Here is a 57,671-nt window from a genome sequence, read left to right on the forward strand (position 1 = left end):
TCGGCGACGGTCGTGCCCCCGCTCCCGGGTCGCGGCTGCAAGCCCCTCCTACAAGACAGTTACCAGAACCTGGTAACTAGCAGCTAGCCCCGCCCGAAGGGGCTTGTGGGAGGCGATTCCATCGGCGACGGTTGTGCCCCCGCTCCCGGGTCGCGGCTGCAAGCCCCTCCTACAAGACAGTTACCAGAACCTGGTAACTAGCAGCTAGCCCCGCCCGAAGGGGCTTGTGTGAGGCGATGCCATCGGCGACGGTTGTGCCCCCGCTCCCGGGTCGCGGCTGCAAGCCCCTCCTACAAATCCAGCTACCAGGTACTAGCAACTAGCACCTGGACCTAGATATTAAAAAGGCGGCAGGAGCCACGCTCTTGCCGCCTTTGGAATGGTAGCCACCCCGTGATAACGAATCAACCGGGCTGAATATCGACCCGCTCCATGCTTTCGTTGACCCGCTCGCGCATTTCCTTGCCGGGCTTGAAGTGCGGGACATACTTGGCTGCCAGTTCGACCGAATCCCCGGTTTTGGGATTGCGGCCGATCCGTGGCGGCCGGTAATGCAAGGAAAAGCTGCCAAAACCCCGGATTTCGATTCGCTCGCCGTTGGCCAGGGTGGTCGCCATGTGATCCAGCATGGTTTTCACGGCCAGCTCAACATCCTTGTAAGCTAATTGACTTTGCTTCTGCGAGAGAATCTCAATCAATTCTGATTTTGTCATAATCCGTCCTTCAGGGCAGACTTGCAACAGCCCGGTTGTGGCGTTATTCGTTGTTATCCATCTGTTCCTTGAGCAGATCGCCCAGGGTCGTGGTGGCGCCAGTGCTGGTACCGCCGCTGTAATCCTTGATAGCCGCTTTTTCAGCGTCCGAGTCAATGGCTTTAATTGACAGGGAAATCTGGCGGTTCTTGCGATCCACGCCGGTGAACTTGGCGTCAACGGTTTCGCCTTCCTTCAGGACGCTGCGCGCATCTTCAACACGATCCTGGGAGATTTCCGATGCCCGCAGATAACCTTCGATGCCGTCACCCAGATCGATCGTGGCGCCCTTGGGATCCACTTCGGTGATGGTGCCCTTGACCACGCTGCCCTTGGCATTTTCAGCCAGGAAGTTGGAGAAGGGATCCTTGTCCATCTGTTTGACGCCCAGGGAGATGCGCTCGCGCTCCGGATCCACAGAGAGAACAACCGCTTCAATTTCGTCGCCCTTCTTGTAGTTGCGCACGGCTTCTTCGCCGGGCACGTTCCAGGAGATGTCGGACAGATGCACCAGGCCGTCGATACCGCCATCCAGACCGATGAAGATACCAAAATCGGTAATGGACTTGATGGTGCCGCTGACCTTGTCGTTCTTGTTGTGCTGGGCGGCAAAGGCTTCCCAGGGATTTTCCTGGCATTGTTTCATGCCCAGGGAAATACGACGACGCTCTTCGTCGATGTCCAGCACCATGACTTCCACTTCATCACCCAGCTGAACAACCTTGCTCGGGTGAATGTTCTTGTTGGTCCAGTCCATTTCGGAAACGTGCACCAGACCTTCCACGCCTTCTTCGAGTTCGACGAAGCAACCGTAATCGGCGATGTTGGTGACCTTGCCGAACAGACGGGTGCCTTCGGGATAGCGACGGGAGATATCGACCCACGGATCGTCGCCCATCTGCTTGAGGCCGAGAGAAACACGCATGCGTTCGCGGTCGAACTTGAGGACCTTGACTTCGATCTCGTCACCGACCTGGACGATTTCGCTCGGATGCTTGACGCGCTTCCAGGCCATGTCGGTGATGTGCAACAGACCGTCAACACCGCCGAGATCGACAAACGCACCGTAATCGGTCAGGTTCTTGACCACGCCCTTGACCACGGCCCCTTCCTGCATGTTCTCCAGGATAGCTTCGCGCTCGGCGCCGCCTTCTTCCTCGACCACGGCACGCCGGGAAACGACGACGTTGTTACGACGCTGATCCAGCTTGATAACCTTGAATTCGAGATCCTTGCCTTCGAGATAACTGGTGTCACGTACCGGGCGCACATCTACCAGCGAACCTGGCAGGAAAGCGCGGATATGATCCAGCTCGACGGTAAACCCGCCCTTGACCTTGTCGGTAATGATACCGGTCACGGTTTCACCGGCTTCATGAGCGGCTTCGAGTTTCGTCCAGGTTTCGGCGCGCTTGGCCTTCTCGCGTGACAGACGGGTTTCACCAAAACCGTCTTCGACCGAGTCCAGCGCTACTTCCACGTTGTCACCGACGCTGACTTCGAGTTCACCTTCTTCGCCAAAAAACTGGGAAACAGGGATCACGCCCTCGGACTTGAGGCCGGCATTGACGACGACAAAGTCATCAGTGATATCGACAACAGTACCGGTAATGATCGCGCCGGGACGCATCTGGGTTTGATTCAGACTTTCTTCAAATAACTGTGCAAAGCTTTCGCTCATGTTGGATTTCGCCTCAGGCCACGGCGTGACCTTGTCTGGGTGCAGTCGAAACTGCGGGGTTGATTAAACACACAGGCGGAACCCCGGGGTTCCGCCCACTTCATTGGCCGCTACTCGGCAAAACGGTCCCGACACCCGGCCAGGACCTGTTCGACCACCTGGTCGATGTCCAGCGTGGAGGTATCCAGCACAATGGCATCGGCGGCCGGTTTCAGCGGCGAGGACTGGCGCTCGGTATCGCGCGCATCCCGCTCGGTGATCTCCCGTAGGAGGCCGGCCAGACTAGCACTTATTCCCTTTTCTTTCAACTGTTTATAACGTCTTTCGGCACGCACCTCGGCGCTGGCGGTCAGGTAGATCTTGAGGCCGGCATCGGGGAACACGGTGGTGCCCATATCGCGCCCGTCCGCCACCAGACCCGGGGCCTGGCGAAAATCGCGCTGGCGCTGCAGCAAGGCCGCGCGGACCGCTTCGAGCGCAGCCACTTTGGAGGCGTCGTTGCCGATCTGCTCGGTGCGAATGGCATTACCCACCGGCTCGCCATCGAGTCTGGCCACCACCTCGCCACTGTCCGGCAGGACTTCGAAATCCACATCCATTTGCAAGGCGTAGTCCGCCAGGGCACCCTCATCGGCTATATCAATGGCCCGCCGGGTAGCGCCCAGAGCCCCCAGCCGGTAGAGCGCGCCGCTGTCGAGCAGATGCCAGTTCAGGGTCCGTGCCACCCGACTGGCGATGGTCCCCTTGCCGGAACCGCTGGGGCCATCGAGGGTCAATACCGGCGCCGGTTCGCTCATGCCGCGCCCTCCTGACTGATAGCCAGCCCCGCACCGGCGGCCCGTTCCACAAAGCCGGGGAACGAGGTGGCCACGTTCTCACAGTCCCGGACGGTAATCGGTCCGTCGGCCCGCAGCGCCGCCATCGCGAAGGCCATGGCGATGCGGTGATCGCCGTGGCTGTCGACCGTGCCACTGCCCAGTACCCCGCCGCGAATCACCATGCCATCCTCGGTGGGCCGGGCATCGACGCCCAGTACCTGCAGGCCGTCGGCCATCACCTGGATGCGATCGCTCTCCTTGACCCGCAGCTCGCGGGCGCCGGTTAACACGGTCTCGCCCTCGGCGCAGGCGGCGGCAATAAACAGGGCCGGGAACTCGTCAATCGCCAGCGGCACCTGGTCCTCGGGGATAGGGATGCCTTTAAGCGGCGCGCTGCGTACCCGCACATCGGCCACCGGCTCACCCCCGACGGTCTGCTCGTTACTCAGGGTGATATCCGCGCCCATCTGCCGCAGGATAGTAATCACCCCGACACGGGTCGGGTTGATGCCCACATGCTCGAGCGTGATATCCGAGCCCGGCGCGATGCTGGCTCCGACCATGAAAAACGCCGCCGAGGAAATATCCGCCGGCACATCGATATTGCAGGCCGTAAGCTTGCCGCCGCTGGACAGACAGGCGGTGGCGCCGTCCCGTTGCAGCGGATAACCAAAGCCTTCCAGCATCTGCTCGGTGTGGTCCCGGGTCGGCGCCGGCTCGGTCACACAGGTTTCGCCCTCGGCATACAGCCCGGCCAGCAACAAACAGGATTTGACCTGGGCGCTGGCCACTGGCATGACGTAGTGAATCCCGTGCAACGCCTGACCGCCGTGAATCAGTAGTGGCGGCGTGCCGGCCTCGCTGGTCTCGATTTTCGCCCCCATCTCGGCCAGCGGGTCGGTGACCCGCTTCATCGGCCGTTTGTTCAGGGAGGCATCCCCCAGCAGGGTCGAATCAAACGGCTGGGCCGCCAGCAGCCCGGCGAGCAATCGCATGGAGGTGCCGGAATTGCCCAGATCCAGCGGTGCCGCCGGTGCCTTGAGGCCGTGCAATCCAACCCCGTCGATCACCACCTGCCCCGCTTTGGGACCGTCAATACTGACGCCCATCGCCCGAAACGCATTCAGCGTGGCAAGGTTGTCGGCCCCGTCAAGAAACCCGCTCACCCGGGTCGTCCCCTCCGCCAGAGCACCAAGCATGATGCTGCGATGGGAGATCGATTTATCGCCCGGGACACGCAGTCGGCCCCGCAGTTTCCCGCCGGGCTGGACTGTGAACAGGGGTGAAGTTGTTTTCTGAGTCATAACCGCCTACCCATCTCCGTCAGCATCAGGTCGTGCTAACGATTTCCTCGTTGTTTGTCTTGTGAATCTGGCGGGTGTGCCAGGCGAAAATCACCGTCAAATAGGTCAGGAACACCGCCGTGTAGTTATTGTGATAAACCGGGGCCGAATCAGTAATCGAGAACATCATTATCGATATCATCAGCAAAATACCGGTAAAGGCACTTTCTCTTGATCGGTGTCGAGTCTTTACGAAAAAGTATAACGGATAGAAATACAGCGCCAGCACGACAAGAAGCCCCAGCCCCCCTTTCGCCGCCAGTGCTTCGAAATAGACGTTATGCGGATGGGCATGATGTGCACTGTGTATGCGATTTTCATCGGCATACTGTTTTAGTTTGTCGTTGAAATTATAACGGCCGATACCCAGCAGGGGCTTCTCTGCTGCGGCAAACACGGAAGCGCGCCACATCTCCAGACGTTGACCAGCGCTGCTGTGACCGTATTTGTTCGGCCCGCCCGAATGTTCGACCATATAAGAAACATAGTTACCCACGTCAGTCACGGCACCATCTACGCGCTGCTTGGCTACATCGACCTGCAGATAACCCGTAACAATCAGGATAATCGACAGGGCTGCGAACAGCAGGGAGTTGCGCGCACGAAAATAATAAACAAAGGCAACCAGCACCCCGACCACCAGCGCCAGGTAAGCATTGCGTGCACCGGACATAAAGACAATGTAAAGTCCCGCCAGAGCAATAATAATGGTAATAATATTTCGCCAGTGATATTTGGCCAGTTGCCGGTGCCAGGGCAGCTGCAACGCGATCATGAGCAACAACACGGGCCCCAGCAGTAACGGACTGTAGGGTCCGGTAGTGCGTGGGCGATCCAGTACCATCAGTTCATGCAGCCCGAATGCTACAGCCAGCACAATCGCCAGCCAGGAGCCGGCCCACAGATAGCGCCACAAATCGTCGCAGCCGCGGGCAACCAGATAAAAGGGAATGATGAGCAAAAATTTCAGTTCATTGCCCAGCGCCTTCTGCCCGGCATCATCCCAGCCATTGGCGGTAATCGACAGGATGGCTACAAAAAAGTAGGCCCCCAGTATCCAGAGCAGGACTTTCTCTTCACGATAAAGCGGTGGCGAGGAGGCCCGCTTCATCGGCCACAGGATCAGACTGGTGAGCAGCAGCAACCCAAAAAAGGTACTGGCCCAGTGCTGTACATAAATGACACCGATGGGAAACAGCAGCACCCACAGGCGGATGAGACTCATCGACTCCAGCGGGAAATAGCGGGTAATCGGGGCCAAACGGGCGGCTAACATCATGGTCGTATTAAATTGTCCGTCACTGGCAGAAATCATCTCGCCGCTGCTTGGCGTGACGGAAGATTTCGAGCAATCGTTGACTGTCCTGGCGGCGTATCGCCTCGGTCAGAGTGTGTAAATCGGTGGTGAAGCGTTCCAGGCTCTCGACCAGCGCATCGCGGTTGGCCAGACAGATGTCGTGCCACATTTGCGGATCGCTGGAGGCGATGCGGGTGAAGTCGCGAAAACCGCCGGCAGCATAATCGAAGATCTCCTGGCTGTCATCCTGGCGGGCCAGACTGTCGACCAGCGCATAGGCCAGCATGTGCGGCAAATGGCTGGTGGCCGCGAGCACGGCATCATGATGGGCCACGCTCATTTCCATCACGTCGGCGCCGGCCGCTTCCCAGAGCCGGCGGACGGTTTGCACGGCTGCCGGGCTTGTACCGGACTCGGGGGTGAGAATCACCCGGCGTTGCTCGAACAGTTCCGCGAACGAGGCTTCCACCCCGCTTTGCTCGGTCCCCGCGATGGGGTGACCCGGCACAAAATTGGCCGGCAAGCCGCCAAACACCTGTTCCGCGTCGGCCACCACACTGCCTTTGGCACTGCCCACATCGGTCACAATCGTGTTCGCCGACAGGACCGGGGCAATCTGTTCCAATACCGGGCGTATCGCTCCCAGGGGAACGGCCAACACCACCAGCTCCGAATCCTGGCAGGCTTTGGCCGGATCGGTCTCGACGGTATCAACCACCCCCAGTTTGCGGGCAATCTCCAGCTGGTCGCGATGGCGACCGGCGCCAACCAGGGTGGTCACAGCATTGGCCCGACGCAGCGCCCGCGCCAGCGAGCCGCCGATGAGGCCGACACCGATGATGGTCAGTTTGTTGATGATCACGGGTTGCCCTGTCACGGTGTTTGCCGGATCGCTTCCAGTGCCTCGATGCAGCGCTGGTTTTCCTTCTCGCTGCCGACCGAGATACGCACATGTTCCGGCAGATCGTAATTGGCCACCGGGCGCACGATAATCCCCCGGCGTAATAACTGCTCGTTGATCTCGGCAGCCGCACCGACCTTCACCGTGACAAAATTACCCGCCGAGGGGATGTAATCCAGTCCCAGCCGGTCGAATGCGGCGTAATACTGTTTCAGTCCGGCCGCATTGAGCGCGATGCTGCGTTGCAGATGTGCCGTGTCCGTCAACGCCGTTGCCGCCGCGGCAAGCGCCAGGTGATTAACGTTAAACGGCTGGCGAACGCGGTTCAGATAATCGCCCACCTCGGGATGTGAAACCGCATAACCGACCCGCAACCCGGCCAGGCCGTAAGCCTTGGAGAAAGTGCGCGTCACGATCAGGTTGGGAAACGCTGCCAGCCATTGCAGACCATCGGGGTAATCCGCCACCCCCATCATCGGATCGGCGGCGTATTCAAAATAAGCTTCATCCAGCACCACCAGCACATGCGGTGGAATCTGTTTTAAAAAATCATGTAATGCCGGTTTCGAGAGCCAGGTGCCGGTCGGGTTATTCGGGTTGGCGATAAAGATCAGCCGCGTGCGGTCGGTAATCGCTTCGCGCATCGCATCGAGATCATGTCCCCAGGCGCTGGCCGGCGTCATCACCGCTTTGGCACCGATGGCGCGGGTCACCAGCGGGTAGACTGCGAAGGCATGCTGCGAAAAAATCACCTCATTGTCCGGCGTCACGAACGCCCGGGCAATCAGTTCCAGCACATCATTCGAGCCGTTACCCAGCGTAATCTGCGACGGCTCGAGATCGAAACGCTTGCATAACGCCTGCTTGAGAACAAAACCGTTACCGTCCGGATAGCGGCTGAGTTCACTCAGGCTATCGCTGATCGTTCTCAATACATCCGGTGATGCGCCCAGCGGGTTTTCATTGGAGGCCAGCTTGATAACATCATCCAGCCCATATTCCCGCTTCAGCTCATCAATCGGCTTGCCCGGCTGGTAGGGTGTCAGCTCACGGACTCCCGGGGCAGCCAGTTCAGAAATATCGATTTTCTCTGCTAATCGTGTCATAGGGTTTAACTCAAAAATCTCTGCATCGTTTGGCTGCCCAGATACCAGGTGCTAGGTGCTAGGTGCCAGTAACTAGCCGAAGGCCTAGTGGGAGGCGATTCCATCGGCGACAGTTGTGCCCCTGCTCCCGAGTCGCGGCTGCAAGCCCCTCCTACAAGACAGTTACCAGCATGTAGGCCCGATAAGGCGCAGCGGTATCGGGCAAAATCTCGAATCTAGAACCTCGCCCTTCTCTTGTGGGAGGCGATTCCATCGGCGACGGTTGTGCCCCTGCTCCCGAGTCGCGGCTGCAAGCCCCTCCTGCAACAAACCGTTCTAAGTTCTAAGTTCTAAGTTCTAAGTTCTGAGTTCTAAGTTCTAAGTACTAAGTACTAAGTACTAAGTACTAAGTACTAAGTACTAAGTACTCATCAAGTCTGCCAACTGCCCTCTGCAAACTGCCAACTTTGTTTCACAACACCGCGCGCGGATAGGATCCGAGTACTTTGACCATGCTGGCTGTCTCGTCCAGTTCCCGGATCGCCTGGCTGACGTTGCTATCGTCGATATGACCTTCGATATCAATGAAAAACGCGTAATTCCACATTCCCTGGCGTGAAGGACGGGACTCGATGCGCGACATGGAGATATCGTGTCTGGCGAAGGGTTCCAGCATGTCATAAAGGGCGCCCGGGCGATTACGGGTATACACCAGCATCGAGGTTTTGTCTTTACCGCTGGGCGGGGTTACCCGTCGACCGACGACCAGAAAGCGGGTGGTGTTCTCCGGATGGTCCTCGATATTTTTCGCCAGATAGTCGAGTTCGTAAATGTCCGCCGCGCTTTCGCCGGCGATGGCTGCCGAAGCCGAATCGGCGCTGGCCAGACGCGCGGCCTCGGCATTGCTGCTGACATCGACCTGTTCCACGTCGGTCAGGTGCGAATCCAGCCATTTACGACACTGGGCCAGTGACTGGCGATGAGAATAGACCTTACGAATGTCACTAATGCCGGCACTCTTGCTCAACAGATGATGATGAATCCGCAGCTCTACCTCGCCGCAAATCGACAGGGACGAGGTCATGAATTCATCCAGGGTATGGTTGATGACGCCCTCGATCGAATTTTCCACCGGCACCACCCCATAGGAAGCGGTACCGGACTCTACTTCGCGAAACACGTCGCCAATCGTGGCCAGTGGGAGAGTCTGTACCGAATGACCGAAGTGTTTGAGTGCTGCCGCCTGGGTAAAGGTCCCTTCCGGCCCCAGAAAAGCGATGTTCATAATCCGTTCCAGCGCCAGGCAGGCGGACATAATCTCGCGAAACAGCCGCGCCATCTCCTCATTACTCAGGGGACCCTGGTTACGCTGCATGACATTGCGCAGGACCTGAGCTTCACGTTCGGCACGATAAAAGACGTCATCGCCATTGGCCTGCTTGGTGCGCGCCACCTCCTCGGCCAGACGCGCACGCTCGCTGATCAGCGACTGGATTTGTTCATCCAGCTGATCGATATGCTCACGCAGTTTTTTCAGATCGTCACTCAAGTCAGTGATCCGTATTCAATCAATGAAGCGGACTTTCAGTACACCATTAATGGCCGTAAGCTGTTCACGTGTGGTTTCATCCGCGCTGCCATCGATATCGATCAGATTATAGGCAAGGCTACCGCGTGACTTGTTAATCATATCCACGATATTCAGGTTCTGGGTGGCCAGGACCCCTGTGATCTGACCGACCATATTTGGCTCATTGCGATTGACGATAGCGATGCGCTGGCCTTCGGTACGTTCCATATAGACTTCCGGGAAATTGACCGAATTGCGGATATTACCGTGCTCGAGATAATCGCGCACCTGCTCGGCCACCATGATGGCACAGTTTTCTTCCGCCTCGACAGTGGAAGCACCCAGATGTGGCAACGTTACAACCCGTTCATGATGTTTCAGCAGATTACTGGGAAAGTCACACACATAGGCATACACCTTGCCCGCCTTGATCGCTTCGCTGACGGCTTCATCATCAATGATACCATTACGCGCGAAATTGAGAATCACGACATTGTCGCGCATCAATTTGAGTCGCTCGGCATTGATCATATTACGGGTTGCATCGACCAGCGGCACATGGAAGGTAATGAAATCCACCTTGGACACCAGTTCGTCCATACTGCCGGCCTTCTCCACATCGGAGGACAATTGCCAGGCGCCTTCGACGGTAATGCCCGGGTCAAAGCCAACGACGCGCATGCCCAGTTGCAGGGCCATGTTGGCCACGTTACGGCCAATGGCGCCCAGACCGATGACACCCAGAGTACGTCCCGGCAACTCGAAACCGCCGAAGTTTTTCTTGCCGGCTTCCACCGCCTTGTTGATCTCGGCATCCGAGCCTTCAACGGAACGGGCAAAATCCCAGGCCGGACCGATATTCCGACAGGCCATCAGCATGCCGGCCAGTACCAGCTCCTTGACTGCGTTGGCGTTGGCGCCCGGCGCATTGAATACGGCAATGCCCTGCTCGGACATCTTGTCGACCGGGATATTGTTCACCCCGGCGCCGGCGCGGCCGATGGCCTTCAGGCTGGACGGCACTTCCATGTCGTGCATCTTCGCCGAACGCACCAGAACGGCATCGGGATGGCCGATTTCGGAAGCAATTTCATACTGATCGCGCGGCAGTCGTTCCAGGCCGGCCAGCGAGATATTATTTAACGTCAGAACCTTGTACATAATTATTCACTTTTATTGCTATCGTAAATTTATCGCGGAGGACGCGGAGCCGCAGAGTCGCGGAGAACTTAATCAACTAAATTCAATATTTTGTTTCAATTGATTTTCTCTGCGCCTCCGCGGCTCCGCGACCTCTGCGTTATTAATCAGCTAATTATCGATTAGCAATTACTAGCCATTTCGTTTTTCGAAGTCGGCCATGAACTCGACCAGTGTGTCGACGCCGGCTTCGGGCATGGCGTTATAGATGCTGGCGCGCATGCCGCCGACGGAGCGATGGCCTTTGAGGGTGGTCAGACCCTGTTTGGCGGCCTCTTCGAGGAAGGTCTTGTCCAGATCGGGGTTGGCCAGGGTAAACGGCACGTTCATCCACGAGCGGCAATCGGGTTTGACCGGGTTGGCGTAAAAGTCGGAGTTGTCGATTGTATTATAGAGCTTGTCCGCTTTGCGCTTGTTGATCTCGGCCATGCCCTGCAGACCGCCTTTGTCTTTCAGCCATTCGAACACCAGGCCGGCCAGATACCAGCCGTAGGTCGGCGGGGTATTGGCCATGGAATCGTTTTCGGCGTGTACCTGATAATCGAACATGGCCGGGGTCCTGTCGAGCGTTTCGCCGATCAGGTCCTTGCGCACGATCACGACCGTCAGTCCGGCCGGGCCGATATTTTTCTGCGCACCGGCGTAGATCACACCGTATTTCGACACATCGATGGGGCGCGACAAAATCGTCGAGGACATATCCGCCACCAGCGGTACATCACCGGTATCGGGAATGTAGTTGAACTCGACCCCGCCAATGGTTTCATTCGGTGTGTAATGCACATAGGCCGCATCACCACTGAGTTGCAATTCAGATTGCGCGGGAGCACTACTGAAACCATCGGCTTCGCTGGATGCCGCCAGATTGACATCGCAGAATTTTTTCGCCTCGGCAATCGCCTTTTTCGACCAGGCACCGGTATTGATGTAATCAGCCTTGCTTTTATCGCGCAGCAGGTTCATTGGCACCATGGCGAACTGGCTGCTGGCGCCGCCCTGTAAAAACAGAATTTCGTAACTCCCCGGAATTGCCATCAGCTCGCGCAGATCATTTGTCGCTTTCTCGGCAATGGACATAAATTCCTTGCCGCGATGGCTCATCTCCATCACCGACATACCGGTCCCGTGCCAATCGAGCATTTCCTCGCGAGCGCGCTCCAGAACTTCCTGGGGCAGCATCGCCGGACCGGCGCTGAAATTAAATACACGACTCATACAAACTCCTAATATTTGATTGCCTGGAAACGTTTTACCTGTATTTCGCGGTTTTCATATTCTGTTCAACAAGGGCCGAGGGACGAGTAACGAGTTACGAGGCGAAAATAATTATTCCTCGTCACTCGTCACTTGTTCCTCGTCACTGATTTTGGCGATGCGTTCGATGCCGGAGAGTTTTTCGCCTTCGCCGAGGCTGATCAGTTTGACGCCCTGGGTATTGCGACCCATGATGGAGACTTCGTCGACTTTGGTACGCACCAGCGTACCGCGGCTGGTGATGAGCATCATCTCATCCTCTTCACCTACCAGTTCAGCACCGATCACTGCGCCGTTACGCTCCGAGGTCTGGATCGACTTGACGCCCTGGCCGCCGCGACCGTGTCGGGGATAGTCATCCACGCCGGTGCGCTTGCCATAGCCATTTTCCGTGGCGGTGAGGATATGGCCGTCAGTGGCGATGATCAGCGAGATGACATGCTGATCGGATTGCAGCTTCATGCCGCGCACGCCGACCGAGCTACGGCCCATGGCACGCACATCCTGTTCGTTGAAGCGAATGGCCTTGCCGGCGTTGTTGAATAGCAATACATCCTGATCCCCCCCGGTCAGTTCCACACCGATCAGATGATCGTTCTCACGCAGTTCAATGGCGATAATCCCCGAGGCACGCGGGCGGGAGAAATCGGTCAGCGGGGTTTTCTTGACCGTGCCATTGCTGGTAGCAAAGAAAATAAACTGGTCTTTTGCGTATTCGCGAATCGGCAGGATGGCGTTGATTCGCTCGCCCTCTTCCATCGGCAACAGGTTGACGATCGGGCGTCCGCGCGCGGTACGTCCGGCCTGCGGCAGTTCGTAGACTTTCAGCCAGTAGACCTTGCCGCGGCTGGAGAAACAAAGAATGGTGTCGTGGGTGCTGGCCACGAACAATTTGTCGATAAAGTCTTCATCCTTGACCGAGGTTGCCGCCTTGCCTTTGCCGCCACGGCGTTGTGAGGTGTAGGCCGTGATCGGTTGTGCCTTGGCATAACCTTCGTGCGACAGGGTCACCACCACATCTTCTTCAGTGATCAGATCCTCTATGGTGAGATCTTCCTGGCTGGCGATGATCTCGGTACGCCGTTCATCACCGTATTGATCGCGCATTTCCGTCAGCTCATCACGAATCACCTGCATCAGGCGTTCGGAGCTGGCCAGGATCGCCAGTAACTCCTCGATCTGCTTGAGCAACTCTTCATATTCATTGAGGATCTTGTCCTGTTCCAGACCGGTCAGGCGGTGCAGGCGCATCTCCAGGATCGCCTGGGCCTGGGCATCGGACAACCGGTAACGACCGTCGACCAGGCCGAATTCGGGCGCCAGCCCTTCCGGCCGGGAAGCCGCGGCACCGGTACGTTCCAGCATCTGGTTGACCACGCCCGGTTCCCACAGGGTCGACATCAACTGTTCCTTGGCTTCGGCCGGATTTTTGGCCGCCTTGATCAGGGCAATGATCTGATCGATGTTGGCCAGAGCGATCGCCAGGCCTTCGCGCACGTGCGCTTTCTCGCGCGCCTTGCGCAGATCGAAAACAGTACGGCGGGTCACCACCTCGCGACGATGACGAATAAATGCCGCCAGAATCTGGTGCAGGTTGAGCAGTTGCGGTTGCCCTTCCACCAGCGCCACCATGTTAATGCCGAACACGGTCTGCATCTGGGTGTGCTGATAGAGATTGTTGAGCATCACCTCGACGACTTCGTTGCGGCGCAGTTCGATCACCACGCGCATGCCTTCCTTGTCCGACTCGTCGCGCAGCTCGCTGATGCCCTCGATTTTCTTTTCCTTGACCAGTTCGGCGATGCGCTCCAGCAGGCGCGCCTTGTTGACCTGATAGGGCAGTTCAGTCACCACGATACGCTCACGGCCGTTGGCCATTTCTTCCACGTGGGTCCGGGCCCGCACATAAATACGGCCACGTCCGGTGGCATAGGCCTCGGCAATGCCCCGCGCGCCGTTGATAATGCCGGCGGTGGGGAAATCCGGACCCGGAATATATCCCATCAGTTCCTGGATGGTGATATCGGGCTTGTCGATCATCGCCAGGGTGGCATTGATCACTTCGATCAGATTGTGTGGCGGAATGTTGGTCGCCATCCCCACGGCGATCCCGGCCGAGCCGTTGACCAGCAGGTTGGGTATGCGGGCCGGCAGGATCTCCGGCTCATATTCAGTTTCATCGTAATTGAGCGTGTAATCGACAGTCTCTTTTTCGATATCGGCCAGCAGTTCATGGGCGATTTTGGCCATGCGCACTTCGGTGTAACGCATGGCCGCCGGAGCGTCGCCATCCACCGAACCGAAATTGCCCTGGCCGTCGACCAGCATGTAACGCAACGAGAAGGGCTGGGCCATGCGCACGATGGTGTCATACACCGCGCTGTCGCCATGGGGGTGGTATTTACCGATGACGTCACCGACCACGCGGGCCGATTTTTTATAGGGTTTGTTCCAGTCATTGCCCAGTTCGCGCATCGCGTACAGGACACGGCGGTGAACCGGCTTGAGGCCGTCCCGCACGTCGGGCAGGGCGCGCCCGACAATCACACTCATGGCATAGTCCAGGTAGGACTGCTTCATCTCCTCCTCGATGTTAATCGGGAGGACTTCCTTGGCAAATTCGCTCATGCGTCGGCTTCAGTCAGGTTAGTGTGGCTCGTTAATTCTTGAGACGATTTTAGACGGCCACTATACCATAGCGGGGCTACCTACTGCATCTTTGGAAAAAGGCGTGAGAAACCCGTTGCGGGCGTATCGTGCAGAGCCATGGGGTTTTGAAAACCGTTTTGATGCTCGTCCAGAGCAGAAAATCAGCGCGGCTCGCCCATGTGCTGCGCCATTTTCCCGGCGTCGGGCTGTTCGATAATCCCGCGCTCGGTGACGATGGCATCCACCAGCTCCGCCGGGGTGACATCAAAGACCGGATTCCAGGCCCCGGCCCCGTCAGCCGCTACCCGCTGACCGCCGCAGCTCAGCAATTCATGGGGGTCACGCTGTTCAATCGGAATCGCCCCGCCCTCGCCGATCGCCATATCAATCGTGGAAGTCGGTGCGGCCACCATGAATTTGACGCCGTGCCGGCGTGCCAGCACCGCCAGCGAATAGGTGCCAATCTTGTTGGCCACGTCACCGTTGGCCACGATCCGATCGGAGCCGACAATCACCCACTGCACCTTGCCCTGGCGCATCAGCCAGGCAGCGGCACCCTCGGCCACCAGTGTTACCGGAATCTGATCCTGCAGCAGCTCCCAGGCTGTCAGGCGTGCCCCCTGCAGCCAGGGCCGGGTCTCGTCGGCATAGACCGTGTCCAGTTTGCCCCCGCTACAGGCGCTGCGAATCACCCCCAGCGCCGTGCCGTGGCCGCCGGTTGCCAGCGCCCCGGCATTGCAGTGGGTCAGCACGCTGCTGCCCGGCGCGATCAGCGAGGCCCCGAGCTCACCCATTTTCAGATTGGCGGCAATGTCTTCTTCATGGAGGGTCCGGGCCTCCTCCAGCAAGACCGGAAAAGGATCCCCGTGTATCTCATCCAGCCGACGACGCAACCTTTCGATCGCCCAGTAGAGGTTGATGGCAGTCGGTCGGGCCCCGGCCAGCTGCTGTAAATCGGCTTCGAGGTTATGTCGCCAGTTTGCCGCCGATTCGGCATAACGTTGCCGCGCCCCCAGCGCCACGCCATAGGCCGCGGTAATCCCGATAGCCGGTGCGCCGCGCACCACCATATCCCGGATCGCCTGCGCTACCTCGACCACACTACGGCAGTACATATACTGGTGTTGCCCCGGCAGCAGTCGCTGATCCAGCAGGCAAACCGCCTCGTCATCCCACATCACCGGCTTGAAGGTGTCGTATTGATCCAGCATAAAAAATTCAGGATTGTTTCGGGGAACCTATTGTAATCCGTCAAGCTACTTGAAGATATGGCAAAATTTTTCAGGGATAGACAAAGCTCGACATTAATCCTTTTTACCCTGTCTGTTCTCTCGTGGAGCCGCAAAGACGCCAAGAAATAAATAACCCCATTGTAAACTCTGCGTCTCTGCGTCTCTGCGTCTCTGCGAGAGATTATTTTTTTCAGTGAGCACGACGTGTGGAACACATCCTGCCCCACTGTTCTCTCGCCGAGCCGCAAAGACGCCAAGAAATAAATAAACCCATAGTTACCTCTGCGTCTCCGCGTCTCTGCGAGAGATTATTTTCAGATGCTTAGAAGGGGCCACCCTACCCGGCTCAGCTTGTTCTCTCGCCAAGCCGCAAAAAACTTGCAGCGGTGAATCCAATCCCTGTATCTTTCCCGGCATGAAGATTGACACACTGTTATCCGCGCGCTGGATTTTGCCTGTTGAACCAGAGGGTGTGGTATTCGAGCAGCATGCCATTGCGATCCATAATGGACGCATCGAGGCTGTCCTTCCCAGGGAAGAAGCCGAACAACGCTATCAGGCGGATCATGTCGAGCACTTCGAACAACATGTTCTGATGCCCGGATTGATCAACCTGCACGGTCATGCCGCCATGACTTTGATGCGCGGGCTGGCCGACGATCTGCCCTTGATGGAATGGCTGCAACAACATATCTGGCCGGCGGAACAACAATGGGTGGGCAAGGAGTTCGTCTACGACGGCAGTCTGCACGCCTGCGCCGAGATGCTGCGCGGTGGCACCACCTGTTTCAATGATATGTATTTTTTCCCCGAGGAGACCGTGCGTGCGGTGGACCAGGCCGGCATGCGCGCCTGCGTCGGGCTGATTATGATTGACTTTCCCACGCCCTGGGCACAGACCCCGGAAGAATATCTGAGCAAGGGTATCGCCCTGCACGATCAATTACGCGGCAACAGTCTGATCCGTACCGCCTTTGCCCCGCACGCGCCCTATACTGTCTCCGACGAACCGCTGCAACGGATTGCCACTTATGCCGAAGAACTGGACATTCCGGTGCATATGCATGTGCATGAAACCGCCCATGAGGTCGGGGAGAGTCATCAACAAAGTGGCAAGCGGCCGCTGCAGCGGCTGGACGAACTGGGCTTGCTCAATCCGCATTTGCTGGCCGTGCATATGACCCGGTTAAATCAGGAAGAAATACTGCGCCTGGCCGAGGCCGGGGTACATGTGGTGCATTGTCCCGAATCGAACCTGAAATTGGCCAGCGGCTTCTGTCCGGTGCATGAACTGTCCCGGGCCGGCGTGAATCTGTGCCTCGGTACCGATGGCGCCGCCAGCAATAATGATCTCGATATGTTCAGCGAAATGCGCACGACCGCCCTGCTGGGCAAGGCGGTGGCCGGTGACGCCAGCGCCCTGCCCGCCGAGGACGTGCTGCGCATGGCGACCATCAACGGCGCCCGGGCGCTGGGACTGGAACAGGAAATCGGCTCGCTGGAAGCCGGCAAGTCCGCCGATATCATTGCCGTCGACCTTGGCACCCTGGAAAGCCAGCCGGTCTATCATCCGGTATCGCAACTGGTCTATACCGCCGGGCGCGAACAGGTCACCGACGTCTGGGTCGCCGGACGCCAGCTGCTCAAAGAACGCGAGCTGACGACCATCGACCCGAATGCCGTATTGGAGCGGGCCGCCGATTGGCAGCAGCGTCTCGTCCCTCTGGACTAACAAAAAAGTGCCGAGGGACGAGGGACGAGGCTTGGATTTGATCCCCTCCCCCTAACCCCCTCGGCTCGGGCGTCCTGCTTCGCTCTACCGAGTCCATCCATGGACTCGTCCCTGTGGGAGGGGGGGGATTGATCCTGCTACCAACACGATCATCCCCTCCCCTGCAAGGGGAGGGTTAGGGAGGGGTGACATAGAATCAGCCCCGGCAAAATCTCCTCGTCACTCGTCCCTCGTACCTCGGCCCTGCGAATTTCTGTATACTATTTATATGAGCCAAACACACACCAACGTCGATCATCAGGAAATCGCCAAGTTCGAGGATCTCGCCTCGCGCTGGTGGGATCCCCATGGCGAGTTCAAGCCGCTGCATGAAATCAACCCCTTGCGTCTGGAATATATCGACCGGCGCGTAACCCTGGCCGGCAAGAAAGTGCTGGATGTGGGCTGCGGCGGCGGGATTCTCTCCGAGGCCATGGCGCAGCGGGGCGCGACTGTGACCGGTATCGACATGGGGGAAGCGCCGTTGAGCGTGGCGCGGCTGCACAGGCATGAGTCCGGCGTAGAGGTTGATTATCAGCAGATCACCGCTGAAGAACTGGCCGATCGGGAAGCCGGTGAATACGACGTGGTCACCTGCCTGGAGATGCTCGAACATGTGCCCGACCCCGCCTCGGTCGTGCGCGCCTGCGCGCAACTGATCAGGCCCGGCGGGCATGTATTTTTTTCCACCATCAACCGCAACCCCAAATCGTATCTGTTTGCGATCATCGGTGCCGAATATATCCTCAAGCTACTGCCCAAAGGCACTCATGATTATGCCAGATTCATCCGCCCTGCCGAGCTGGAAAGCTGGGTGCGTGCCGCGGACCTTGGCACCCGCGAACTGACCGGCATGAGTTACAACCCGCTGACCAAAACCTATTCCCTGGGGCACGATGTCAGTGTCAATTACCTGTTACATACCCAGAAGTCGTGATCAACACCGTACTGTTTGACCTGGACGGCACGCTGGCCGACACCGCACCGGATCTGGCTCATGCCCTCAATGCTGTGCGCCTGAAATACAATCTGCCCGTCTTGCCTTTCGACATGATTCGCCCTGTGGTGTCGCACGGTGGCAAGGCATTAATCGAGCTGGGCTTTGCCCAAACCCAAATCGACGCCGACTTCGAAACGTTACGCCAGCAACTGCTACAGCATTATCACAGCAATCTGGCCACGCACACCGTGTTGTTCCCTGGCATGGCAAAACTGCTCGACAGCCTGGAAACCCGCGGCCACAACTGGGGCGTAGTGACCAACAAGCCCGGCTGGCTGACCGACCCCTTGCTGCAGGCGCTGAACCTCGACCAGCGCGCCCGCTGTGTAGTCAGCGGGGATACCCTGCCACAACGCAAACCTGATCCCGCCCCCCTGTTGCATGCCTGTCAACAGTGCGGCAGCGAGACGCAGCAATGCCTTTATGTGGGCGACGCCCAGCGCGACATCGAAGCCGGCCGCCGCGCCGGCATGCAGACACTGGTTGCCCTGTTCGGCTATATTGGCGAGTATGAACAACCGGATACCTGGGGCGCCGACGCAATGGTGGAGTCCCCCGAAGCGATCCTCGAGTGGCTGAAGTGAATGCGTCAATCAACAAAAGTTACAATGAATATAACTCTCGCAGAGACGCGAAGACGCAAAGGATATAAATATTCAATGCGCACCAACAAGTACACGATTTTCTTTGCGGCCTTCGCGGCTTTGCGAGAGGTAATGATCACTTGATCCATAAAAAGTTCATCAGATAATGCAACAGGAACTGATTTACGCTGCAATCGCTGTTGGTTCCCTGCTGGTCGGGGCGCTGGGGGTATATCTGTGGTTACAGAAACGCATCCATGCACTGCAACGGGAAAACAGCGAACTGAGTACGACGCTGGAGCTGGAGCGCCGGCATGCCGAGGAGAAACTGGAAACGCTGACCCAGGCCCGCGAGCAACTCAAGGAAACCTTTTCGTCTATTTCCAGCCAGGCACTGAAACATAATTCCGAGGAGTTCCTGCGACTGGCGCAACAGAATCTGGAAAAATTCCAGAACCAGGCCAAAGGCGATCTGGCGCAGAAGGAAAAAGCCTTCGAACAATTGATCAAGCCTATCCGGGACTCGCTGGAAAAAACCGAACAGCAGATCCACAGCATCGAAAAAGATCGCAAGGAAGCCTATGGCGCGCTGCACAAGCACATCGAAACCATGAACCTGACCCAGCAGGAGTTACGTAACCAGACTCATAACCTGGTTCAGGCGCTGCGGCGTCCCGAGGTGCGCGGCCAGTGGGGTGAACTGACCCTCAAGCGACTGGCGGAGCTGGCCGGCATGGTCGAGCATTGTGATTTTTATCAGCAGGAAAACGTCAAAACCGACGAAGGTCGTCAGCGTCCGGATATGATCGTGCGCATGCCCGACGGGCGCGAGATTGTGGTCGATGTCAAAACACCCCTGGATGCCTATTTAAGTGCCATTGAAAGCAGCGACGAGGAGCAGCGCAAGCAACACATGCAGCGCCATGCCAAAAACGTTCGCCAGCGCATCAACGAGCTGCACAGCAAGGCGTACTGGAGTCAGTTCAGCCAGTCACCGGAGTTTGTGGTGCTGTTTATTCCCGGTGACCAGTTCCTCAGCGCGGCCCTGGAAACCGATTATCAATTGATGGAAGATGCGTTGAGTAAAAATGTAATTCTGGCCACCCCTACCAGCTTTGTCGCCTTGCTGCGCGCGGTGGCTTACGGCTGGCGTCAGGAACAACTGGCCAAAAATGCCGAGCAGATCAAAAAGATCGGCGAAGAGCTGTATCAACGGCTGGCGACCTTTACCGGCCATTTACAAAAGATGGGGCGTAGCCTGGATGCGACCGTCAAACACTTCAACAGTACGGTGGGGTCGTTTGACAGCCGCATCCTGCCCAGCGTGCAGAAATTTCGCGAGATGGGTATCAGCTCCAGCAAGGAGATCGAGGCGCAGGAACAGGTCGAAAGCGGCGTGCGTCAGATCGAGACCGACACTGACCAGTAGTCAGTTATTCCTTGAGTTTACCCTTGATTTCCGAACCAAGATCCTCCACTTTCTTGCCAGCCCGTTCCATGGCCTCGCCGGTACTTTCCTGCAGGCGCTGCTGCAGGGTTGGCCCGTCGAAAGGATTACTCAAGATCGGTTTGCCCTTGCCAATATTAACGCCAAACCACATCCCGACGGCGAGGCCAATAATGATGCCAAAGAGGATCAGTTTGAGTTTTTTCATTGCCTGCGACCTGATTCTTTATAATGTGCTTACAATACTATAGACGACTCTCATGACAAGCAACATACTGGCCGACGCTTATGCCCATTGCGCGACAATAGCGAGCAATCATTACGAGAATTTTCCCGTTGCCAGTCGTCTGCTGCCGGCCCGGATTCGACCGGCAGTAACGGTCATTTATGCTTTCGCCCGCCGCGCCGATGATTTCGCCGATGAGGGTGACTTGAGTCGTGAACAACGCCTGGCCCGGCTCGATGAGTACCGACATCGCCTGCAACAATTGCAGAGGGGGGAATCGTTTGATGACCCGATATTCGTCGCCCTGCAGGATGTCATCACGCACCATCACCTGCCTGTCGAACCCTTACACCGGTTATTGCAGGCCTTTGCTCAGGATGTAGAGAAGACCCGTTATGCCGATTTTGGCGAGCTGATGGACTATTGCCGCTGTTCCGCCAACCCGATCGGCGAACTCCTGCTGCATCTCAACGACGCCGCCAGCGAGCGCAACATCGGTTATTCCAATGCCATTTGCACTGCCCTGCAGTTGATCAATTTTCTGCAGGATATGCATCAGGATTATCAGGAAAATAACCGTATCTATATTCCCCGGGACGAGATGCAGCGCTTTGGTGTCAGCGAACAACATATCGCCAGCCGCAAGACCGATTTTGCCATGCAAGGCCTGATGCGCCAGCAGATCGAACGGGCGCGCCGACTTCTCGAATCCGGCGCGCCGCTGGGCTTGCTTCTCAGCGGGCGCTTTGGTCTGGAAATACGACTGGTCATCGCCGGCGGCGGCCGTATTCTCAAACATCTGCACGACAACAGCCAGGCGGCATTCGCCCGTCCCCGACTCACGCCACGTGACAAACTGGCCATGCTGGCACAGGCGGCCCTGCCCCGAATGCTCGGCCGTCGCCGAGGCCCTGGCAAATCGGGCTGTGGAATCTGATACACTGGCCGCATCATGACCCCCGATCAATATTGTCAGAACAAGGCCGCCTCCAGCGGTTCCAGTTTCTATTACAGTTTTCTGTTTCTCACCCGCCCCAGGCGCCGGGCGATCATGGCCCTGTATGCCTTCTGCCGTGAAGTGGACGACGTGGTGGATGACAACAAGACACCGGAGGTGAGCCGGGTCAAGTTGCAATGGTGGAAAGATGAAATCGATCGCCTGTTCGATAGTCAGCCACAGCATCCCGTGACGCAGGCCTTACAGTCGGTGATTGCTGAATTCGACCTGCCCCGCGAGTACTTCGTAGAGATCATTGACGGCATGGAAATGGATCTCGAACAACATCGCTATGCCACGTTCAAGGAGTTGTCCCTGTACTGTTACCGGGCCGCCAGTGTGGTCGGATTGTTATCGGCGGAAATTTTCGGTTACCGGGATCGGCAAACACTCAAATACGCCCGGGATCTGGGCCTGGCGTTTCAACTGACCAACATCCTGCGTGATGTCGGAGAAGATGCCCGACGCGGACGTATCTATCTGCCCCAGGAAGATCTGCAGCGCTTTGGTGTGCAGGAAGCGGATCTGTTACAGGGCAAGGAAAGTTCCGAATTTTATCAACTGATGGCATTCGAGGCAGAACGGGCCCGCGATTATTATCAACGCGCCCATGCCCATTTGCCCGAAATCGACCGTCGTGACCAGCGTGCGGGGCTGATCATGAGCCGCATCTATCAACGTCTGCTGGACGAGCTGGAAAAAGACGGGTTTCATGTCCTGACCCGTCGCATTAATCTGACCGCACTGGCCAAGTTATGGCTGGCCGCTACAACTGTCTGGCATGAACGAGGGTGGAGACGCTCGCAGTCGGACAGGGAACATTCCCGATGAAACAGGCTCCGGTGGTCATCGTCGGTGGCGGCTGGGCCGGCCTGGCTGCTGCAGCGGATCTGGCCGCTCGCGGCCTTCAGCCGTTGCTGCTGGAAGCCGGCAAGCAACCCGGTGGTCGGGCACGCAAGGTCGCTTTCGCCGGCCAGGCCGTGGACAATGGACAACATCTGTTTATCGGCGCCTATCATCATACTCTGCGCCTGCTGAAGCAGTTTGAGCTGCCTGTTGAAGAGTTGTTCAAGCGCCAGCCCCTGCACCTGACCCTGCAACATCCGCAGGGGCCAAAATTATCGCTGCGCGCTCCCCGCCTGCCCGCCCCGCTGCACTTGCTATGGGCACTGCTTAACGCCCAGGGACTGTCGACCCGCAGTCGCTGGCAGGCTCTGAAATTTGGCTGGCGTCTGTCTCGTCACAAAGTGATGACGCAAACCGATCAATCTGTTCTGGCCCTGCTCAGGCAATGGCAGCAGCCCCGGGAACTGATCGAGTCCTTCTGGACACCGCTGTGTCTGGCTATTATGAATACCCCGGTCGGGGACAGCTCGGCAGAGTTATTTCTCAGCGTGTTGCGGGATGCTTTTTTGCATCAACGGGTCGATTCGGATCTGTTATATGCCCGCCGCGATCTCGGCCATTTATTCAGTGAGCCCGCCATGCAATACATCGAACATCAGGGCGGAGAAGTACAACTGGGGCGGCGGGTCTTGCAATTGCACATCGAACAACAGCAAATCAGGGGCATAGTCACCGGCGGGGGAGAAATCCGGACTTCCCAGGTGATCCTGGCGGTTCCGCCGCGTGCAGCCGCCGCACTGTGTGAGTCCCATCCCGAACTGGCCGAATTACAACAACAGTGCAGCGCCTTTGAATACGAACCGATCTGTACGATTTATCTGCAATACCCCAAACAGGTGCAATTACCGCAACCCATGCTGGGACTACTCGGTGGCCTCGGACAATGGGTATTCGATCGTCGCCTGTATGGCCAGCACGGGCTGCTGGCGGTCGTGATCAGTACCGGGGGCAAACACATGCGCCTGACCAATGCCCAATTGATCTCCCGGATCGGCGAAGAGTTGCAAAACCACTTTCCCCACTGGCCTGCACACGAGCAGGCCATGGTAATTCGGGAAAAACGGGCGACCTTTGCCAGTCGGGTCGGCATCAACTCACAGCGTCCCGACAATCATACCGCTATTGATGGCCTGTGGCTGGCCGGGGATTATACCCGGACCAATTATCCCGCCACGCTCGAAGGTGCAGTGAAAAGTGGGTTACAATGCGCCACCCTGGCCCACCGGGCAGTTCATACCCCGAGACAAGACGCTTTTTCATGACCACATCACTCATTGATTATCAGCCCGCCGCGGATCTGCTGCAGGATCGGGTCATCCTTGTCACCGGTGCCGGCGACGGGATCGGTGCCGCCCTCGCCACTTCACTCGCGGCGCACGGCGCGACCGTGATCCTGCTGGGGCGAACGATTAAAAAACTGGAGAAGATCTACGATGCCATCGTTGCTGCGGGCTATCCGCAGCCGGCCATTGTGCCGCTGGATCTGGAAGGTGCCACGGCTGACCACTATCAGGAACTCGCCGCCACCCTGCAACAGGAGTACGGTCGCCTGGACGGCCTGGTGCATAACGCCACCTATCTTGGCGCATTAATGCCAGTGGAACATTATGATCTGCAATTGTGGGCCCGGGTCCTGCAAACCAACCTGACCGCGCCGTTGTTGCTGACCCGCGCCCTGTTGCCGCTATTAAAACAATCGACAGCGGCGTCGGTCATCTTTACCTCTGCCAGTGAAATCCAGGGGGGACGCGCCTACTGGGGTGCCTACAGCGTGAGCAAGGCCGGTGCCGATAACCTGATGCAGATCCTGGCCAGCGAACTGGAAACCAACACCTCTATCCGCGTTAACAGTCTCATTCCCGGGCCGGTACAAAGCCAGACCCGTCGCACCGCTTTCCCCGGCGAGGATCCCAACCAGCATCCCGAGATCGAAACCCTGCTGCCCGCCTACCTCTACCTGCTCGGCCCCGACAGCGAAAACGTCAACGGCCAGATTTTGCATGCGCAAGAGAGTCACCAGGTCCTGGCAGCTAGTATCTAGCCCCTGTTTTTATTCCCAGAGGTCGACATGCTCGCCCTGTTCTTCGAGTTTGTCGGCGCGGGCCGAGAGGTAACGCTGCAGGTTGGGCTGCTCCTTATAAGCGCCCGAAGCGATATAGTCCATGATGGACTGGACATGAAATGCCCGTAAATACGCTTCGGCACGAAAGACCTCCTTGCCCGTGCTGTCAAAGAACACCAGTGTTGGGGCATACTTGATATCCAGCTCCCCTGCCAGTTTCCTGGCGGTGATCTGCTTGCCATCCGGCCCGACAACCTTGTCCTTGCTCCACATATCCAGTCTGACGACATCAAAACGCTGCAGTTGTTCACGGGTGGTTTCGCGCTGGTAAATATCCCCGTGCAGCTCATCACAGGCCTTGCATTGCTTTTGTTCGAACATCAGCAATAATGGCTTGCCGCCAGTAGCCAGTTGATTGAGATTATACGGTGGCTTGAGCAGAAACTCGGCCTGGTGCAATTTGCCGCTTGCTTTCTCGCCGCCTTGTTCCTTGTAATATTCACTAAAACTCAGCTGATTCTCTTTTTTCTCGCTGACATATTCCAGCGCGGCCATGAATTTATCGGGGGCATAATAGCCGTTGACGCGCAGCGCAACCTTGCCGTTTTCATCCATCATCAGCAGTGTCGGCGTGAACATCACCTTGAGGTTCTCGGCGAATGTCTTTTCAGTCAGCATATCCCCCTTCAGATCGGTCACTTCTCGATCACCCCACATATTAATAGCGATCACATCGAAGTTTTCCTGCGTCATTTCGGCAATATCCTTCTGGCCAAAGTTATCCTGCAGCAGCTTGGAGCAATAGGGACAGCCATCCTGATAAAAATAGAGCATTAACCGCTTGTCCTGCCGGGCGGCCTCATCGATATCCTCACGGATATCCAGAAACGAGTTTTTGAACCAGGCCGGTTTCTCGTGATAGCCCGGATTGTTCATTCCCTCGTCCAGCCCGTCACCTTCTGCCGCCAGGCTCTGTTGCGCGGCCAACAGAAACACCACCGGTACAAAACGCCAGAATCGCTTGAGCAGCATGTCTCTCCCCCTTTTTAAATAGTTATGCTGATTGGTCTTTTAGACCGCACTGTTACCCAGCCGTTCCGGAAAAACAAGCCACAGAGTGCCAGGGAATTGACGCCCCGGGACACAACTTTACACAGCCATTTTAAGTGCCTGTTTTTATTGTATTTTATAAATTTTCATAACTGGCACGCTTTTCGCATATTAAGCACAGCAATGCATGTGAAGGGTGAAAACATGGCAATAAACAGTACAACAGGCAGCCAGGACACTTCTGTCACCGCCGGGCATCTCGGCCAGGACCAACTTGGCATTGCGCCGACTGACCTGCAACAGACGCTTGAACTGGCAGGTTTGCTGCAAACAACCCTGGAAATCAACCAGATACTCGGGCATTTTCTCGATAGTGCACGCCTGCGGGTGGATTTTGACAGCCTGCATTACAGTTATGATGCGCTGGGACTTGAATTCGAGCAGGGTAATCGCAAGCGGCACAGTTGTGCCTATCGGCTAAAACTTGCCGGTGAATGCCTCGGTGAGCTGGTTTTCACCCGCCGCCAGCGGTTTGCCGAAGAGGAACTGCAGAAGATTGAAAACCTGCTCTGCCAGCTGATTTATCCCCTGCGCAACGGTATCTGGTACCAGCGCGCCGTGCATGCAATCCATGTCGATCAGTTGACTGGTGTACATAACCGGGGTGCCTTTGACTCCAGCCTGGTGCGCGAGATTGACCTCGCCCACAGGAACCAGACTCCCCTGTCTCTGGTGGTCGCCGACCTGGATAACTTCAAGCGGATCAATGACGAACATGGCCATGCCGTCGGCGATGACGTGCTGCGCGTCTTTGCCGAAACGCTGATGCAGAACATGCGCAGCAGTGATATCGTCTATCGTTATGGCGGCGAGGAATTTGTCATCCTGATGAGCAATACCGACCGCCAGGGCGCCGAACTCGGTGCACAACGCCTGCGCGAAGCGGTCAACCAGACCGTATTTAGCAGTAAGGGCTTGAAGATTCCGGTTACCGCCAGTTTCGGCGTTGCCAGTCTCGGTCCCACCGATAACAGTACCACCCTGTTCGACAAGGCCGACCATGCCATGTACGAGGCAAAGAAAACCGGCCGCAACCGGGTTGTCTGCTTTATTGCCGAACCGGCCAAACAGGGTGAGGGTATCTGATCGCCGGAACATGAACGCCATCACACCCGCGTGATGTCCCTGAAAGGGAAACCGGCTATACTGATCCCAAATCCGGCCCCGGCAGCAACTGCAATGAATTATCTGCAACAACTGGAAAAAATCCTCGACAGCCGCTTCAAGGTGGTCAGCATCGAAACCTACGATACCGATCGGGTCAGCGAGCTGTTCACCCAGCTCAGTCGCTTCAGCAACAAGGCCTTTTACATGCACCTGCCGGATGAAGGCTTGCATCGTCTGGGGGCCGCCCACATCACCATTCCCCGCACCCGCACCCCACTGGAGTTACTCGAGCATATCGAGAACACCCCCCATTTTGGAATTTATATCCTGCGTGATTTCAGAGCGGCGCTGGAAGACAAGAAAGTCGTCGACAAACTCAAACAGATCGGCGCCGGTGACAAACGCAAGGTAGTTATCCTGCTGAGCGAATACATCGAACTGCCCCGCGAACTCAAGCCCTACACCCTGCGATCCAAGCACCAGATCAAGCAAGCAAGCTAGGCCCTTCGGGCGAGGTACGAGGGCCGGGTGACGAGTGACGAGGAACATCAACACCCGGATAGTTCGATCGGGATTTCATTTAACCTGTACCGCTTTTCAAATATGCCCGGAGAATAACGCGGAGGTCGCGGAGTCGCGGAGAAAATGATTTTTATAAAGGTTTCACCCTGGCAGGTGGCTCCTGGTTCAAATTCATCACGTCCGTCAGCACCAGACAATTCAAACTCTGCGACTCCGCGACTCCGCGACTCCACGAACTCTGCGTTGCTTCCCAGTGAATAAGAAAAAGGAATTACTGGCTGGTTCGTCGCGAGGTCTTTTTTCGGGTCTGTTTTTTGCGAGCCGTTTTCTTGCCGGTTTTCTTTTTGATCTGGCGGGAGGCGTCGGGCAGGGCTTCGTCCATGCCAACCATGGCCAGGACGTGGTTGATGTCTTTCTCGCCAAGTTCTCGCCATTGCCCCTGGGGCAGGTTGCGGGGCAGAAACAGATTGCCAAAACGGGTGCGAATCAGGCGGTTGACGGTGACTCCGACAGCATCGAACAGGCGCCGCACCTCGCGATTGCGACCTTCATGCAGTAACACGTAATACCAGTGATTCACGCCCTGTCCGCCCCCGTCGACGATGTCATCGAACCGGCCGGGGCCGTCTTCCAGTTGTACACCTTCACGCAGCTGACGGTAACGGTCATCGGAAAGCTCGCCCAGCACGCGTACGGCGTATTCGCGTTCGATTTGATAGGAGGGATGCATCAGTCGGTTGGCCAGTTCGCCGTCGGTGGTGAACAGAATCAGGCCGGAGGAATTGATATCCAGGCGGCCGACGATGATCCAGCGACCGTTTTTAACCGGCGGCAGTTTGGCAAACACGGTCGTGCGCTCTTCGGGATCGTCCCGGGTGCAGATTTCGCCTTCGGGCTTGTTGTAGGCCAGGATACGACGCGGGGCGAGATCCAGCGTGCGGCGCACCGGCTTGCCGTTGAGACGGATTTCATCCTTCGGTTCCACCTTGTCGCCCAGCCGGGCCGGCTTGCCGTTGATCTCGATGCGACCCTGCTCGATCCAGGATTCGATTTCCCGGCGGGAACCATAGCCTGCCTGGGCCAGGACTTTTTGTACGCGTTCGGCCATCGGGCGTCAGTGCTCGGCGCTCAGCACATGATCCGTGCGGCTCTCTTCATCGTCTTCGGTTTCTTCGTACTCATCGCCGTCGTCGGACTCGCTTTGCGCTTCGACCTCGGTGTCACTGTCGACGTCATCGCCTCCCTGGCCGGCGGTTGCGTCAGTGTCATCCATTTCTGCGGCCTCACCCGGGCGTTCGTCCTCAAACTGATCATCCGGGGCAGCCTCTGTTTGCGGGGTGTTCTCACCCTGCTGGCTTTGTTCACCCCAGTCCAGTTCGGCATTAATGGAATCGATATCGCGCAGCTCGGCCAATGGCGGCAGATTCTGCAGACTTTGCAGATTGAAGTAATCGAGAAATTCTTTGGTGGTGGCATACAGCGCCGGTTTGCCCGGCACGTCGCGATGGCCCACGACCTTGACCCATTCGCGCTCCTGCAGGGTTTTGATGATCTGGCTGCTGACACTGACGCCGCGGATCTCCTCGATCTCGCCGCGCGTGATAGGTTGACGATAGGCGATCAACGCCAGGGTTTCGAGTGTGGCGCGCGAATAACGGGCCGGTTTTTCCTCCCACAGCTTCGACACCCAGTTGGCATAGTTCTGTTTTACCTGAAAACGATAACCGGAACCGACCTGGCGCAATTCCAGGCTGTGCTCGGCATAGTCTTCCTGCAACGCGGCAATCGCCGCCTTGATCATATCAAGGTCAGGGGCCTCGTCTTCAATAAACACACCCTGTAACTGGTTGAGATTCACCGGATCGTCGGCGGCAAACAGTATGGATTCGATGATGCGTTTGAGTTCCTGTTCAGTCATGGATCATTTCGGCCCTGGTTGTTCCTGATTACTCGGGGTTGTTTTCGGCTTGTCTGGCTTTGACATGAATCGGTCCATAGACTTCAGTCTGGACCATTTCGATCAGGTGCTGTTTGAGCAGCTCCAGAATCGCCAGCAGTGTCACGACCACACCGCTGCGTCCTTCTTCGATGGTAAACAGCGCACTGAACTCGGTAAAGCTGTCGCTCTTGACGGCGTCCAGTACCCGTGACATGCGCTCGCGTACCGACAACGGCTCCATCTGGATATGATGGTGTTCATACCTGGAGGCCCGGCGCATGACATCGGTAAACGCGGCCAGTACATCCTTGATGTCCACTTGTGGCGGGGTGCGTACGACCTTGAGATCGGGCGCCTTCACCTCGGCCGGGAACACATCACGACCGACTCGCGGCAACTCGTCGATATCCTCTGCGGCCTTCTTGTAACGTTCGTACTCCTGCAGACGGCGCACCAGCTCGGCACGCGGATCGCCCTCTTCTTCCTCTTCACTGACCGGCCGCGGCAACAACATGCGCGATTTGATCTCGGCCAGCATGGCCGCCATGACCAGATATTCGGCGGCCAGCTCCAGACGCAATTCGCTCATCAGCTCCACGTACTCCATGTACTGGGCGGTGATGGTCGCGATGGGCAGATCGAGAATATCCAGATTCTGGCGCTTGATCAGATACAGTAGCAGATCCAACGGCCCGGCAAAGGTTTCCGCCAGGAACACTTCCAGCGCATCGGGGGGGATATAGAGATCCCTGGGCAGCGTTGTCATTGGCGTGCCCTGCACCACGGCAAAAGGCATCTCCTGCTGCTCGGGCGTCTCCTGACTGTCGTGGTGCTCGATGGTGTCGGTCATGAATCAGCGATACTCCAGGCCCATGGCCTGCCGGACTTCCTGCAGGGTCTGGCGCGCGGTATCCCGGGCCTTGTCGCAGCCCTCGGTGATAATCTTGCGTACCAGTCCTGTATCCTGTTGATATTCCATAGCGCGTTCGTGGATCGGTTCCAGCTCGGCCTGGATCGCCTCGATCACCGGCGCCTTGCATTCCAGGCAGCCGATACCGGCGCTGGTACACCCCTGCTGTACCCAATCCCGCACTTCGTCGGAGGAGTATACCTGATGCAGTTTCCACACCGGGCATTTTTCTGGATCGCCGGGATCGGTGCGTCGCACCCGGGCCGGGTCGGTCGGCATCGTGCGCAGTTTTTTCTCGATTTTGGCGGGATCTTCGCGTAAAGAGAGGGTATTGTGATATGACTTGGACATTTTCTGTCCATCCAGACCCGGCATCTTCGGCGCCGGCGTCAGCAAACTGTCGGGCTCGGGCAGGATGATCCGGCCACTGCCTTCCAGATAACCGAACAGCCGCTCCTTGTCACCCAGGGTGATATTTTGCTGATCGTCGAGCAGCGCCTGGGCGGTATGCAGCGCCTCGTCATCGCCCTGTTCCTGGAAACGGCGCCGCAACTCCTGATAGAGCCTGGCGTTTTTCTTGCCCATTTTCCTGATCGCCGTCTCGACCTTCTCTTCGAAGCCCGGCTCACGGCCATATAAATGGTTAAACCGGCGCGCCACCTCGCGGGTCAGCTCCACGTGGGCGACCTGGTCCTCGCCCACCGGCACCAGGCCGGCCTTGTAGGTCAGGATGTCGGCACTTTGCAGTAGCGGATAGCCCAGAAAACCGTAGGTGGCCAGATCCCGCTCGCGCAGCTTCTCCTGCTGGTCCTTGAAGCTCGGCACCCGCTCCAGCCAGCCCAGGGGAGTGATCATCGACAACAACAAATGCAACTCGGCATGCTCGGGCACCCGGGACTGGATGAACAACGTGGCGGAACCGGGATTCACCCCCACCGAGAGCCAGTCGATGACCATCTCCCAGACGCTCTGCTCGATGATCTGCGGATCCTCGTAATGGGTAGTCAGGGCATGCCAGTCGGCAACAAAGAAAAAGCACTCGTACTCGTGCTGCAGTTTGATCCAATTTTTCAGCACACCGTGGTAGTGGCCCAGATGCAGGGCGCCGGTGGGCCGCATGCCGGACAGCACACGTTGTTTCTGATTGGGCAAGGCAGTCAATTCAGGCTCCAGAATAGAATATCGCGGGTCATGCCCGGGGCACAGCCGTACTTATGGTCGGGCCGTCACCGGCCACGGGGATTATCATCATTATCATGGTTCTGTCACACCGGCCAGCGGCTGAACAGGCACGGCATTATACCCTGTTGGCCCCCGCAGCGGGCAAATCGGGGGATTCAGACGGTCTGAAACGGCGTCGGATCGCCCTTGCCCTGTCGGATCACCCGGGGGAGTTCGTCGGTCATATCGACCACGGTGCTGGGTTCGAAGCCGCAATGGCCGCCATCGATGACCAGATCCACCTGGTGCTCCAGCTGTTCGCGAATTTCCTCGGGATCGGTCATGGGCACCTCCTGACCGGGCAGAATCAGGGTGGAACTCATGATCGGCTCGCCCAGCCCGGCCACCAGTGCCTGGGCAATGGGGTTATCGGGGATGCGAATGCCGATGGTGCGCCGTTTGGGATGCAGCAGCCGGCGTGGCACCTCGGCGGTGGCATTGAGAATGAAAGTGTACGGGCCCGGCGTGTAGCTGTTGAGGATCCGGAACAGGGTATTGTTGGTCAGCTTCGCGTAGGCACTGATCTGGGAGAGATCCGCACAGACCAGAGTGAAGTTATGCTTGTCGTCGACCCGACGGATATGACGGATACGCTCCATGGCCTTCTTATCTTCCAGGTGACAACCCAGCGCGTAGGCCGAGTCAGTCGGATAGACGACCACCGCACCCTGACGCAGCAATTCTACCGCCTGGTGAATCAGACGCGGCTGGGGCGTCACCGGATGGATCTGGAAAAACTGGCTCATGACGCCCCCTCGCTGCAGCGGGCCCAGGCGTCAGACTCCCAGATCGGGCGACAACCGGGCGGCAACTCGGGCAGGCGGCCGATATCCCGATAGGGATTTTCCGGCCCGTGGTAGTCGGAACCACTGGAAGCGGCCAGGTTCCAGGTCTGGCTCAGCTGACCGAAACGCAGCATGTCATCCCGACTGTGACTGCCGGAGACCACCTCCAGTGCGGCACCGCCCAGTTCACCAAATTCGCCCAGCAGCTGGCGCAGCCGTGTGGCACTCAGCTTGTAGCGGGCCGGATGGGCGATGACCGCCAGTCCGCCGGAATCGCGGATCCAGCCCACCGCCTGCTCCAGCGTGGCCCACTCGCCCGCTACATGGCCCGGCTTGCCCCTGACCAGGTAGCGTTTGAAAACCTGCTTGAGATCCCGCGCGTGGCCCTGCTCCACCAGGTAGCGGGCAAAATGGGTTCGGCCCACCAGATCGCCGTCGGCATAACCGCAGGCCCCGTCATAGGCCCCGTCGATACCGGCTTTGGCCAGGCGTCGGCCGATCTCCGCGGCCCGCCAGCGGCGAAAATCAAGTTGCCGGGCAATGCCCGCCTGCATGGCAGGATGCCCGGGATCGATATGCAAACCGACAATGTGCAGGGTCTGATGCGCCCAGCTGACCGATAACTCGATCCCGGGAATCAGTCCCAGACCCTGTTCCCGCGCCGCCATCCGGGCGGCTTCGAGGCCGGCCGTGGTGTCGTGGTCGGTCAATGCCAGTTGATCAATCTCCCGCTCGACAGCCCGGGCAACCAGTTCGGCCGGGCTCAGGGTGCCGTCGGAGGCGGTGGAATGGGTGTGTAAATCGAATCGCTGTGTCATGGTTACTGCATAGGGTTGTGCCGGATGACCTGCCATCATCCGGTAATTTCCGGTTATGCGCCAGTGTAACGTGTCCGGCGGGGAATGCGAGACCCGGGATTCTGACCCGGGCCCGTGGCGGCTGAAGGTCCGCCGGTGGCTGTGTTAAAATTGACAGTCCCCTGCCACAACGCGGTAAACAAGAGATATGAGCATTGTCGAGATTGATCTCAACGCCCTCGCCGACGTAGTGAAGGAAGTTACCGACGCGCTCGACCAGGCTTACAGTGATAACCCGATCGAATATAGCGAACTGGATAAACCGCAGGTCATTGGCGAGAACCTTAACCAGTTTGCGAAAATGGTGCGGCATGTCGATGCCCAGTACCACGGCACCAGCGACGGCAAATCCCGCGAGGCCCTGCCCGACAAGTTGCAGGATCTCAGCCAGCTGGGCGATTACGGGCTCGCCCGCCTGGCGGATCTGAGTGAATGGGCGCAACTGCTGGAACTGGAAGAGCTGCAGGTCACGCTGGATGAATTATCTATCCCGATTGCGCTATGGACTGCGCGTAACATCGGCAGCCTGCAGGAGTTGCGTAACGTGGTCGATGCCCTGTCGCGGATTGCGAATCAGACCCGGGATCCCGACTTTCTTGCCGAGTTAAGCGGCATCATGGATGAGATTGCCAATGCCGCCGCGCCGCAGGTCAAGGCCGACGAGGACAAGAGCCATGCCGGGCGGCCATGGCGAATGCTTAACCTCAATCATGGTATCGTTGCCACCCGGACCCACGACCCTGCCATTATGGAGTCGGTCTTCGAACAGATTCTGTTACGTTTGCCCGAAGACGCCCCGACCTTCTTCCGCGAGGGCATGGAACAGGTCGAAGCAATCGATTATCCGGGCCATGTGCGGGAAGTCATGGAAAAATACTATGAAATGACCAATAATCCGACTCTGCATTGAGCCCCCTCCTCCTGACAGACAAAGCTGGACTGCCATGAAGTTTCTGTTCGATTTTTTCCCCATACTGCTGTTTTTCATCATCTACAAACTGTATGGCATTTACCCGGCAACCGCCGTCGCCATTGCCGGCTCAATAGTGCAGAACGCGTTTTACTGGTACCGCCATCGCAAGTTCGAGAATATGCACCTGGTCACCCTGGCGCTGATCGTCATACTGGGCGGCGCCACTTTGTTGTTTCAGGACAAGGCATTTATCATGTGGAAGCCGACGGCCGTGTACTGGGCTTTTGCCGTTGCCTTCATCGCCAGTCAATTCATTGGTGAAAAACCGCTGATCCAGCGTATGATGGGCCACGCCGTCGCGGTACCGCCGCGCATCTGGCGCAATGCCAATTTCAGCATGGCGCTGTTCTCGGTATTACTGGGGGTTGCCAACCTGTATGTGGCCAACTTCTATTTTATGGCCGAAACGGCGCTGATCGCCGCCACTGAACAGGCGGTCAACCTGGAAAACTGTGCCGCCACCTACAGTGGAAGCGCGGTGGAGTTGTGCCAGCAGGCCAAGTCTATGGAATCTATCTGGGTCAACTTCAAACTTTTTGGTATGCTGATCCTGAGTATCGTATTTCTGATCGGCCTCGGCGTCTATCTCTCCCTGCACGTCAGGGACGAACTGGCAACCACAACCGAACCGGGTAATAAATCCTGATGTTATACGCCATTATCGCCCAGGATAACGACAACAGCCTGGAACAACGTCTGGCCACACGCCCGGCTCACCTGGAGCGCCTGCAACAGCTCAAGGATGGGGGCCGCCTGATTCTGGCCGGTCCGCATCCGGCTATCGACAGCGAGGATCCGGGCCAGGCCGGTTTCAGTGGCTCGTTGATCATCGCTGAATTTGCCTCGCTGACGGATGCCAGGCAATGGGCTGATGCCGATCCCTATGTCGCCGCCGGCGTCTATCAATCCGTTACCGTCAAGCCTTTCAAGAAGGTGTTTCCGTAACCATGTTCATCAAGCTAAGGAATCTCGATTATGTTTAAACCCAATACCTTCTCATCCGCTTTTGCACTTATTGCCGCCGGCATGTTATTCAATGCTAATGCGCTTGCGGCCGATCCGGTCGCCGTAGTCAATGGCGAACCGATCTCGCAGGAAACCTACGAACGTTATCTCAAATACCGGAGCCAGCAACAAAACGGAGAATCCGGCGAGGTCGATCGTGAAGCGTTGATCAATGAGCTGGTGAACCGACAGCTGCTTCTGCAGGAAGCCAAAAAACAGGATCTGGATGAGAACCCGGAGATTGCTTTTCGTATCAAGCAACTCAAAGCCGACGCGCTGATCCAGGCACTGATCCAGAAGCAGGCCCAGAGTAACCCGATCAGCGAAGACGAACTCAAAAAGGAATACGAGCAGCGCATTGCCGCCAGCGATGACAAAGAGTACAAGGCCAGTCACATCCTGCTCAAAAGCGAACAGGAAGCTAAAGACGTCATCAGGGAACTGGACAGCGGCGCGGTATTTGCCGATGTTGCCAAAGCCAAATCCACCGGACCCACGGCCAAAAACGGGGGTGATCTCGGCTGGTTCAGCGCCAACCAGATGGTTCCGCCCTTCACCCGGGCCGTGGCCAATATGGAAAAAGGCAGCTACAGCAAAACCCCGGTCAAGACCCAGTTTGGCTGGCATGTCATCAAACTGGAGGACGAACGCAAGGTCACCCCGCCCGGGTTCGACGAGGTCAAGGAGCAGTTGCGCAGCATGAAAGGAAGCCAGCTCATACAGCAATACGTCATCCAGCTACGGCAAAACGCCAATGTCGAAATCAAGTAACAAAAAAAGCCCCGCATTGCGGGGCTTTTCTCTGTCTTCGGCCAGGTAACAACCGTTGCCATAAAAGTATTTTACAAAGCAAGATACTGATGACGCAGCTCGGTATTATCCAGTACCTCCTGTGCCGGTCCATCGAACACGACCTGCCCCATATCAAGAATCACCGCCCGATCTGCCAGCTCCAGCGCGGCAATGGCATTTTGCTCCACAATAATCGTGGTAATACCCAGTTCCTTGATATTTTCGACAATCTTTTCGATTTCCTTGACGATAACCGGTGCCAGTCCTTCGTAGGGCTCATCCAGCAGGAGCAGCTTGATGTCCCGGGCCATGGCGCGGGCCACTGACAGCATCTGTTGTTCGCCGCCGGAGAGCGTAGTGCCCTCCTGGTTGCGTCGTTCGCCAAGACGCGGGAAATGATCATAGATACGTTCCAGTGACCAGCCGATGGGTTTGGCGATCTGCGCCAGCTTGAGGTTCTCTTCTACCGTAAAACCGGGAATGATACGCCGATCCTCCGGCACCAGTCCGACACCGGCCTGTGCCGCCTGATAGGACTTCATGGTATGCAGTGGCTGGTGATCCAGCCAGACTTCGCCATGGTGCAGCTGGGGTGAACCGATCTGGGCGATAGTACGCAGCGTCGAGGTCTTGCCCGCACCATTACGACCCAGCAACGCGACGATCTCTCCTTCGCGCACATCGAAATTCACCCCCTGCACGATATAGCTCTCGCCGTAATAGGCATGCAGGTTCCAGCAGGAAAAAAAGGCGGGATCGGACCCTGCGCCGCGAACCACGTGTTTTTCGGCGTGCTCACTCATGATGGGTACCTCCCAGATAGGCTTCCTGAACCCGGGGGTCGCCGCGGATCTCATCCGGTGTGCCTTCGGCGATAATCTGACCCTGCGCCAGCACTGAGATCTTGTCCGCCAGGGAAAATACTACCTGCATATCATGCTCGATAATTACCTTGGTCATACCCCGCTCCTTGATGTGCTGCAAAGAGGCGATGGTCGCATTGGTGTCGGCGCGCGACATACCCGCGGTGGGTTCGTCCAGCAAAAACAGTTGCGGGTGCTGCACCAGTCCCATGGCCAGTTCGAGACGACGTTTGTCGCCGCGCGACATGGTAGCTGCGTGCATATGCTTTTTCTCGAGCAGGTTCATCTCATCGAGAGCCTGCTCCGCCTCGTGCAAAATGTCGGTTTCGGCATCCATGCGCACAAACGGATTGAGTTTGAACGAGCCATCCCGGCTGGCCAGCGCCGGAATCATCACGTTCTCCAGTACGGTCAGATCGTGGAAGATCTCCGGCGTCTGAAACACCCGTACCACTCCGGCCTGATTGATCTCATGAGCGGACTTGCCGGTAATGACCTCGCCGTTGAATGTCACGGTACCGCGATCCGGCGCCAGCCGACCGATACAAACATTCAACAAGGTAGACTTGCCGGCTCCGTTGGGGCCGATAATAGCGTGGGTCTTGCCTTTCTCCACTTGCAGATTGACATCTTTAAGGGCATGCAGGCCGCTGAAGCTCTTGTCCACGTAGGCGATATTTAAAACGATATCTTTTGCCATGGCTCAGCCCTCCCCCTGTGAGCTGTCCGCTTCTTCGGACCGCTGCTTTCTGGCCTGCCAGCGTCTGGCGATACGGGACATACCATCCATCAAGCCGCCAGGGAGGAAGATCACGATGATCATGAACAGGGCGCCGAGTGTCAGGTGCCAGCCTTCGCCAACAAAGGGGTGAATAATGGTAACAAGAAAATTCTCGATAAAGCCCGGCAAAAACGCGAAAGCTTCGTGCAAGGCGGACTCATTAAAGGCGGAGAAAATATTCTCTGAGTATTTGATCAAAGCCGCCCCGATGATCGGGCCAAGCAAGGTCCCCGTTCCGCCGAGGATGGTCATCAGCACTACTTCGCCGGAGGCGGTCCACTGCATGCGCTCGGCCCCGGCCAGGGGATCGGTCACAGCCAGCAGCGAGCCGGCCATGCCCGCGTACATGCCGGAGATGACAAACGCCCACAGCAGGTACGGCCGGGTATTATAGCCGGTATACTGCATGCGGTTCTGATTGGATTTGATCGCACGCAGCTTGAGACCGAAAGGTGAACGGAAGATCAACACTGAGATATAAAAGCCCAGTATCAGTATGATCGCCGAGAAATAAAACGCCGAGTAGCCCTGCATCCCGATGCCAAACAATGTAGCGATGGGTGAACCTTCATGGGTGGCTCCCAGCATATTATCGATGATCCGCGGATCATCGCGCAGCACGCGTAGTCCGGTTTCACCGTTGGTAATGGGTGTCAGTACCGAATAGGCCAGTTTGTAGCTCATCTGCGCGAAAGCCAGGGTGAGGATGGCAAAATAGATGCCACTGCGACGCAGGCTGAGAAAACCGATCACCACCGCGAACAGCCCGGCCAGCAGCGTGCCCAGAATCACTGCCGGAATCGCATTCAGCGAGAGCAGTTTGAACGACCATACTGCCGTGTAGGAACCAACCCCGAGAAAGGCGGCGTGACCGAAGGACAGATAACCGGTCAGGCCGAACAGAATGTTATAGCCGACCGCAAACAATCCGAAGATGGCAAATTTCTGCAGCAGATCGGGATAACCCGCCCCGAAGGGCTGCAACCACAACGGCGCCAGCAGGACCACGGCGGTGAAGCCCAGCATTAACCACATGTCATTACGTGAAAGACTGAACATCTTCACCGCTTATTCCTCCATTACACCTTTCTGGCCCATCAACCCGCGCGGGCGAACCAGAAGTACAATTACGGCAATTAAATAAACAATAATTTGATCCAGGCCGGGTAACACCGACTTGACTTCGTTCATGGAGGCAAAGGACTGGAGAATACCCAGCAGGAAACCGGCCGCCACCGCGCCGGGCAGGGAACCCATGCCGCCCACCACCACCACCACGAAGGACAGGACCAGAAACTCCATCCCCATGTGATAGTCCGGCGGCAGGATCGGGGTATACATCACCCCGGCCAGTCCAGCGACCACCGAGGCGATACCGAATAAAATGGTAAATCGCCGCTCCACGTTGAGTCCCAGCAGGCTGACTGTCTCGCGATCCGACATACCGGCACGCACCACCATGCCAAAGGTGGTATAGCGCAGGAAGGCGAATACCAGCCCGATAACCAGCAGAGCAAACGCGAAGTACACCAGCCGCCAGTACGGATAGGCCACCGACTCGCCCAGACCGAGCCAGAGACCAATCGGTGCGGTCCCCGACAACATCTCCGGTGCGGGGGTGGGAATCGGGTTGGCGCCGTAAAAGGTCTTGATGATCTCCTGAATCACGATGGCCAGACCGAAGGTCACCAGGATTTGTTCGGCATGTGTGCGCTTGTAAAAGAATTGATACAGACCACGCTCAAGCGCCAGACCAATCAACAACATCACCGGAATCGCCATGAAAATCGACAGGGGCACTGCCCAGTCGATGATCATACTGCCGGTATCGCCCCACCATATCTCCAGGTAGGGGACCTCCTTGTAGGCGTCAAAGAAAGTAACGCTCTCGTCCTTCACTTTCTCGGAGATGGTCAAAAGCTGCTGGAAACTGACCGCACAAAATGCGCCCAGAGCAAATTTTGCACCATGGGCAAAGTTGACGACCCCCAGACTGCCAAATACCAGGGTCAGTCCCAGGGCGATCAGGGCGTAAGCACTGCCCTTGTCCAGGCCATTGAGGATTTGCAGTACAAATGCGTCCACGTTAAATCTACCGAATTCGTTAAGCTGAAAACGATGACCTGTCGGTTTATACCGGCAGGTCGCAAATAATCAGACACCGACCAGGGAAACCGGGCCGGTGTCCTGGGGTAATATCCGCAAAATGTTATTTGCAGCTACCCAACTCCCCGCCAAACAGGGAGGGATCGTACGTGACCTGCTCGGTCGGGACTTCTTTGACCACCTTCAACAGGTCGAACTGACTGGAGGGGTTATCGTTACCCTCTACGACCAGTACCGGCTTGAAGCACTGATGATCAGCACCACGATACAGTGTCGGTCCGTTACCCAGACCGTCGAACTGGAAGTCTTCCAACGCACTGATCACTTCACAGGGATAGAAGGTACCGGCGGTTTCCACGGCGTTGGCGTACAGCAGAGTCTGTACATAACAGGTATGCGCCGCCTGGGAGGGCGGAAAGCCATACTCCTGACCAAAGGACTTGACGAAAGCCTGCGAAGCCGCATCCTGCAACGCCCAGTTCCAGTTGGTACTGCCGAGAATCCCCTTGATGTTATCGCCGGCGCCCTGTGCCATCAGGCGCGAGAATAGCGGGACCACGATCTGGACGTCCTTGCCGTTGACCTGCTTGTCACGCAGACCGAACTGTACAGCCTGGGTCAGGGAGTTGACCATGTCCTTGCCGTAGTGATTGAGAATCAACACATCCGCACCCGAGTCCAGCACCGGGGTGATGTACTGGGAGAAGTCACCGGCGCCCAGCGGTGTGCGTACGGTTTGTACTGTCTGCCAGCCCAGTGCTTCAGTGGCGTTCTTGATCGACTCTTCCTGGGTCCAGCCCCAGGTATAGTCAGCCGTCAGATGATAGGCCTTGCGCTCCGTACCGTAACGCTCTGCAAGCACCGGGGCCAGGGCCTGACCGGACATGTAGGCGTTGAAAAAGTGGCGGAAACCATACTTGCGTCTGTCTTTGCCGGTGGTGTCATTGGAATGGGTCAGCCCGGCCATGAACATCACACCCGCTTCGTGACACAACGACTGCACAGCGACAGCGACACCCGAGGAGGAACCGCCGCTGATCATCAGGGCGCCATCTTTTTCGATCATGCGCTTGGCCGAGGCACGCGCTGCATCCGACTTGGTCTGGGTATCGCCGGTCACATAGTTGACCTTCTTGCCCAGGATACCGTTGCCCTGCAGAGCCAGCGGTTTCATGGTATTGAGCATACCGCCGTCGCCTTCCCCATTAAGATGTTTGACGGCCAGTTTAAATGCGCGCAATTCATCGGCACCCTCGTCAGCATAAGGACCGGTCTGCGGAACATTAAAGCCCAGCGTGATTGCCGCGGCTTTACCGGGATTATTGACGAAATCCTGCGCCCAGGCATTGCGAACAAAAATCGTTGGCGCCATGCCCGCGACACCGAGTGCTGCCGTTGACTTGATGAAGTCACGACGTTTTTTATTGAAATCATCACTCATGGTCTGGTTCTCCTCCAGATGGTGTGGGTTGGTATATGTATCCTCCCGCCCCGAGGTCACAAGAAGCTTCAGCGGCGAGCCCCGGTGTGTGGCGATATTGCTCCGCAACTGTAGAACCGCCTGTCAATTAAAGCAATAACTGTTTGATATGAAAGCGGCCGCACTGTAAATTAATAGTTTTAGCCTGCAGTATTTTTGTAAATAATTGACAACCTCGAGGATGATGCCGGTCATGGCTACAGGCGCGATGGGTTACAAAATCCGTGAACGACGCAAGGATCTGGGTATAACCCAGGCCGCCCTGGCCAGAGCGCTGGGAATTTCCGCCTCTTATCTGAACCTGATCGAAGCGAACAAGCGCGCAGTGGGGGGTCGGCTCGCCAGCCGGCTCGCTGCAGCTCTGGAACTGGAGCTGGCGGAACTGACCGGCATCACCGAACAGCGCCTGCGTGACGATCTGAGTGAACTCGCAGCGGACCCCGTGCTGGGCCATATCGACCTCGAGGCCAACTACGCCGAACAAATCATCGCCCGCAATCCCAACTGGGCCCGCATGATTCTGGCACTGTATCGCGCCTATCTGGACAGTCACCAGGCCCTGTCCCTGCTGAACGATCGCCTGAATGAGGATCCATGGCTACAAGCCACCATGCATACCCTCCTCACCCGTATTACCAGCCTGCGCTCCATTTCCGAGATCCTGACCAGTGACAATACTGTTGAAGCGCAACAGCGCAACCGGTTTGAAAGCATGTTACATAACGAGAGTACCCGGCTTACCGACACCGCCCAGCAACTGGTTGCGCATTTTGAACAGCAAAATAGCCTGGACCCCTCACTTGCCGCTGCCGAGCAGGTAGATGATTTCATCATTGGCGAGCGCAATTTCTTTCCGGCATTGGAAGAAGCCGGCCTGCAACTGCGCAACGAACTGGAGAAGCTCGACAGAGGCAACATTGATGCGGCTCTGGTGAAGTATCTCGAAGAGAAATTCAATATTCAAATCCAGACCAGTGCTTATGATCAATCCCAGGGCGCAGTGTGGCGTAACCAGAGCTATTATGATGAAGAAAATCGGGTACTCTGCTTTCTGGCCAACGCTCCTCCTACTACCCGGCGTTTTCAGGCCATGCGGGTTGCTGCGCAACTGAGCTTCAAAGATACTCTGGAATCGCTGGCTGACGATCCCAGACTGACGACAAATGCAGCCCGGATCCGTGCACAGGGAGCGCTCGCAAGCTACATGGCCGGTTCCTCACTATTCCCTTACAGCCCTTTTCTGGAAGATGCACAAACACAGCGTTATGACATCGAGATATTGCGCCAGAAATATGAGGCCAGCTTTGAGCAGATCTGCCATAGGCTGATCACACTGAGGGCACCCGAAGCCGAAGGGGTTCCGTTCTCCCTGTTACGTGTCGATCCCTCCGGACATATTTCCAAACGCTTTCCCCTGTTTGGTCTTTCCCTGCCGCGCTTTGGTCATGCCTGTCCGTTGTGGCCCGTGTTCAGCGCGTTCCAGACACCCGGACGGGTGATTCGTGAGCTGGGCGAATTCCATAACGGCAAACGTTTCCTGATGATCGCACGTACCATTACCAAACGAGCCGCCACTTTCCGCGCCCAGCCAGTCATGTTCTCGGTTATGCTGGCCTGTGATGTACTGTATGCCGATCAGACGGTCTATGCCGAGGGCATTGATTTACGTGCAACCGAGGCCGCCGTACCCGTAGGCTCAAGCTGTCGCCAATGTCATCGGCTTGAGTGCCAGCATCGTCAGGAACCGCCCATTACTGCGGGGAGCGTAACCGGCCGGGCCACCCGGGGTTTTGTGCATTCAAATCAGAGGCAGATACTGATAGATTCTGCTGACAGCGGATCCACCTCCGGCTGAAGAGTCGGAAGAGAAAAAATTAAAAACGAATAATAACATTCAGAAAGGGGCCAGACTTGAGCGGACGAATACTCATTGCTGAAGATGAACCTAATATTGTCGATGCACTCAGCTTTATCCTGAATCAGGCCGGCTACACAGTGAGTGCTGAATCCGATGGCAGCATGGTGCTGGAGGCACTGCACAAAGGCCGGCCTGATCTGCTCATCCTGGATCTGATGCTGCCGGGCACAAACGGATTCGAGATACTCAAGGAAGTCAAAGCCGGCAAGGAATGTAAACAACTACCGGTGCTGGTTCTTACAGCCAAGGGGCAGGCCAAGGATCGCACCATGGCCGAGCAGCTGGGAGCAGATGCTTTCATTGCCAAACCTTTTTCCAACACCGAGGTACTGCAGTGCGTTGAACGACTGACAGCAAATACCCGGGGAATGACGAGTGGCCACTAGAGCCCCGAAAAGTGCGGCGTTACTCCTCTCGCTGGGTATTGCTTTACTGTTTCCCCCGCTTGCGCTTATTTTTGCAAAGCACAGTACTTTATGGGGCATCCCATTACCCGTGTTTTATATATTCGGGCTCTGGCTGGCATTGATTGTCGGAGTAGGGTTTATCTCAAGACGGCTACCGCCCGTCTCCGACAAGTAAGCCATCAGAACGACATGCTCAGCACCAACTTCGTTCTGCTCATTGCTCTTGCCTATGTGGTCATATTGTTCGCGCTGGCATTTGTCAGTGAACGTCGGGCCAGGGAGGGCCATGATCGATTATTGCGTTCTCCTCTGGTCTATACACTTTCTATTTCAGTCTATTGTACGTCCTGGACGCTGTTTGGCGCCGTCGGTTCCGCGGCCCGCAATGGGCTGGAGTTTGCGACGATATATCTTGGTCCAACACTGATGTTTGTCGGCTGGTGGTTCCTGTTGCGAAAGCTGGTGCGAATCGGTCATGTTTACCGTATCACCTCGATCGCCGATTTAATCTCTTCACGTTTTGGCAAGAGCGCCACACTGGGGGTAATGGTCACCTGTATTGCCGTGATCGCCGCAACCCCCTACATCGCCCTGCAACTCAAGGCAGTAACAGCCAGTTTCGAAGTATTCAACCTGGCCAGCGACAACAGTGAAGATGCATCCATCATCGCCGATACTGATCCAGGTTTCTGGGTAGCACTGACTATGGCGCTGTTCACTATCTTGTTCGGGACTCGCAACCTTGATGCCAACGAACATAACCCGGGCGTAGTGGCCGCCATTGCCTTTGAGGCGATCGTCAAACTGTTTGCCATCCTCGCTGTAGGCCTGTTTGTCGTATTCGGAATCGCCGGTGGTGTCAATGAGGTCTTTCAATTACCCACGGCCGAGCGCATCATTTATGATAATGAGCTGTTCGGCTGGCGCTGGATTAACATGATGGTGCTTTCCGCGATTGCCATAGTTTGCCTACCGCGTCAGTTTCAGATTACCGTGGTAGAAAATTCCGATGAGAACCACCTTCGTACCGCAGCATGGGCCTTTCCCCTGTATCTGTTTTTGATCAGCCTGTTCGTACTGCCTATTGCCATCGTAGGCACCGCCCTGTTACCAGCCGGAACGAATCCGGACATGTTCCTGCTCACTCTGCCGCTATCGGCGGACCAGGATCTACTGGCATTACTGGCCTTCATCGGTGGCTTTTCCTCGGCTACTTCCATGGTTATCGTCTCGAGTATCGCGCTGTCTATAATGGTTTCCAACCATATCGTTGTGCCGCTGATTCTGCGGATGCCCCGCCGGAACCTGAATACCAGCGGAGACATCAAACATCTTATGTTGATTACCCGTCGCATCTCTATCGCGGTAATCCTGTTGCTGGGGTATCTTTATTTCCATCTCAGCGGTGAATCTGACGCGTTGGCGGCAATGGGCCTGATCGCTTTTGTCGGCGTTGCCCAGTTCTTCCCCGCCATGCTGGGCGTGTTGTACTGGCGCAATGCTACAACCAAAGGAACTATTGCAGGTCTCGGGGCAGGCTTTATCCTGTGGATTTATACCTCGTTTATACCGAGCCTGAGTGGGCCTGGCGGCGTGCTGACCTCACTGGTCGAATACGGTCCATGGGGGATTGAACTGCTCAAACCCCAGGCGATGTTCGGCCTGAACGGCATGGACCCGCTGGTTCACTCGGTTTTCTGGAGCCTGGGCAGTAACGCGGCGTTGTTTGTCCTGGTCTCGGTGTGGACAGCACATCGGCCACTGGAAAAACTGCAAAGCGCGTTATTCATTGATGTATTTCGTAATCTGGTGGGTAGCGAAGCACAGGTAATGCATCGCCAGGCAGCAATCAAGGACCTGTACAAACTTACCCAGCGTATCCTTGGTCCGGTGGAGACTCACAAGCTTTTTGAGGAACTCACCGGCGGCGAATTAATTCTGCAACAACTCCCCCCCCTGGATGCCAGAGGGATTGCTACTATCGAGCGGCGTCTGGCCGGTAATATCGGCGCTTCCACGGCTCATGCCCTGGTCTCACAGATCGCCAGCGGCGAAACCATCAGCATGGATGAAATCATCAAACTGGTCGATGAGACCCAGCAGGTCGTCGAATACAGCCATCGCCTGGAACAACAATCCAGGCAACTGCGCGCTACTGCCGATGAGCTACGTGGCGTTAATCTGCGTCTGCAAAAACTCGATGCCCAAAAAGACGAGTTTCTCAGCCAGGTCAGCCACGAAGTGCGTACCCCTATGACCTCTATTCGCTCTTTTGCTGAATTATTGTTGAATAACGAAACGTTATCCAACGAACAATCCCGGCGATTCATCGGCATCATTCACGAGGAAAGCCTGCGACTCACCCGCCTTCTGGATGAAATACTTGAAATGAGTCATCTGGAACAGGGTCATCTGCAGATCGAATCAGCGCCCATCGATCCGGAAACCATCATCGATCGCGCACTGGAAACCTGTCATGGTTTGGCGGAACAACATGGCGCAATGCTAATTAGTGGTGAACGCGCCACGATTGCCCGGGTTCGCGGCGATGCCGAGCGTCTCTATCAGGTGCTCATCAACCTGTTAACCAATGCCATCCTGTACAACAACAACGCACGACCCTGGGTCAAGGTTGATAGCCAAAATACCGGCAGTCATTATGAGCTGGATGTCAGTGACAACGGGCCGGGCATCCCCGAAACAGATCAGGTGTTTGAAAAATTCAGCCGCGGAAAACAGAACACCGCCAATCCCAAAGGAAGCGGACTGGGCCTTGCCATCAGCCGTCGACTTGTCCAGAAAATGAACGGTGAGCTGACTATTGTTAACAGCAGCAACCAGGGTACCCGTTTCAGACTACGACTGCCGCTGCTCGACGAGGACAGTGGCAATCATTGAAATTAAAGTCCCGATTCATAAGACAGAATCAAGCAAGCCCGCAAAGGCGTCCTCTGCTTATTGACTACTCATGTCAAAATAAAATACTCCAGGTAACCCTGCAATGAGTGGTTTTCCGTGCGCGTTTGTCTGCCCGGAAAACCCTTCCCGCACTGTTACCACTTGCCTGTATTTACCCGCTTGCCATATTATGATTAACTTACCTGGAAAATTCAGAAGCACCGGCACCTGATTATCACACTGCTACCGGAGACCCCTAATATGTTATTCCGAGAACATCCGTTATTGCTTGCCGCCGCCATCATCCTGACCATACCTGCGTTCACCGCGCAAGCCGATGATGACATGCCTGAACACTTCGAGGGAGAACCGTCCAGAACGCTGGACGAAGCTTTCAAAAACCTGACTGTCTATAACAAAAAACTGGACAAATTGCTCGCCGGCGAAATGACCCCGGAAAAAATGGGCGAGATTCACATCCTGACCTACACCCTGGAAAATGCCCTGGCACGCATCGAGGACGAGGTTGAGGAACTGGCCGAAACTCTGGAAGAAGTCCATCAGGCCTCCGAACGGGCCGAGGACGACACTGTTATACAGAAAGGCAAAATCTATCTGGAAGGTTCCAGCAAGCTTATCAGGGAGTAAAAGTTCTGAGTTCTGGGTTCTGAGTTCTGAGACCAGCTCTTTAGCGACTGATGCCGCTCTCTTTATGGGTTGCCCTCCCGAAGTAACGAGATATTTTTTCTGGCTTATGTCGGCACAGTGGCGATTGTGCAATCTGTCCGCGGATTTCGTGTCGTCAAGCCGCCTTTAGCCGAGCAGGCCTCAGAGCAAAGACTCTGTGTAGTCCGGCTTGCCGGTTTTGAGTTGCCGGAACATAAACAGAAGTACGCCGGTCAACCATACCGATGCCAGCATGTGAAAAAAAGCGCCAATTGCTTCGGCCTGGTACAGCACCCCCCATTTCGCGAACAGGAAGTTCCAGTCATGCACACCCCCGCCAACCAGCGGTATCCGCATGTCGCGCGCATCGCTCATGTAATGTGCGGTATACATCAGGCTCTCCGCGAACCACACGCCCCCGACACCGGCCTCAAAGGCCTTGCCCTGTCTCCAGAAATGGACCGCAATCGCCACCGGGAAAAACAGCTGCCCTAGCGTGCCACCAAGAAAATGCCCGGTCTGCCCGAACGGCGTGAAGATCAGATGCCCCGCCTCGTGGAACGCCAGATTGACGTGATCGATAAAATGGTACTCATAGGAAAAGATCAGCCAGGCCGAATACGGCAACAATGCGACAAAAACAATCCAGCGAAACATGGTTTACCCGTTACTTGCTTATAAAAAGAGTATCGAATCCAGCAGTAGCATACCTGTATCTGCCAGATACAGCTTCGGGTCAGCAGATAAGTATACTGCCCCCGACTTAACCGGCCCTTTTTGTGCCCAAAACCGGGGTTTAAGACCGTATTATGCCTGCTCCGGAGCACTATAATTTATGTGGATCAATGCGTTGCGGTTGTCCGACCCGTTCAACTACGCTCAATAATTTATCCTGATCCTGACTAGCGGGCTTTTGATTCCCGTCAGACGCCGCCGAGCATCGCAGTGGAAGGAGGATTAGCCCGAAGGGTGCGCGCATGGACGCGCGCACTCGCCAGTCGGCACACGGAGGTGCCGTCTGGCGAGCCCGACTGGAACGAGAAACGCAGGGAACCGTTTCAGCCATTGGAAATGGCTGAAACGGCGGCGTTTTCGGGAGTGGTTTTTGGTGACTTTTTGCCGCTTCAAAAAGTCACTCGCCGCGCGGGCGCGAGAGCCCGCTTTCAAGATTCAGCTCGCCCGAAGGGCGAACATTTTGATAGACGCTGGATGCCTGGTCACTCCTATCCCGCATCAAGTGCGGGCAGGCTCTAACCTTTTTGCTCTCGGGTACTCCCCTTGGTGGGGAGGGAGTAAGATGAAAGCCCGATAACGCTTCGCTATATCGGGTCTACACCTTTTTTAAATAAACTGGATTCCGGCTCAAGGCCGGAATGACGTCCTATTCGATCAAATCCCGAAACGCCGCCTCATCCAGGATCGCTACGCCCAACGATTCCGCCTTGTCGGCCTTGGAGCCGGGATCCGCTCCCACCACGACGTAATCGGTCTTCCTGGACACACTGCCGGTCACCTTGGCGCCCAGCGCCTGCAGAGCGGCCTTGGCCTCGTCGCGACTCATCTGTTCCAGCGTACCGGTTAAAACGAACGTCTTTCCGTTGAGCGGTAGTTCCTCGGCGGGTTTGACTTCGATGTCTTCCCAGGTCACGCCGGCCTGGATCAGTTTGTCGATGACTTGCTGATTATGTTTCTGTTTAAAGAAAGTCAGTATACTTTCGGCGACGATGGGGCCGATGTCCGGGACCGCCATCAACGCTTCCTTGTCAGCCTGCATCAGGGCATCCAGCGATCCGAAGTGATTGGCCAGCGAGCGTGCGGTCGCCTCGCCCACGTCGTGAATCCCCAGCGCATAGATAAATCGTTCCAGGGTTGTGTTGCGGCTTTTATCCAGCGCATCGATCAGGTTCTGTGCCGATTTTTCGGCCAGGCGTTCCAGCTGGACCAGCTGATCTTTGTCCAGCGCAAACAGATCGGCCGGATCGTGCACATAATCTTCATCGACCAGCTGGTCTACCAGTTTATCGCCCAGTCCCTCGATATCCAGTGCGCGGCGCGAGGCGAAATGTTTGAGGGCTTGCTTGCGCTGGGCAGCGCAATAGAGGCCGCCGGTGCAATAGGTGACGGCCTCGCCTTCGTGCCGTACGGTTTGCGATCCGCAGACCGGGCAGGTTTTCGGCAGATGGTATTTTTTCAGTTTAGCCTCACGTTTGGACTTGACCACGCTGACCACTTGCGGGATCACATCCCCGGCGCGGCGAATAACCACTGTATCGCCGACGCGTACATCCAGTCGTTCGATCTCATCCTGATTATGCAACGTGGCGTTGCTGACAGTCACACCACCGACCTGGACCGGTTCAAGTCGGGCCACCGGTGTCAGGGCGCCGGTACGACCAACCTGCACATCGATACCGACCAGTCGGGTCATCTCTTCCTGGGCGGGGAATTTATGCGCAATGGCCCAGCGCGGCGCACGCGAGACAAACCCCAGTTGTTCCTGTTGATCACGCAGGTTGACCTTGTAAACCAGCCCGTCGATCTCGTAATCGAGTTTGTCGCGTTTTTCCTGCATCGTCCGGTAGTAATCCAGACAGCCCTGGATTCCCTCGACCACCCGGGTTTCCGGATTGGTACGCATACCCCATTCGCGCAACTGCTCCAGTGTTGCGCTATGGCGATCCGGCAATTCGACGCCCTCCACCAGTCCGGGACCATAACAGAAGAACGATAACGGCCGTTTGGCAGTCAGACGCGGATCGAGTTGACGCAGGCTGCCGGCGGCGGCATTGCGCGGATTGGCGAATATCTTCTCGCCCTGTTTCTGGCGGATCTCGTTGAGCTGATCGAAGCCTTGTTTGGTCATGATCACCTCGCCGCGCACTTCCAGACGTTCCGGGTAATCGGAACCGCGCAGTTTTAACGGAATAGTCTCGATCGTGCGTACGTTCCAGGTGACGTCCTCGCCGGTGGTCCCGTCGCCGCGGGTCGCCCCGCGAACCAGCTTGCCGTCTTCATACAGCAAACTGATAGCCAGGCCGTCGAGTTTGGGCTCCACCGCGTATTCCACGCAGTCCACGCCAAGCTTGTCGCGCGCACGGCGATCGAAGCCGAGTACCTCATCCTCGTCGAACGCATTACCCAGCGACAACATTGGAAGTTCGTGCTTGACCTCGTCAAACGTCGATAACGGTGTCGCCCCGACTCGCTGGGTGGGGGAATCGGAGGTAATCAGCTGCGGGTGTTCGGCTTCGAGCTCTTCGAGTTCACGCATCAGGCGATCGTACTCGGCGTCGGGAATTTCCGGATCGTCCAGCACATAATAGCGGTAATTGTGATAATCGATCTGCTCGCGCAGCTCGTCGATGCGTTGCTGAACTTTATTACTGGCACTCATTATAAATTAAATCCAATCCTGACAAAAAAGATCACCACCAAGACACAAAGACACCAAGAAGGTCTTTTCAAAATAAATCAGCGAAATATTTCTGGTTCACAATAACGTCATAACTTACCAGCAGATCAAATAAAGTATAAGGTCAAAAGAATTTTACTTGGTGTCTTCGTGTCTTGGTGGTGAATCGTTTGTTTTTATCTTTTTGAACGTTGCTTCTGCAAGCCGGCCATTTTGCGGCGGAACAGGAAGGCTTCGATCTGTTCCTTGAGGTGGCCGATAGTTTGCAGGGTGAGGACATTGCGCCGTTCGTCGCACAGATCACCGTCCAGTTGTTCGGCCAGGTTGCGCCCGGTTTTCAGCATCAGGTCGAATGCCTCGCGTGAATCGATTGGCGCGGGAAGCTGCATAAACAGTGAGAGACCCGGGGTTTGCAGCTGTTCGATAGAACTGAGATCGAACGCCCCCGGTTCCACGGTATTGGCCAGACTGAAGACGGGACGCACGCCTCCCTCGTCGGGATAGCGATGAAAGATCATCATCTCGCCGTGGCGCAGGTCGTTGGCATACAGCGCATCGAGAATATCCATTCCGGCAAATTGCCGACCTGCTTTGGCCATGACGTTGAGGACGGTCACCAGTGACTCCCCCTCGTCGTCTTCGGCGTCAACGGCACTCAGACCGCCCAGGCCGGCAACATCCACATCATCGTCACGCCGGGCATGCCATGACATTTGCGACAGGGCCTGCAGATCGTCATCGTCCAGATCAGTGTAGTAATTGTCCCGCGATTCAGTCGTGCCGGAGTCGTCGCTGTCACGGGTTCGATCTCGCCCGAAGGTCGGCAAAGAGATACGGGGAAGACGCAGGAAGCCGGGCCAGCGCAGCTTCTGCCCGGAGCGCAGGCGCATCACCAGATAGAACATCGCAACGAATGCGATACCGATGGCAAGCAGGGTCAGCCGCAGCGGGTCCATATCAGCACGACCTTGTCATCAAGATGAATTGAATGTCACTAATGTCCGTCTTTAATAATGCTCTCGCCAAGCCGCGAAGAACGCAAAGTCAAACATTTGTAATGTAATAATCCGCCTGTCTATAAAGTAAAGTGCGATACACTGACAAGCTGCCTTGCTAACAATACAATTTATCGTTGTGTGTCACGTTCAGCAACAAACTGCTTATAACACTGCGTGCTCTGTGTCTTGGCGAGAGTTGCTCTAATCAGGCCGAGGCCAGTTTTGCCGCTTCGTCCACATCCACCGCAACCATGCGTGAAACACCCGGCTCGTGCATGGTGACACCGGTCAGGTGGTTGGCAACTTCCATGGTTACTTTATTATGAGTGATGAAGATAAACTGTGTTCTGTCCGACATATGTTTCAACAGATCGCAGTAGCGGGTGACGTTGGCGTCGTCCAGCGGCGCATCAACCTCGTCGAGCATACAGAACGGCGCGGGATTCAGTTCGAAGATGGCGAACACCAGAGCCACCGCGGTCAGGGCCTTTTCGCCACCGGACAGCAGGTGAATGGTGCTGTTGCGCTTGCCGGGCGGACGGGCCATGACCGTGACGCCGGTCTCGAGCAGATCCTCGCCGGTCATCTCCAGATAGGCGTGACCGCCGCCGAACAGGCGCGGGAAAAGATCCTTGAGCCCGCTGTTGACCTTGTCGTAGGTCTCCTTGAAACGGGTACGGGTCTCTTTGTCGATCTTGTGGATTGCATCTTCCAGAGTCTTGAGGGCCTGCACCAGATCCTCGTTCTGCGCGTCCAGGTATTGCTTGCGTTCTGATTGCTGTTCGAATTCCTCGATCGCCGCCAGGTTGATCGGCCCCAGGCGCTGGATCTTGGCTTCCAGCTGTTCGACGTTTTCCTGCCACTGATTGGCTTCGGCCTCTTCGGGCATCTCCTGCATCAACTGCTGCAGTTCGAAACCTGACTCGGTGATCTGTTCTTCGAGCGTCTGACGACGAACCTTGAATTCCTGCTGGCTGATGCGGATCTGCTCCAGATTGCCCCGCACTTCCTGCACCTGCTGTTCGGCCGCGACGCGCTGTTCCTCCAGTTCGCGCATCTGATGCTCGATCGCTTCCATGGCCTGGCGCGCTTCGCTCAGCTCGGTTTCCACGGCCACGCGTTTGTCGAGTTTGTCGGCCAGTTCTTTGTTCATCTCCTCCAGCGGCGTTTCGCTTTCGGCCAGTGCCTTTTGCAGCTCTTCACGACGGGCAGAGAGCTGGGTAAGCTGGCTGTCCAGTCGCTCCAGGGCCTGACGGGTGGAGTTCAGTTCGGTGCGCTCTTTTTCGGCCCGCAGTTTGATCTCATGGGCCTCGCTGCGCACGCTCTGGGCCTGCTCGCGAGCCTGTTCCAGGGTATTGCGCAGTTCATCCCGCCGGCTGCTTAACTGTTCGCGCTGTTGCTCCAGACCGGACATGGTATCCAGCGCGGTTTGTAAACGGCCCCGGCACTCCTGCAGCTCCTGTTTATCGCGCTCGATTTCAGCCTGCAGATCCTGCTGTTCTTTTTGCAACGCCTGCTGGCGGGCCCGGGCCTGCTCCAGCTGGTTCTGGCGCGCCTTAAGATCGGACTGCTGTTCGGCCTGGCGGCGACTGGCCTGGTTTAACTGGGCCTGGGCATCGTCCCGTTCCTGCTCCAGCTCACGCAGCCGCTCGCGATCGCCTTCCAGTTGTTCCTGCAGGGCTACCACGCGGCCATTCTCTTCCTGAATCTGGCTACTGAGTGCCTTGAGCTCCTGCTCGCGCTTGAGGATGCCGGTTTTCTGATCCTGCTCCTGGTCCTTGACCACCCGCAGCCAGTTGGCCCCCAGCCAGATCCCCTCGCGGGTCACCACCGATTCCTGGGCTGCGAGGCTGGCCCGCAGGGAAAGCGCCTCGGCCAGAGATTCGGCCGCATACACGCCACCCAGCAGGGCATCCAGTTTCCATGGCGCCGAGACCTTGTTCAGCAATGGCGTCCCGTTACCCGCGCCGGTTTCCGGACCCGGTGCCTGGGTATCGAACAGGGTCAGGGTCCCTTCCTGCAAACTGCCGAGTACTTCGGCCAGCGGATCGACGCCGGCCACGCAGACCGCTTCCAGATGCCCGCCGAGTACACATTCCACCGCCCGTTCCCAGCCGGCTTCGACTTCCATCTCTTCGGCCAGGCGTGGCGCGTCCTGCAATTGCTGACCGCTGAGCCAGTCGTTGACCGCCCCTTCGTCCTTGCCCAGCGCCGCCTGTTGCAGGGCCTCAAGCGAGGCGCTGCGACCGCGCAGATCCTGCAGACGGCTGCGGGCCTGATCGAGATCGGCGTTCAGCTGGTGGGTGGAATCGCGCAGCGCGGCGATCTGATCCTGTTTTTCAGTCAGCGCCTGCTGGGCCTGGTTGACCTGTTCGCCGGTCTGTTCCAGTTGCTGCTGTTGTTCACTGACTTCCTGCTGCACACGCTCCGGCGATTGCTGCTGCAAATCCTGCTCGGCCTTGTCCAGCCGTTGCTGCAACTGGGTCAGTTTCTGCTCCAGGTGCTGGATACGGGTACGCTCCACCTCGGCCTGGCGAGCCGGCTCGGCAGACTGCTGATTGAAGTCCTCCCAGGCCTGCTGCCATTCCTGCATCGCCTGCTCCGCGTCCTGCAGGGCCCCGCTGGCGGTCTGCTCGCGCTGTTCGGCGGCCTGCAGATCCGGTTCAATCGTTTTGAGCGCCGCTTCCAGTTCCTCGATCCGTTTGCGATCGGCCTCGACGTGGACCTGGGCGTCATTCCAGTCTTTTTCCAGCTGTTGCAGATCCTGGCTCTGCTGGGTACGGCGCTCCCTGGCGTGCTGGATGGACTGTTCCAGCCGGGCAATATCGGCCCCGATGCTGTAAAAACGGCTCTGGACTTCGTTGAATTTGTCACTGGCCTCGGTATGCAGGCCGCGCTGTTGCTCGATCTCGGTCTCGATATGGCGCTGTTTGGCCACGACCCCTTCCAGCGCGGTTTCCTGTTCGCGCAGCTGGTTATCGCTCTGACGAGCCTGCTCGTCGACGCCTTTCCAGCGCAAAGCCTGTAGCTGGGCCCGCAGCAGACGTTCTTCTTCCTTGAGGACCTTGTAGCGCTCGGCGGTTTTGGCCTGGCGTTGCAGTTTGGCGAGCTGCTTGTCCAGCTCCTCGCGCAGGTCGTTGAGCCGATCCAGATTCTCGCGGGTATGGCGAATGCGGTTTTCGGTCTCGCGGCGGCGCTCCTTGTATTTGGAGATACCGGCGGCTTCCTCCAGGAACACCCGCAGCTCCTCGGGTCTGGCCTCGATAATGCGCGAAATGGTGCCCTGTTCGATAATCGCATAGCTGCGCGGCCCCAGCCCGGTGCCCAGGAAAATGTCGGTGATGTCCCGGCGACGGCAGCGAGTGCCATTGAGATGATAGATTGACTGGCCGTCGCGGGTGACCGTGCGCTTGATGGAAATATCGCTGTAATTGGCGTACTGTCCGCCCAGGCTGCCATCGCTGTTATCAAACACCAGCTCCACCGTGGCCTGGCCGACCGGCTTGCGTGAAGTGGAGCCGTTGAAAATGACATCGGCCATGGAGTCTCCACGCAAATGCTTGGCGGAAGACTCGCCCATCACCCAGCGCACTGCGTCGATAATGTTGGATTTACCACAGCCGTTGGGCCCCACCACCCCGACCAGCGAACTGGGCAGCGGGACAGTCGTCGGGTCGACGAAGGATTTGAAGCCGGAGAGTTTGAGTTTGGTCAGTCGCATCGGGGAAAGATACAGTACCCTCATATAAAGAGGCAAGATTGACAAATTCGCAAAACCGACGCCCGGTTTTGCCATCGTGCATACCCCGGATAGTTTCAACGCAGAGGGGCTAAAGGATATCAATGCTTTACTGAACAGGGACGAGGGACGAGGGACGAGTAAAGAGGAAGACAAACCTCGAGGGTTTGGCAGGAGCGGCTGCGCCGCGATAGATATTTCGAGCCCGCACACAATCGTCGCGCCAAAGGCGCGCCCACAATGTCTGATCTTGAGCATTTTTCCTCGTCACTCGTCCCTTGTACCTCGCCCCTGCCCTACCCTTGCCCGGCTTGTCAGCCGGGCAAGGGTAGGGTATGGTTTCGCGCCATGCCCAGTCAGCCCAGCAAAACCCTCGAAACCTTCGACAATCCGATGCCGGAACGGGATTACACCATCCGCATCGAGGTCCCGGAGTTTACCTGTCTGTGTCCCAAGACCGGCCAGCCGGACTTCGCCACGCTCTATCTGGAGTATGTGCCCGAGGCCAAATGCGTCGAGCTCAAGTCGTTGAAAATGTATGTCTGGGCCTATCGCGACGAGGGCGCCTTTCACGAGAAAGTCACCAATACCATTCTCGATGATCTGGTGAAGGCCACCGGGCCGCGCTTCATGCGCCTGACCGCGAAATTCAATGTGCGCGGCGGCATCTACACCTCCGTCGTCGCCGAACACCGCCAGAGCGGCTGGCAAGCCCCCGAAGCCGTCACGTTACCGTGACGGCAGGGCCGAGGGACGAGTAACGAGGTCCGAGGCATGACTGCTTCACATTCCGACAACCATCTCACCGCGCTGTACGTAGGGATTGATCTGGGGACTGCCGGTTGCCGGGCGACGGCGATCAATGCGGATGCCACGATTCTCTCCATGGCCAGCACTGACCTCCCTCCTGCCCTGATCGACGGCAATGCCCGCTATCAGGATCCTCTGCTCTGGTGGCAGGCAGTGGAGCGGGTCCTGGATGAACTGTTTGAACAGGTCGATGCCGCGCAGGTAAAGCGTATCGCCGTAGACGGGACCTCGGGATCGGTACTGGTAACCAATGCCGCCGGCGAACCGCTGCGCGAGGCGTTGTTGTATAACGATCAACGCGATCCGGTTTATGTTGAACATCTCAAGGCGATGGCGCCGCCGGACAATCCGGTACTCAGTCCCAGCTCCGGACTGGTCAAGCTGTTGTGGCTGAGTATGCACGTCGATCAAAGTCTTCTCGCCCACTATCTGCATCAGGCCGACTGGATTGCCGGCAAACTGACCGATCGTTATGGCATCAGTGATCTCAACAACTGCATGAAAACCGGTTTTAATGCCGAACACCACACCTGGCCGCGCTGGATGGATACGCTGCCGCTGGACCACGCCTGGTTGCCCGATGTGCAGCAACCCGGCGAAGTCGTCGGCCCGATCAGTGAACACATGGCCCGACGTTTCAACCTGCCTGCGGAGACCCTGATCGTCAGCGGTACAACCGACAGCACCGCCTCGTTTATCGCCACCGGCGCCAGTGAACCGGGCGAGGCGGTCACGGTGCTGGGCTCGACCCTGGTACTGAAGGTACTGGGGCCCTCGCCGATCCTCTCCGCCCGGTACGGCGTCTACAGCCAACCCCTCGGGGATCTGTGGCTGGTGGGCGGCGCTTCCAGCAGCGGCGGCGCGGTACTGAAACAACATTTCAGTGATGAACAGCTGCAGGCAATGACGCCGCAGCTCGATCCCGAACAGCCGACCGGGCTCCAGTACTATCCACTACCCGCGCAGGGCGAGCGTTTCCCCATCAACGACCCGCACCTGAGCCCGCAACTGGAACCCCGCCCTGAGGACGACGTCATGTTTTTTCAGGGTCTGCTCGAAGGGATGGCACGAATCGAGAAACAGGGCTACGAACGACTGGCCGAACTGGGTGCGCCCTTCCCGAGACGCATCCTCAGCGCCGGCGGCGGCAGCGTCAACGACGCCTGGACGCAGATACGCCAGAGCCTGCTGGGCATCCCGGTGGAAACCGCCCCCAACACCGAAGCGGCCTACGGCAGCGCCCTCATCGCCCTGCGCTCTGAAAAACTGCGCTAACCACCAAGACACGAAGACACCAAGTAGAATAATTATGACTTTTTGTCCGTCAGTCTGGCCAATGCGAGCGCATTGACTTACATGCACGGCAATAGACAGCAGCGATATGATTATTTCGGTATATTTGACGTCTTATTCCCACTATCAAGAAAAGTGGCAATCGAAATTAAAATTTTTGCTTGGTGTCTTCGTGTCTTGGTGGTGAAGCTCTTCTCTCTCAGGAGGCTATATGATCAGTAATCCGGTTACCGGCGCCAGTTATCTGTTACGCGGTTTGAGCCTGATTGGCGAGCCTGGCGTGAAGCGCCATGTTGTGATTCCC

Annotated in this window: 50 protein-coding genes (1 of these 50 running past the window's edge); 21 read left to right on the plus strand and 29 right to left on the minus strand. The window is 57.0% G+C overall.

Translation table 11 applies throughout. From position 1 onward, the window contains the following. Positions 1 to 404: 404 nt before the first annotated feature. The 12 genes from R6U90_RS02595 to mtnA all read right to left on the minus strand — a co-directional run bounded on the left by R6U90_RS02595 (position 405) and on the right by mtnA (position 15,761). The gene (locus R6U90_RS02595; RefSeq protein WP_410351102.1) at positions 405 to 713 is read right to left on the minus strand and encodes an integration host factor subunit beta; all 309 of its coding nucleotides are present in this window, start codon (positions 711 to 713) and stop codon (positions 405 to 407) included. A 43-nt stretch (positions 714 to 756) separates the two neighbouring features. Further along, complete coding sequence (gene rpsA, locus R6U90_RS02600; protein WP_410351164.1) at positions 757 to 2,478, minus strand: 30S ribosomal protein S1; 1,722 nt, start codon at positions 2,476 to 2,478, stop codon at positions 757 to 759. A 65-nt stretch (positions 2,479 to 2,543) separates the two neighbouring features. Then, positions 2,544 to 3,230: a (d)CMP kinase gene (gene cmk, locus R6U90_RS02605; RefSeq protein WP_410351103.1), complete on the minus strand. Its 687-nt coding sequence runs from the start codon at positions 3,228 to 3,230 to the stop codon at positions 2,544 to 2,546. After that, positions 3,227 to 4,555 carry a 3-phosphoshikimate 1-carboxyvinyltransferase gene (gene aroA, locus R6U90_RS02610; protein WP_410351104.1) on the minus strand — a complete coding sequence of 443 codons (1,329 nt, stop codon included), beginning with the start codon at positions 4,553 to 4,555 and terminating at the stop codon, positions 3,227 to 3,229. The genes cmk and aroA overlap by 4 nt, the downstream gene beginning before the upstream one ends. Positions 4,556 to 4,580: 25 nt before the next feature. Further along, entirely contained in the window at positions 4,581 to 5,873 is a 1,293-nt protein-coding gene (locus tag R6U90_RS02615; RefSeq protein WP_410351105.1) for an O-antigen ligase family protein, read from the minus strand. A 19-nt stretch (positions 5,874 to 5,892) separates the two neighbouring features. After that, a complete protein-coding gene (locus R6U90_RS02620) occupies positions 5,893 to 6,750 on the minus strand; it encodes a prephenate dehydrogenase (protein ID WP_410351165.1) in 858 nt (285 codons plus the stop codon). Between the two features lie 14 nt (positions 6,751 to 6,764). After that, positions 6,765 to 7,898, minus strand: coding sequence for a histidinol-phosphate transaminase (hisC, locus tag R6U90_RS02625; protein ID WP_410351106.1), 1,134 nt, complete (start codon positions 7,896 to 7,898; stop codon positions 6,765 to 6,767). A 451-nt stretch (positions 7,899 to 8,349) separates the two neighbouring features. Next, on the minus strand, positions 8,350 to 9,435 hold the full coding sequence (gene pheA / locus R6U90_RS02630; protein WP_410351166.1) for a prephenate dehydratase: 1,086 nt from the start codon (positions 9,433 to 9,435) through the stop codon (positions 8,350 to 8,352). A 6-nt stretch (positions 9,436 to 9,441) separates the two neighbouring features. Then, positions 9,442 to 10,608: a phosphoglycerate dehydrogenase gene (locus tag R6U90_RS02635; RefSeq protein WP_410351107.1), complete on the minus strand. Its 1,167-nt coding sequence runs from the start codon at positions 10,606 to 10,608 to the stop codon at positions 9,442 to 9,444. A 171-nt stretch (positions 10,609 to 10,779) separates the two neighbouring features. After that, a complete protein-coding gene (serC, locus tag R6U90_RS02640; protein WP_410351108.1) occupies positions 10,780 to 11,862 on the minus strand; it encodes a 3-phosphoserine/phosphohydroxythreonine transaminase in 1,083 nt (360 codons plus the stop codon). A gap of 111 nt (positions 11,863 to 11,973) precedes the next feature. After that, positions 11,974 to 14,529: a DNA gyrase subunit A gene (gene gyrA / locus R6U90_RS02645; protein WP_410351109.1), complete on the minus strand. Its 2,556-nt coding sequence runs from the start codon at positions 14,527 to 14,529 to the stop codon at positions 11,974 to 11,976. 182 nt (positions 14,530 to 14,711) lie between these two features. Further along, positions 14,712 to 15,761, minus strand: a complete 1,050-nt coding sequence (mtnA, locus tag R6U90_RS02650) for an S-methyl-5-thioribose-1-phosphate isomerase (protein ID WP_410351110.1) — start codon at positions 15,759 to 15,761, stop codon at positions 14,712 to 14,714. 436 nt (positions 15,762 to 16,197) lie between these two features. Here mtnA and R6U90_RS02655 point away from each other — a divergent pair, with 436 nt between their 5' ends. From R6U90_RS02655 to R6U90_RS02670, 4 genes are all read left to right on the plus strand, one after another. Next, positions 16,198 to 17,514 (plus strand): TRZ/ATZ family hydrolase, encoded by a 1,317-nt coding sequence (locus R6U90_RS02655; protein ID WP_410351111.1) that lies wholly within the window; start codon positions 16,198 to 16,200, stop codon positions 17,512 to 17,514. 268 nt (positions 17,515 to 17,782) lie between these two features. Next, complete coding sequence (ubiG, locus tag R6U90_RS02660) at positions 17,783 to 18,490, plus strand: bifunctional 2-polyprenyl-6-hydroxyphenol methylase/3-demethylubiquinol 3-O-methyltransferase UbiG (RefSeq protein ID WP_410351112.1); 708 nt, start codon at positions 17,783 to 17,785, stop codon at positions 18,488 to 18,490. Continuing rightward, positions 18,487 to 19,137, plus strand: coding sequence for a phosphoglycolate phosphatase (gene gph, locus R6U90_RS02665; protein ID WP_410351113.1), 651 nt, complete (start codon positions 18,487 to 18,489; stop codon positions 19,135 to 19,137). Before ubiG ends, gph begins: the two co-directional genes overlap by 4 nt. A 166-nt stretch (positions 19,138 to 19,303) precedes the next feature. Continuing rightward, positions 19,304 to 20,566, plus strand: a complete 1,263-nt coding sequence (locus R6U90_RS02670) for a DNA recombination protein RmuC (RefSeq protein ID WP_410351114.1) — start codon at positions 19,304 to 19,306, stop codon at positions 20,564 to 20,566. A 4-nt stretch (positions 20,567 to 20,570) separates the two neighbouring features. Here the strand turns inward: R6U90_RS02670 and R6U90_RS02675 are convergent, their stop codons facing one another. Further along, positions 20,571 to 20,792 carry a hypothetical protein gene (locus tag R6U90_RS02675; protein WP_410351115.1) on the minus strand — a complete coding sequence of 74 codons (222 nt, stop codon included), beginning with the start codon at positions 20,790 to 20,792 and terminating at the stop codon, positions 20,571 to 20,573. A 52-nt stretch (positions 20,793 to 20,844) separates the two neighbouring features. Between R6U90_RS02675 and hpnC the strand changes: the two genes are divergently transcribed. The 4 genes from hpnC to R6U90_RS02695 are packed head-to-tail and all read left to right on the plus strand — an operon-like array spanning position 20,845 to position 24,754. Then, positions 20,845 to 21,747: a squalene synthase HpnC gene (gene hpnC, locus R6U90_RS02680; RefSeq protein WP_410351116.1), complete on the plus strand. Its 903-nt coding sequence runs from the start codon at positions 20,845 to 20,847 to the stop codon at positions 21,745 to 21,747. Positions 21,748 to 21,762: 15 nt separating this feature from the next. Then, complete coding sequence (hpnD, locus tag R6U90_RS02685; protein WP_410351117.1) at positions 21,763 to 22,638, plus strand: presqualene diphosphate synthase HpnD; 876 nt, start codon at positions 21,763 to 21,765, stop codon at positions 22,636 to 22,638. Continuing rightward, the gene (gene hpnE, locus R6U90_RS02690) at positions 22,635 to 23,975 is read left to right on the plus strand and encodes a hydroxysqualene dehydroxylase HpnE (RefSeq protein ID WP_410351118.1); all 1,341 of its coding nucleotides are present in this window, start codon (positions 22,635 to 22,637) and stop codon (positions 23,973 to 23,975) included. The genes hpnD and hpnE overlap by 4 nt, the downstream gene beginning before the upstream one ends. Beyond that, complete coding sequence (locus tag R6U90_RS02695; RefSeq protein WP_410351119.1) at positions 23,972 to 24,754, plus strand: YciK family oxidoreductase; 783 nt, start codon at positions 23,972 to 23,974, stop codon at positions 24,752 to 24,754. Before hpnE ends, R6U90_RS02695 begins: the two co-directional genes overlap by 4 nt. A gap of 9 nt (positions 24,755 to 24,763) precedes the next feature. Here R6U90_RS02695 and R6U90_RS02700 read toward each other — a convergent pair whose 3' ends face one another. Then, complete coding sequence (locus R6U90_RS02700; RefSeq protein WP_410351120.1) at positions 24,764 to 25,807, minus strand: thioredoxin family protein; 1,044 nt, start codon at positions 25,805 to 25,807, stop codon at positions 24,764 to 24,766. A gap of 222 nt (positions 25,808 to 26,029) precedes the next feature. On the opposite strand from R6U90_RS02700, the gene R6U90_RS02705 reads away from it, so the two are divergent. Then, a complete protein-coding gene (locus R6U90_RS02705; protein ID WP_410351121.1) occupies positions 26,030 to 26,971 on the plus strand; it encodes a GGDEF domain-containing protein in 942 nt (313 codons plus the stop codon). A gap of 93 nt (positions 26,972 to 27,064) precedes the next feature. Next, on the plus strand, positions 27,065 to 27,493 hold the full coding sequence (locus R6U90_RS02710) for a hypothetical protein (RefSeq protein WP_410351122.1): 429 nt from the start codon (positions 27,065 to 27,067) through the stop codon (positions 27,491 to 27,493). Positions 27,494 to 27,785: 292 nt separating this feature from the next. On the opposite strand, the gene rluB is transcribed toward R6U90_RS02710, so the two are convergent. From rluB to R6U90_RS02740, 6 genes are all read right to left on the minus strand, one after another. Next, positions 27,786 to 28,622 (minus strand): 23S rRNA pseudouridine(2605) synthase RluB, encoded by an 837-nt coding sequence (gene rluB / locus R6U90_RS02715; protein ID WP_410351123.1) that lies wholly within the window; start codon positions 28,620 to 28,622, stop codon positions 27,786 to 27,788. Positions 28,623 to 28,628: 6 nt separating this feature from the next. Further along, entirely contained in the window at positions 28,629 to 29,432 is an 804-nt protein-coding gene (gene scpB, locus R6U90_RS02720) for an SMC-Scp complex subunit ScpB (protein WP_410351124.1), read from the minus strand. Between the two features lie 28 nt (positions 29,433 to 29,460). Continuing rightward, positions 29,461 to 30,303 (minus strand): segregation and condensation protein A, encoded by an 843-nt coding sequence (locus R6U90_RS02725; protein WP_410351125.1) that lies wholly within the window; start codon positions 30,301 to 30,303, stop codon positions 29,461 to 29,463. A gap of 3 nt (positions 30,304 to 30,306) precedes the next feature. Continuing rightward, positions 30,307 to 31,524, minus strand: coding sequence for a tryptophan--tRNA ligase (locus R6U90_RS02730; RefSeq protein WP_410351126.1), 1,218 nt, complete (start codon positions 31,522 to 31,524; stop codon positions 30,307 to 30,309). Between the two features lie 176 nt (positions 31,525 to 31,700). Then, complete coding sequence (locus R6U90_RS02735) at positions 31,701 to 32,330, minus strand: L-threonylcarbamoyladenylate synthase (protein ID WP_410351127.1); 630 nt, start codon at positions 32,328 to 32,330, stop codon at positions 31,701 to 31,703. After that, the gene (locus tag R6U90_RS02740; protein WP_410351128.1) at positions 32,327 to 33,226 is read right to left on the minus strand and encodes a PHP domain-containing protein; all 900 of its coding nucleotides are present in this window, start codon (positions 33,224 to 33,226) and stop codon (positions 32,327 to 32,329) included. Before R6U90_RS02740 ends, R6U90_RS02735 begins: the two co-directional genes overlap by 4 nt. Positions 33,227 to 33,374: 148 nt before the next feature. Between R6U90_RS02740 and R6U90_RS02745 the strand changes: the two genes are divergently transcribed. Genes R6U90_RS02745 through R6U90_RS02760 form a run of 4 tightly spaced genes read left to right on the plus strand, consistent with a single transcriptional unit; the run spans position 33,375 to position 35,975 of the window. Further along, the gene (locus tag R6U90_RS02745; protein ID WP_410351129.1) at positions 33,375 to 34,136 is read left to right on the plus strand and encodes a hypothetical protein; all 762 of its coding nucleotides are present in this window, start codon (positions 33,375 to 33,377) and stop codon (positions 34,134 to 34,136) included. A gap of 34 nt (positions 34,137 to 34,170) precedes the next feature. Beyond that, positions 34,171 to 34,845: an inner membrane-spanning protein YciB gene (locus R6U90_RS02750; protein ID WP_410351130.1), complete on the plus strand. Its 675-nt coding sequence runs from the start codon at positions 34,171 to 34,173 to the stop codon at positions 34,843 to 34,845. Beyond that, positions 34,845 to 35,144, plus strand: a complete 300-nt coding sequence (locus R6U90_RS02755; RefSeq protein WP_410351131.1) for a YciI family protein — start codon at positions 34,845 to 34,847, stop codon at positions 35,142 to 35,144. The genes R6U90_RS02750 and R6U90_RS02755 overlap by 1 nt, the downstream gene beginning before the upstream one ends. Before the next feature lie 30 nt (positions 35,145 to 35,174). Next, positions 35,175 to 35,975 carry a peptidylprolyl isomerase gene (locus R6U90_RS02760; RefSeq protein ID WP_410351132.1) on the plus strand — a complete coding sequence of 267 codons (801 nt, stop codon included), beginning with the start codon at positions 35,175 to 35,177 and terminating at the stop codon, positions 35,973 to 35,975. Positions 35,976 to 36,046: 71 nt separating this feature from the next. On the opposite strand, the gene R6U90_RS02765 is transcribed toward R6U90_RS02760, so the two are convergent. From R6U90_RS02765 to R6U90_RS02785, 5 genes are all read right to left on the minus strand, one after another. Beyond that, a complete protein-coding gene (locus R6U90_RS02765) occupies positions 36,047 to 36,799 on the minus strand; it encodes an ABC transporter ATP-binding protein (RefSeq protein WP_410351133.1) in 753 nt (250 codons plus the stop codon). Next, on the minus strand, positions 36,792 to 37,559 hold the full coding sequence (locus R6U90_RS02770) for an ABC transporter ATP-binding protein (protein ID WP_410351134.1): 768 nt from the start codon (positions 37,557 to 37,559) through the stop codon (positions 36,792 to 36,794). The genes R6U90_RS02765 and R6U90_RS02770 overlap by 8 nt, the downstream gene beginning before the upstream one ends. 3 nt (positions 37,560 to 37,562) lie before the next feature. Further along, positions 37,563 to 38,699: a branched-chain amino acid ABC transporter permease gene (locus tag R6U90_RS02775; RefSeq protein ID WP_410351167.1), complete on the minus strand. Its 1,137-nt coding sequence runs from the start codon at positions 38,697 to 38,699 to the stop codon at positions 37,563 to 37,565. A gap of 9 nt (positions 38,700 to 38,708) precedes the next feature. Continuing rightward, entirely contained in the window at positions 38,709 to 39,725 is a 1,017-nt protein-coding gene (locus R6U90_RS02780) for a branched-chain amino acid ABC transporter permease (protein WP_410351135.1), read from the minus strand. A gap of 124 nt (positions 39,726 to 39,849) precedes the next feature. Further along, complete coding sequence (locus tag R6U90_RS02785) at positions 39,850 to 41,187, minus strand: substrate-binding protein (protein WP_410351136.1); 1,338 nt, start codon at positions 41,185 to 41,187, stop codon at positions 39,850 to 39,852. A 232-nt stretch (positions 41,188 to 41,419) separates the two neighbouring features. Here R6U90_RS02785 and R6U90_RS02790 point away from each other — a divergent pair, with 232 nt between their 5' ends. From R6U90_RS02790 to R6U90_RS02805, 4 genes are all read left to right on the plus strand, one after another. Further along, positions 41,420 to 43,081, plus strand: coding sequence for a short-chain fatty acyl-CoA regulator family protein (locus tag R6U90_RS02790; protein WP_410351137.1), 1,662 nt, complete (start codon positions 41,420 to 41,422; stop codon positions 43,079 to 43,081). 56 nt (positions 43,082 to 43,137) lie between these two features. Beyond that, on the plus strand, positions 43,138 to 43,530 hold the full coding sequence (locus tag R6U90_RS02795) for a response regulator transcription factor (protein ID WP_410351138.1): 393 nt from the start codon (positions 43,138 to 43,140) through the stop codon (positions 43,528 to 43,530). Positions 43,531 to 43,740: 210 nt separating this feature from the next. Continuing rightward, positions 43,741 to 46,449 carry an ATP-binding protein gene (locus R6U90_RS02800; protein WP_410351139.1) on the plus strand — a complete coding sequence of 903 codons (2,709 nt, stop codon included), beginning with the start codon at positions 43,741 to 43,743 and terminating at the stop codon, positions 46,447 to 46,449. A gap of 261 nt (positions 46,450 to 46,710) precedes the next feature. Beyond that, positions 46,711 to 47,097, plus strand: a complete 387-nt coding sequence (locus R6U90_RS02805; RefSeq protein ID WP_410351140.1) for a DUF6746 family protein — start codon at positions 46,711 to 46,713, stop codon at positions 47,095 to 47,097. A 180-nt stretch (positions 47,098 to 47,277) separates the two neighbouring features. Here R6U90_RS02805 and R6U90_RS02810 read toward each other — a convergent pair whose 3' ends face one another. The 4 genes from R6U90_RS02810 to smc all read right to left on the minus strand — a co-directional run bounded on the left by R6U90_RS02810 (position 47,278) and on the right by smc (position 55,246). After that, positions 47,278 to 47,772, minus strand: a complete 495-nt coding sequence (locus R6U90_RS02810) for a hypothetical protein (protein WP_410351141.1) — start codon at positions 47,770 to 47,772, stop codon at positions 47,278 to 47,280. Between the two features lie 724 nt (positions 47,773 to 48,496). Then, a complete protein-coding gene (ligA, locus tag R6U90_RS02815) occupies positions 48,497 to 50,509 on the minus strand; it encodes an NAD-dependent DNA ligase LigA (protein WP_410351142.1) in 2,013 nt (670 codons plus the stop codon). Between the two features lie 194 nt (positions 50,510 to 50,703). Next, entirely contained in the window at positions 50,704 to 51,483 is a 780-nt protein-coding gene (gene zipA, locus R6U90_RS02820) for a cell division protein ZipA (RefSeq protein ID WP_410351143.1), read from the minus strand. 247 nt (positions 51,484 to 51,730) lie between these two features. Continuing rightward, positions 51,731 to 55,246, minus strand: coding sequence for a chromosome segregation protein SMC (gene smc / locus R6U90_RS02825; RefSeq protein ID WP_410351144.1), 3,516 nt, complete (start codon positions 55,244 to 55,246; stop codon positions 51,731 to 51,733). Positions 55,247 to 55,612: 366 nt separating this feature from the next. On the opposite strand from smc, the gene queF reads away from it, so the two are divergent. The 3 genes from queF to cysZ all read left to right on the plus strand — a co-directional run. Then, positions 55,613 to 56,002, plus strand: coding sequence for a preQ(1) synthase (gene queF, locus R6U90_RS02830; RefSeq protein ID WP_410351145.1), 390 nt, complete (start codon positions 55,613 to 55,615; stop codon positions 56,000 to 56,002). A 36-nt stretch (positions 56,003 to 56,038) separates the two neighbouring features. Continuing rightward, a complete protein-coding gene (locus R6U90_RS02835; protein WP_410351146.1) occupies positions 56,039 to 57,349 on the plus strand; it encodes an FGGY-family carbohydrate kinase in 1,311 nt (436 codons plus the stop codon). 229 nt (positions 57,350 to 57,578) lie between these two features. After that, on the plus strand, positions 57,579 to 57,671 hold the start of the coding sequence (gene cysZ, locus R6U90_RS02840; RefSeq protein WP_410351147.1) for a sulfate transporter CysZ. The gene runs 624 nt beyond the window's last position; only the first 93 of its 717 coding nucleotides appear in the window; the start codon lies at positions 57,579 to 57,581; its stop codon lies beyond the right edge, outside the window.

It is taken from the genome of Thiohalophilus sp. (assembly GCF_046483665.1).
Classification (GTDB): Bacteria; Pseudomonadota; Gammaproteobacteria; order UBA6429; family Thiohalophilaceae; genus Thiohalophilus.

Excerpts from the sequence above, each read along its gene's own strand:
- R6U90_RS02595 (WP_410351102.1), bottom strand. The coding sequence starts at position 713 with ATGACAAAATCAGAATTGATTGAGATTCTCTCGCAGAAGCAAAGTCAA.
- cmk (WP_410351103.1), bottom strand. The coding sequence starts at position 3,230 with ATGAGCGAACCGGCGCCGGTATTGACCCTCGATGGCCCCAGCGGTTCC.
- aroA (WP_410351104.1), bottom strand. The coding sequence starts at position 4,555 with ATGACTCAGAAAACAACTTCACCCCTGTTCACAGTCCAGCCCGGCGGG.
- R6U90_RS02615 (WP_410351105.1), bottom strand. The coding sequence starts at position 5,873 with ATGATGTTAGCCGCCCGTTTGGCCCCGATTACCCGCTATTTCCCGCTG.
- hisC (WP_410351106.1), bottom strand. The coding sequence starts at position 7,898 with ATGACACGATTAGCAGAGAAAATCGATATTTCTGAACTGGCTGCCCCG.
- R6U90_RS02635 (WP_410351107.1), bottom strand. The coding sequence starts at position 10,608 with ATGTACAAGGTTCTGACGTTAAATAATATCTCGCTGGCCGGCCTGGAA.
- serC (WP_410351108.1), bottom strand. The coding sequence starts at position 11,862 with ATGAGTCGTGTATTTAATTTCAGCGCCGGTCCGGCGATGCTGCCCCAG.
- gyrA (WP_410351109.1), bottom strand. The coding sequence starts at position 14,529 with ATGAGCGAATTTGCCAAGGAAGTCCTCCCGATTAACATCGAGGAGGAG.
- mtnA (WP_410351110.1), bottom strand. The coding sequence starts at position 15,761 with ATGCTGGATCAATACGACACCTTCAAGCCGGTGATGTGGGATGACGAG.
- R6U90_RS02655 (WP_410351111.1), top strand. The coding sequence starts at position 16,198 with ATGAAGATTGACACACTGTTATCCGCGCGCTGGATTTTGCCTGTTGAA.
- ubiG (WP_410351112.1), top strand. The coding sequence starts at position 17,783 with ATGAGCCAAACACACACCAACGTCGATCATCAGGAAATCGCCAAGTTC.
- R6U90_RS02670 (WP_410351114.1), top strand. The coding sequence starts at position 19,304 with ATGCAACAGGAACTGATTTACGCTGCAATCGCTGTTGGTTCCCTGCTG.
- R6U90_RS02675 (WP_410351115.1), bottom strand. The coding sequence starts at position 20,792 with ATGAAAAAACTCAAACTGATCCTCTTTGGCATCATTATTGGCCTCGCC.
- hpnC (WP_410351116.1), top strand. The coding sequence starts at position 20,845 with ATGACAAGCAACATACTGGCCGACGCTTATGCCCATTGCGCGACAATA.
- hpnD (WP_410351117.1), top strand. The coding sequence starts at position 21,763 with ATGACCCCCGATCAATATTGTCAGAACAAGGCCGCCTCCAGCGGTTCC.
- hpnE (WP_410351118.1), top strand. The coding sequence starts at position 22,635 with ATGAAACAGGCTCCGGTGGTCATCGTCGGTGGCGGCTGGGCCGGCCTG.
- R6U90_RS02695 (WP_410351119.1), top strand. The coding sequence starts at position 23,972 with ATGACCACATCACTCATTGATTATCAGCCCGCCGCGGATCTGCTGCAG.
- R6U90_RS02700 (WP_410351120.1), bottom strand. The coding sequence starts at position 25,807 with ATGCTGCTCAAGCGATTCTGGCGTTTTGTACCGGTGGTGTTTCTGTTG.
- R6U90_RS02705 (WP_410351121.1), top strand. The coding sequence starts at position 26,030 with ATGGCAATAAACAGTACAACAGGCAGCCAGGACACTTCTGTCACCGCC.
- R6U90_RS02710 (WP_410351122.1), top strand. The coding sequence starts at position 27,065 with ATGAATTATCTGCAACAACTGGAAAAAATCCTCGACAGCCGCTTCAAG.
- rluB (WP_410351123.1), bottom strand. The coding sequence starts at position 28,622 with ATGGCCGAACGCGTACAAAAAGTCCTGGCCCAGGCAGGCTATGGTTCC.
- scpB (WP_410351124.1), bottom strand. The coding sequence starts at position 29,432 with ATGACTGAACAGGAACTCAAACGCATCATCGAATCCATACTGTTTGCC.
- R6U90_RS02725 (WP_410351125.1), bottom strand. The coding sequence starts at position 30,303 with ATGACCGACACCATCGAGCACCACGACAGTCAGGAGACGCCCGAGCAG.
- R6U90_RS02735 (WP_410351127.1), bottom strand. The coding sequence starts at position 32,330 with ATGAGCCAGTTTTTCCAGATCCATCCGGTGACGCCCCAGCCGCGTCTG.
- R6U90_RS02740 (WP_410351128.1), bottom strand. The coding sequence starts at position 33,226 with ATGATGGCAGGTCATCCGGCACAACCCTATGCAGTAACCATGACACAG.
- R6U90_RS02745 (WP_410351129.1), top strand. The coding sequence starts at position 33,375 with ATGAGCATTGTCGAGATTGATCTCAACGCCCTCGCCGACGTAGTGAAG.
- R6U90_RS02750 (WP_410351130.1), top strand. The coding sequence starts at position 34,171 with ATGAAGTTTCTGTTCGATTTTTTCCCCATACTGCTGTTTTTCATCATC.
- R6U90_RS02755 (WP_410351131.1), top strand. The coding sequence starts at position 34,845 with ATGTTATACGCCATTATCGCCCAGGATAACGACAACAGCCTGGAACAA.
- R6U90_RS02760 (WP_410351132.1), top strand. The coding sequence starts at position 35,175 with ATGTTTAAACCCAATACCTTCTCATCCGCTTTTGCACTTATTGCCGCC.
- R6U90_RS02765 (WP_410351133.1), bottom strand. The coding sequence starts at position 36,799 with ATGAGTGAGCACGCCGAAAAACACGTGGTTCGCGGCGCAGGGTCCGAT.
- R6U90_RS02770 (WP_410351134.1), bottom strand. The coding sequence starts at position 37,559 with ATGGCAAAAGATATCGTTTTAAATATCGCCTACGTGGACAAGAGCTTC.
- R6U90_RS02775 (WP_410351167.1), bottom strand. The coding sequence starts at position 38,699 with ATGTTCAGTCTTTCACGTAATGACATGTGGTTAATGCTGGGCTTCACC.
- R6U90_RS02785 (WP_410351136.1), bottom strand. The coding sequence starts at position 41,187 with ATGAGTGATGATTTCAATAAAAAACGTCGTGACTTCATCAAGTCAACG.
- R6U90_RS02790 (WP_410351137.1), top strand. The coding sequence starts at position 41,420 with ATGGCTACAGGCGCGATGGGTTACAAAATCCGTGAACGACGCAAGGAT.
- R6U90_RS02800 (WP_410351139.1), top strand. The coding sequence starts at position 43,741 with ATGCTCAGCACCAACTTCGTTCTGCTCATTGCTCTTGCCTATGTGGTC.
- R6U90_RS02805 (WP_410351140.1), top strand. The coding sequence starts at position 46,711 with ATGTTATTCCGAGAACATCCGTTATTGCTTGCCGCCGCCATCATCCTG.
- R6U90_RS02810 (WP_410351141.1), bottom strand. The coding sequence starts at position 47,772 with ATGTTTCGCTGGATTGTTTTTGTCGCATTGTTGCCGTATTCGGCCTGG.
- ligA (WP_410351142.1), bottom strand. The coding sequence starts at position 50,509 with ATGAGTGCCAGTAATAAAGTTCAGCAACGCATCGACGAGCTGCGCGAG.
- zipA (WP_410351143.1), bottom strand. The coding sequence starts at position 51,483 with ATGGACCCGCTGCGGCTGACCCTGCTTGCCATCGGTATCGCATTCGTT.
- smc (WP_410351144.1), bottom strand. The coding sequence starts at position 55,246 with ATGCGACTGACCAAACTCAAACTCTCCGGCTTCAAATCCTTCGTCGAC.
- queF (WP_410351145.1), top strand. The coding sequence starts at position 55,613 with ATGCCCAGTCAGCCCAGCAAAACCCTCGAAACCTTCGACAATCCGATG.
- R6U90_RS02835 (WP_410351146.1), top strand. The coding sequence starts at position 56,039 with ATGACTGCTTCACATTCCGACAACCATCTCACCGCGCTGTACGTAGGG.